The 40,949-nt window shown below is 36.5% G+C and carries 33 protein-coding genes; 6 read left to right on the top strand and 27 right to left on the bottom strand.

Annotated elements, in window-relative coordinates; all coding sequences use genetic code 11:
• Positions 1-493: 493 nt before the first annotated feature.
• The 6 genes from G634_RS0110245 to G634_RS0110220 all read right to left on the bottom strand — a co-directional run bounded on the left by G634_RS0110245 (position 494) and on the right by G634_RS0110220 (position 10,030).
• On the bottom strand, positions 494-1,723 hold the full coding sequence (locus tag G634_RS0110245; protein WP_026505221.1) for a UTP--glucose-1-phosphate uridylyltransferase: 1,230 nt from the start codon (positions 1,721-1,723) through the stop codon (positions 494-496).
• A gap of 295 nt (positions 1,724-2,018) precedes the next feature.
• On the bottom strand, positions 2,019-3,872 hold the full coding sequence (locus G634_RS0110240) for a GH25 family lysozyme (RefSeq protein WP_035799641.1): 1,854 nt from the start codon (positions 3,870-3,872) through the stop codon (positions 2,019-2,021).
• A gap of 440 nt (positions 3,873-4,312) precedes the next feature.
• Complete coding sequence (locus G634_RS0110235; protein ID WP_026505219.1) at positions 4,313-6,055, bottom strand: carbon starvation CstA family protein; 1,743 nt, start codon at positions 6,053-6,055, stop codon at positions 4,313-4,315.
• 67 nt (positions 6,056-6,122) lie between these two features.
• Positions 6,123-6,671, bottom strand: a complete 549-nt coding sequence (locus G634_RS0110230; RefSeq protein WP_026505218.1) for a hypothetical protein — start codon at positions 6,669-6,671, stop codon at positions 6,123-6,125.
• Between the two features lie 228 nt (positions 6,672-6,899).
• Positions 6,900-8,624: an ABC transporter ATP-binding protein gene (locus tag G634_RS0110225; protein ID WP_026505217.1), complete on the bottom strand. Its 1,725-nt coding sequence runs from the start codon at positions 8,622-8,624 to the stop codon at positions 6,900-6,902.
• A 23-nt stretch (positions 8,625-8,647) separates the two neighbouring features.
• Positions 8,648-10,030: a radical SAM/SPASM domain-containing protein gene (locus G634_RS0110220; protein WP_026505216.1), complete on the bottom strand. Its 1,383-nt coding sequence runs from the start codon at positions 10,028-10,030 to the stop codon at positions 8,648-8,650.
• Positions 10,031-10,528: 498 nt separating this feature from the next.
• Between G634_RS0110220 and G634_RS0110215 the strand changes: the two genes are divergently transcribed.
• Positions 10,529-12,385 carry a helix-turn-helix domain-containing protein gene (locus G634_RS0110215; RefSeq protein ID WP_026505215.1) on the top strand — a complete coding sequence of 619 codons (1,857 nt, stop codon included), beginning with the start codon at positions 10,529-10,531 and terminating at the stop codon, positions 12,383-12,385.
• A 29-nt stretch (positions 12,386-12,414) separates the two neighbouring features.
• Here G634_RS0110215 and G634_RS18770 read toward each other — a convergent pair whose 3' ends face one another.
• The gene (locus tag G634_RS18770; RefSeq protein ID WP_051233824.1) at positions 12,415-13,278 is read right to left on the bottom strand and encodes a DegV family protein; all 864 of its coding nucleotides are present in this window, start codon (positions 13,276-13,278) and stop codon (positions 12,415-12,417) included.
• Positions 13,279-13,366: 88 nt separating this feature from the next.
• Here G634_RS18770 and G634_RS0110205 point away from each other — a divergent pair, with 88 nt between their 5' ends.
• A complete protein-coding gene (locus G634_RS0110205; RefSeq protein ID WP_442855638.1) occupies positions 13,367-15,094 on the top strand; it encodes an IS1634 family transposase in 1,728 nt (575 codons plus the stop codon).
• A gap of 366 nt (positions 15,095-15,460) precedes the next feature.
• A complete protein-coding gene (locus G634_RS20355) occupies positions 15,461-16,567 on the top strand; it encodes a helix-turn-helix domain-containing protein (RefSeq protein WP_051233823.1) in 1,107 nt (368 codons plus the stop codon).
• On the opposite strand, the gene G634_RS0110195 is transcribed toward G634_RS20355, so the two are convergent.
• From G634_RS0110195 to aspS, 13 genes are all read right to left on the bottom strand, one after another.
• On the bottom strand, positions 16,536-17,459 hold the full coding sequence (locus tag G634_RS0110195) for a hypothetical protein (RefSeq protein WP_196805340.1): 924 nt from the start codon (positions 17,457-17,459) through the stop codon (positions 16,536-16,538). The genes G634_RS20355 and G634_RS0110195 overlap by 32 nt on opposite strands.
• 166 nt (positions 17,460-17,625) lie before the next feature.
• Positions 17,626-19,251 (bottom strand): ABC transporter ATP-binding protein, encoded by a 1,626-nt coding sequence (locus G634_RS0110190; protein WP_026505212.1) that lies wholly within the window; start codon positions 19,249-19,251, stop codon positions 17,626-17,628.
• A 546-nt stretch (positions 19,252-19,797) separates the two neighbouring features.
• Positions 19,798-20,208, bottom strand: coding sequence for an ATP synthase F1 subunit epsilon (gene atpC, locus G634_RS0110180; protein ID WP_026505211.1), 411 nt, complete (start codon positions 20,206-20,208; stop codon positions 19,798-19,800).
• Positions 20,209-20,253: 45 nt separating this feature from the next.
• Positions 20,254-21,645, bottom strand: coding sequence for a F0F1 ATP synthase subunit beta (gene atpD, locus G634_RS0110175; RefSeq protein WP_026505210.1), 1,392 nt, complete (start codon positions 21,643-21,645; stop codon positions 20,254-20,256).
• A gap of 26 nt (positions 21,646-21,671) precedes the next feature.
• Entirely contained in the window at positions 21,672-22,511 is an 840-nt protein-coding gene (atpG, locus tag G634_RS0110170; protein ID WP_026505209.1) for an ATP synthase F1 subunit gamma, read from the bottom strand.
• 19 nt (positions 22,512-22,530) lie between these two features.
• Positions 22,531-24,051, bottom strand: coding sequence for a F0F1 ATP synthase subunit alpha (atpA, locus tag G634_RS0110165; protein ID WP_026505208.1), 1,521 nt, complete (start codon positions 24,049-24,051; stop codon positions 22,531-22,533).
• Between the two features lie 22 nt (positions 24,052-24,073).
• Positions 24,074-24,616 (bottom strand): ATP synthase F1 subunit delta, encoded by a 543-nt coding sequence (gene atpH, locus G634_RS0110160; RefSeq protein ID WP_330364809.1) that lies wholly within the window; start codon positions 24,614-24,616, stop codon positions 24,074-24,076.
• Positions 24,616-25,122, bottom strand: coding sequence for a F0F1 ATP synthase subunit B (gene atpF, locus G634_RS0110155; protein WP_026505206.1), 507 nt, complete (start codon positions 25,120-25,122; stop codon positions 24,616-24,618). The genes atpH and atpF overlap by 1 nt, the downstream gene beginning before the upstream one ends.
• Before the next feature lie 48 nt (positions 25,123-25,170).
• Positions 25,171-25,446: an ATP synthase F0 subunit C gene (gene atpE / locus G634_RS0110150; RefSeq protein WP_026505205.1), complete on the bottom strand. Its 276-nt coding sequence runs from the start codon at positions 25,444-25,446 to the stop codon at positions 25,171-25,173.
• A 39-nt stretch (positions 25,447-25,485) separates the two neighbouring features.
• Complete coding sequence (locus G634_RS0110145) at positions 25,486-26,244, bottom strand: F0F1 ATP synthase subunit A (protein WP_026505204.1); 759 nt, start codon at positions 26,242-26,244, stop codon at positions 25,486-25,488.
• A gap of 3 nt (positions 26,245-26,247) precedes the next feature.
• Positions 26,248-26,706 carry a hypothetical protein gene (locus G634_RS0110140; RefSeq protein ID WP_026505203.1) on the bottom strand — a complete coding sequence of 153 codons (459 nt, stop codon included), beginning with the start codon at positions 26,704-26,706 and terminating at the stop codon, positions 26,248-26,250.
• A gap of 21 nt (positions 26,707-26,727) precedes the next feature.
• Positions 26,728-27,000, bottom strand: a complete 273-nt coding sequence (locus tag G634_RS0110135) for an AtpZ/AtpI family protein (protein ID WP_026505202.1) — start codon at positions 26,998-27,000, stop codon at positions 26,728-26,730.
• A gap of 457 nt (positions 27,001-27,457) precedes the next feature.
• Positions 27,458-29,230, bottom strand: coding sequence for an aspartate--tRNA ligase (aspS, locus tag G634_RS0110130; RefSeq protein WP_051233822.1), 1,773 nt, complete (start codon positions 29,228-29,230; stop codon positions 27,458-27,460).
• A gap of 301 nt (positions 29,231-29,531) precedes the next feature.
• On the opposite strand from aspS, the gene G634_RS0110125 reads away from it, so the two are divergent.
• The gene (locus G634_RS0110125) at positions 29,532-29,864 is read left to right on the top strand and encodes a hypothetical protein (RefSeq protein WP_026505200.1); all 333 of its coding nucleotides are present in this window, start codon (positions 29,532-29,534) and stop codon (positions 29,862-29,864) included.
• Between the two features lie 24 nt (positions 29,865-29,888).
• The gene (gene fliB, locus G634_RS0110120; protein ID WP_026505199.1) at positions 29,889-30,944 is read left to right on the top strand and encodes a flagellin lysine-N-methylase; all 1,056 of its coding nucleotides are present in this window, start codon (positions 29,889-29,891) and stop codon (positions 30,942-30,944) included.
• A gap of 7 nt (positions 30,945-30,951) precedes the next feature.
• On the opposite strand, the gene G634_RS0110115 is transcribed toward fliB, so the two are convergent.
• The 6 genes from G634_RS0110115 to G634_RS20350 all read right to left on the bottom strand — a co-directional run bounded on the left by G634_RS0110115 (position 30,952) and on the right by G634_RS20350 (position 39,291).
• Complete coding sequence (locus tag G634_RS0110115; RefSeq protein ID WP_026505198.1) at positions 30,952-31,743, bottom strand: HD domain-containing protein; 792 nt, start codon at positions 31,741-31,743, stop codon at positions 30,952-30,954.
• A gap of 84 nt (positions 31,744-31,827) precedes the next feature.
• Complete coding sequence (locus G634_RS0110110; RefSeq protein ID WP_026505197.1) at positions 31,828-34,308, bottom strand: glycoside hydrolase family 3 protein; 2,481 nt, start codon at positions 34,306-34,308, stop codon at positions 31,828-31,830.
• 67 nt (positions 34,309-34,375) lie between these two features.
• The gene (locus G634_RS0110105) at positions 34,376-34,936 is read right to left on the bottom strand and encodes an NUDIX hydrolase (RefSeq protein WP_026505196.1); all 561 of its coding nucleotides are present in this window, start codon (positions 34,934-34,936) and stop codon (positions 34,376-34,378) included.
• A gap of 12 nt (positions 34,937-34,948) precedes the next feature.
• Positions 34,949-36,100, bottom strand: coding sequence for a serine hydrolase domain-containing protein (locus tag G634_RS0110100; RefSeq protein ID WP_026505195.1), 1,152 nt, complete (start codon positions 36,098-36,100; stop codon positions 34,949-34,951).
• Between the two features lie 73 nt (positions 36,101-36,173).
• On the bottom strand, positions 36,174-38,195 hold the full coding sequence (locus G634_RS18760; protein ID WP_081676580.1) for a Na/Pi cotransporter family protein: 2,022 nt from the start codon (positions 38,193-38,195) through the stop codon (positions 36,174-36,176).
• Between the two features lie 169 nt (positions 38,196-38,364).
• Positions 38,365-39,291 (bottom strand): GNAT family N-acetyltransferase, encoded by a 927-nt coding sequence (locus G634_RS20350; protein ID WP_051233821.1) that lies wholly within the window; start codon positions 39,289-39,291, stop codon positions 38,365-38,367.
• Positions 39,292-39,455: 164 nt separating this feature from the next.
• Between G634_RS20350 and G634_RS0110085 the strand changes: the two genes are divergently transcribed.
• Positions 39,456-39,986 (top strand): peptidylprolyl isomerase, encoded by a 531-nt coding sequence (locus G634_RS0110085; protein WP_026505194.1) that lies wholly within the window; start codon positions 39,456-39,458, stop codon positions 39,984-39,986.
• Between the two features lie 272 nt (positions 39,987-40,258).
• On the opposite strand, the gene G634_RS0110080 is transcribed toward G634_RS0110085, so the two are convergent.
• A complete protein-coding gene (locus tag G634_RS0110080) occupies positions 40,259-40,804 on the bottom strand; it encodes a hypothetical protein (RefSeq protein ID WP_026505193.1) in 546 nt (181 codons plus the stop codon).
• Between the last annotated feature and the right edge of the window lie 145 nt (positions 40,805-40,949).

The following is a 40,949-nucleotide window of genomic DNA, read 5'->3' as shown; positions in this document are numbered from 1 at the left end:
GATTGCAAGCAATACGCTACTCACAAGTTCTTGTACACTCCACAGTCGTAAATTCCCGACTTAGCCATCGGTACATATCTATATCGCCTTGAATATGGCTTTATATAGATTTCATCTTAATAGCTTTTCCTTTCTTAATATTATTATTATTTTGCTACTTGGTTTTCGTAGACTTATACCATTACTCAAACACAACCATCAGGTTTCTACACCGTAGTTAGCAGGACTGTTTCAAACTGCTCTGGTATTTCCTGTGTTTCCAGTAGTTTTAAGTGACTAACTAATACCATGGATTCTAGGCATCTTTGAGCATATTCACTCACGTTTGACAATATTTTCTGTTGCCTAACTTGTCCTCCTCCACATAAAAGCTTGTTACAATCCTTCGTAAAACAAATTTTTGTAACATTTCAAGGTTGTAAAACCTCAAAAAATTAAAAATGCTAAACATATAAATATGTAAGCATTTTTAACTTTCGGTTATTATATCATATTATAATTCAATACCATTTATCTTGCAAAGCTGTCTTGCAGATTCAACAGAATCGATACCTGTCTTATTCTTAATAGGTGCAAACTCTTTTTCACGAGTTACTTCATAAGGAAGGCAACTATCAAGCATATGAATCATATCAAGAACGAGCTGCTCGAATTTACATCCGTTTGGTGATTCTGGCTTAATAAGATTTGCGTTTTCATCGATGTAAGGAATCTTCTTCTCTACAACATGAAGAGGAAGTTCTTTTGCTGCAATCTCTTCAAGCGCTTTCTCATTGAAAAGGTAATTCAGAATAACACCGTAATTGTATGCAGGATCTCCATTTTCATCCTTTGCATCCATCATCTCCTGTGAAAGTTCGTAATACTCTACGATAGATGGTCTGCCATCTTCAAGACACATAACACCAACCTTCTCATCCGGAGCATTCTTGCGTACAACCTTAGCACCTACGCTAACATTGCGGTCAATTGTAGCACCTACAAAACATGGATCACAAATTCTCTGAAGAACATTATCAACAGCAAATACATCAATCCATTCAATTCCTTCTGCATGAATTACATCAAGAAGACCTGCTCTTATCATAGAAGAAAACCATCCTGCATTTCCATTTGGAGATGTAGAAATGCGGTTCTTTCCTTCCATATAAACCTTTCCATTATAATCAGAAGCTGGTGCCATATCCTGTTTAAAGAATGTAACTTTATCCTTAGGATATCCAAAGAAATTCTTCTCTGTAAGGAACTTAACTGTAGCATCATTATTCTTCTCAGATGTCATAATGAAAAGATGAATATATGTATTATCTGCTGCCTTAACAGAGTCCATAAGATTCTCAAACAGTCTCTGGAAAATAAAAACAGGCTTTGTAATACCTATATCATACATACCTTTTGGGTTGTCACTTCCAAGACGGGTTCCCATTCCACCTGCAAGAAGGACAGCTGCAGTCTTTCCAGCCTTAATAGCCTCAACACCAAGGTTATAGAATTTATCGTGATTAGCTTCGATTTCAGATATCTGCATAGCAGCAAGAGGACTGAATTCTCCTCTCTTACTTGCCTTACCAAGCTCACTACACTTGGACAAAATAGAAAAATCTGTGTCCTCTATCTGCTCAAGTAATGCAGTCTTTTCTTCATCATTAAGCTCTTCATAATATTTAAGAACATGCTCCTGCCCAAACTTTGCCAACTTTTCCTTTGCTTCGTCTAGCAACATTTTACATACCTCCATCCATCATGTTAATGGTCTTCAATACTGCCTGCTATAACAAATCCCGCAAACAGTAACCTCCATAACAACTTAAGTGTAGTTACTTTAGTTTCATTTTCCTACACCAATCTTAATTTTCTCACAAACAAAAATACATATCAAGTCCATGTATACCACTTTCTACAAAATTGAATTTGATTATAAACTTTTTCTAAAAAAACACGCAAAAAGCCCCATTTTTATCCGCTAATAGCTGATAAAAATGGGGCTTTAAATTCATCTGTGCAATCTTTAAATTGAATTAAAAGATTCCAACAACAGCTGGTGGCATCCAATTAGCAGGCGCTATAAGCTTACCTGTCTTATCAAATGTGCATGGTGCATCATACAATACTGCTGTTGTATTCTTAACCATCTTTCCATCCGGTCCGAAGAAATAAAGTGCATTCTTAATCTGAACAAATCCGCTAAGCATATGTCCGTCTTTTGCGTCAAATGCATATGTTCCATTCTTGGTCTTTACAATTCCTGTCTGTATTCTTCCATCTTTTCCAGCCATGAATGTCAGATTATTGGCATTAAACATCTGATTTGCTACCATCTTTCCGTCTGGTCCATAGTAGTAACCGCCAATAAATCCAGTCTGCATTACACCATTTGCATCAAAGATGTAGTTGCTCTTTCCAATTGTAGTAGCACCTACAACAGCTTTTCCTGATGCAGGATCAAAATAGTATGTCTTGTTAGTAGCAGGATCTGTGAAGAATCCTGTTACAGCAGCTCCATCAGCCCCAAAGAGATATAATCCACCATTAAGTGGTAACATACCTGTCTGCATTGCTCCCTTTTCATTGAAGTAATAAAGCTTCTTGTTGATATTCTGAAGTCCTGTAACTGCTGTATGTGTTTCAGGTGCAAAATAGTATGTTAACTTTGATGTAGGATCTGCAAAGAATCCTGTTACTGACTTACCTTCTGCATTAAAGAAATACAAACCATTCTCTAATGAAACATAGCCGGTTCTTACAATACCTTCATTTCCAAGGTAGTAGAGATCTTTTCCAATTGTCTGAAGACCTGTAAGCATCAGATAGTTATCTGCAAAGTATCTTGTTCCATCGCCAAGAGGTACAAAGCCCTTCTGAGCCTTACCATCCTGTGCAAAATACATTACCATTCCATCACCAACAGTTATAAGACCAGTTGTCTCTCTTGCATCTGCATTGAAATAGTATGTATCATTGCCAATCTTGGTAACACCTACGCATGCCTTACCACCCTGTGCCGGATCAAGGTAATACTGATATGTTCCATCATTCATCCAACCGGTTGTAACTGCACCAGTTGTTGCATCACAGAAATACTTTCCACCAGATGCAGGAGTAACCCATCCCTTTTGCCAACGATAATTTGCAAAATAATAAGTCTTTCCATCACGCTGAAGGAATCCTTCTGGAATAATAAGTGTTGAATAATCTGTATACAGATAATCCATGTCTACTCTTGTTCCGATTCCAGGAACTGCACCATGGCTTGTATACTGCCATACTCCATAGGAAAATGGCATTGTGCATGCATCAGAATACTGAGCAACCCACTTCTGCCAGGTTGTATCACCAAGTCTTTGAGCATACCAGTTACGGCTTGCATATACCATTGGCATATATCCTGCATTATGAACAATACTGCAGAAAGTGTTTACTAAAGCCTGCTGCTGTGCAGGATTCAAAGCTTTTTGAGCTTGAGCTTCCAAATCAAGTACTACAGGATAAGAAATCTGATATGGTGCAATAAGCTGTACAACAAGATTAGCTTCCTGAGCTACCTGCTCTGGTGTAGTCGCATATGTATACCAATAAACACCCACTCTAAGTCCTGCAGCTGCTGCCCCTTTCAAATTGTTAATGTACTGAGTATCAATAGTATTAGATGTTCCAACTCTAACAAAAGCAAACTTAATACCTGAATTTGCCACTGCTGTCCAATTGATAGCCCCCTGATAATGTGAAACATCAATTCCCTGAGCAATCGGAACTGCTGCATCAACCCTTAATGTTGAAGTTGGAACCGTAAAAAAAGCTGTCGCAGACAAAACTGCCGCAGCTGACATTGCAATCATACGATTTCTAAAACTCATTTTAGCTTTGTGAATCAATTTTTTGTCTCCCTCCTAAAAAAGATATGCATCTCACACACCTTTATTCGTTATTTTATAATAAAAGTATAATTATTTTTTGTTTATTTTTCAATAAAAAGCTATCAAAAATAATTATTTTTATCTAAACTTTTTTTCGATTCATCCGAGAGAACAACTGACAGAATAAATATATTATTTAAGGAGTTTATTATGAATATTGATGCATCTATTACCAGCTCATTATCAGAATGTTTATTTTGCTGGTTACTCTGATGATTCCACTGATAATAATCCCACTATCATCATCGCTGATTATAAAGTCCATGTTAACGAAGTCAATCCCTATAATTGTACTGGCGTCGAATTGACAATTAGTTTTCAAAAACTAAAAAGCAGGCAACTTTTTGCACTTTATCATGCAAAAAGTTGCCTGCTTATACATTCTATATCTTTATTTTTCAGGCCGCCTCTGAATCAGTCTTTTTTTTTACGTGCTGAGAAACAAGTGTCTTTACTGCTATTACTGCCAAAACAACTGAAAGTGCAATAAGCAGTACTGCGATTACAGACTGAATCAATGCCCATTTATCTGCTGCTCCAGACAGGTATGCTGTCATCTTGGCATGAATTGTCTGCACCAATGAGCAAATAGTAACCGCAAGCATGAAAGCCATCGGAACATAGAACATCTTATTGTTCTTACCAACTTCTCCAAGCCATGTGCAAACTGCAATAAGACCAAGAGCTGCAAGAAGCTGATTTGCTGCTCCGAACAAAGGCCAAATCTTAGTATATCCTGTCATTCCAAGGCTAATTCCCAATACTACTGTAATAGCTGTTGCTACAATAGGATTTGTCAATACTTTCTTATATCCTGTTGCATCTTTCGCAGTCTGTCCCTGCTCAAGGAAAAACTCCTGGAACATATATCTTGCAAGTCTTGTAGCTGTATCAAGTGAAGTAAGGCAGAAAACAGATACTGCCAAAATCAGCATCTGATACATAATATTCTGAATCTGAGGTGCAAAGCTACCAATCATAGCGGATAAACCACCAGCAAATACCTGAGTTGGACTTGCATAAGTTCCGTCATGTGCTGCAGACCATACAAAACCAACTGCACAAAGTGAAATAACTGCAACTACGCATTCAATAAGCATAGAACCATATGCTACCGGCTTAGCATCTTTTTCATTATCGAGCTGCTTGGAAGTAGTTCCTGAAGAAACAAGTGAATGGAATCCAGAAATTGCTCCACATGCAATAGTAACAAAAAGTGCAGGGAAAACCGTACCTGTTGTAAATACACCAGTTCCCTTCAAAGCAGCATCACCCATGGCAGGGACTTCAAAATGACCATGCCCTGTAATTACTGCGCCGAGAACAGCTACTATACCAACTGCAATCATGAAATAAAGCAAAAAAGAACTAAGATAATCTCTTGGCTGAAGCAAAATCCATACAGGAGTAACTGATGCTACCAGAATATATGCACCTATAACCCACATCCATGTATTATATGTAAGTGCTATAGGATGAAAATTAAGTCCGATTGCTACAACTGCCACGATTCCCAAACAACCAATAATAGAGGCAACAACTATTGGAGCATTTTTTCTATAAACAAAGAAACCAAAAACCATAGCAAGAACTATGAACAAAAATGAAATCATTGCAGTTGATTCATTTGCATTAAGTGTAGCACCCTCAACTGCCACACCTGCTGCTGTTGTAGTTCCAAAGGTACTGGCAACAATCGAACCAAATGCTGCAACTACAAGAATAAGTGTCAAATAACCAAAGATAAGAAAAAGCTTCTTGGCGGTCTTACCCATAGAATCATCGATGATTTCTCCAATTGACTGTCCATTGTGACGAAGTGAAGCAAAAAGAGCACCAAAATCGTGAACTCCGCCAAAGAAGATTCCGCCGATAAGTACCCATAACAGAACTGGAATCCAACCAAAAACCGCTGCCTGAATAGGACCATTAATAGGACCAGCTCCTGCAATCGATGAGAAATGATGTCCCATCAAAACTGGTGTCTTAGCCGGTACATAATCCATTCCATCTTCGAGTTCATGCGAAGGTGTCTTTCTACTTGGATCAATTCCCCACTTTTTGGCAAGCCATCCGCCATACAGCACATAGCCTGCAGCTAATACGACGATACTTCCAACTAACAAAACTGCTGCATTCATAATCTTTCCTCCTACTAAACCCTTTTTATAATTAATGATAAAAAGCATTTGTAAAACTTTTTATCACTTAACTAACCTTTTTAGATTTTCTCAAATTGAAAGAATCCAGCATAAATTTCTCTAGTCTTGCTCCTCGTTTATTAGAAAAAAACTTCTGAGAATCAAGTGCTGCACATGCAATATGCCCCTCACTGTGCCCTCTTAAATTAAGCATATATCCTTTATCAAAATAAAAATGCCTAATAGCTTTCTGAACAATTTCATTTGGCGTTTCTTCAGAAATAATAATAACAGTAAGATAAGACACCATATGATTCTTCTCAGGATATTTCTGGTTATTCCTGACAAATTCCGGTTCCATTTCATTTGCCATCACCAAGAAGATTTCATCAAGCATTTTAATAGATACACTTTTTGTTTCAATGAAAAGAATATGCTCATAAGTATGTATTTCCCAAAGCTTTGCTTCTTTTCTCAAAACATACTTCTCACTAAGAGAACTAAATCTTGCATACGCAGGATAGAAGTTATTATTCAGTTTAAAGTTCTCTTCTATATCATAGTTGCCCCTATACCTGCACAACAACTCTGATAAATACTCTTTTGATGAAACCATCTTCCCCTCCAGCGAAAATATCATTTGAAGATACTTTAACCATTTTACCACTTTGACGCAGTGATGCAACATTATAAAATTAATCTTTTACAAGTGTATCGGATTAATTCTGTAATGTTTTACTTGTTTAATATTTATCTAGCACAAAAAAGACAGAGTTGCGAAAAACATTCAACAACTCCATCTCACTTAGCTATATTAACAGTAACATCAATCTTTATTTTATTATTAGTTCTGCGAAACTGTGAACAAAGAATAAAAATAACCCTTTTGGTTCATCAATTCTTCAAAACTTCCCTTCTCTGCAATTTTACCATTTTTCATAGTAAAAATACCATCACATCGTTTAAGAATGCTTTCATCTAGATCATGTGTTACTATTACTCTTGTATATCCTTTCAAGTTAAGAATTGCATTCATAACATCGTAAGAAGTTTTTGCATCTAACGCTGCCGTTGCTTCATCCACTAATAACACTGGTGTTTTCCTAAGAAGTGCTCTTGCTATTGATATTCTCTGTCTTTCACCACCAGAAAGATTCACTCCATTTTCTCCACAAGTATAGCTCTTTCCTTTTTCTTCTATCAACCTGCCAAGTCCAGACATTTCTATAGCATGATCAATTTCTTCATCAGTAAATTCTGAAAACATTGTTACATTATCTACTATATTACGATTAAAAACAAAAACATTTTGTTGGATAGTTGAAACCAGATTGTATAAAGATGATGGAGCAATACTTCTAAGCTCAATCCCATCAAACTTTATCTCCCCCTGATAATCTCTTGATGCAGCCATAAGTAAATTCAAAATAGTAGACTTTCCACTACCCGATCCACCAACTATTGCATAACATCCACCTGCGTTTAATTTCATATTTACTTCTTTTAATACTTCTTTATCTTTTTCGTATGAAAAAGAAAGATTTCTTATTGAAATACTATCTCTAAGCTCTGACTGTATATTTGTCCCTTCATCTACCACATTTTGATCAAGCGCAATTGCTATCTTGTCGATAAGAGCATAAGAAGATTTTACTCCTGCATAGTATGATGGTAGTATCTGAATCGGATTAAGTATATAATTCATCAACTGAACAAATGCAATAGCAACTCCTGGAGTTATACTATTTCCTGCATTTACTAAACAAGCCGCCACAATAAATACACCTAGCTGTACAACAATTCCTGCTAACATTGAAGAATATGATACTAGAACACCAATCCTTGTTTTGTTCTCTGATGCATTTTTTACAAATCCAATATTTTCATCGTGTATTTTTATAATATCCTGCTCTGCTCTAAAACTTTTTATAACAGAAAACCCCGACAATGCATCTTTTAATACACCAGTATATAATGCTTTTTTGTCAGACAGTTTTTTCTCTGCTATTGCTGCACAATTTCCAAGAACAATTGATACTAATATCGGAATAAATGAAAAAAAGATTGCAACCATAGTAAGCAAAAGGCTGTATCTAAGCATCAAAAACAATGCTCCTATGAACATTACACTTGTTTGTATAGTATTCTGAATAGGTGCTATATAACTGCTCTCAATTGTATTGACATCATTTGAAAATGCTGAAAGATATAAAGATGTATTTTCTCCTGAAAATGCTTGAATCCCTTTATTCATAAGTCTTTCAAAAGCATACGAACGATATTGTGTAATAGCCTTTACTCTAAAACGTCCTAAAAATATATAATCCAAAATACCAGCCAACACAAAAAGTGCTATTCCAAATATCGTTATAATTAACAATTCTGTTATTGTGTATCTTCCCACGCCAGAAATCAAATCCACTATTTCTTTAATAAGCCAAGGAATTATCAAGCTTCCACAAGACGCAAACATAGTCGCTAAAAGTGTGCAAAAAAGATTAAACTTATTATCTCTAAATAATTCCCGTGTAAACTGCCGCCTCATATTTTTAACTTCTTTTTTACTCATCTAAATGCTCCTCTAATAATCATTTACGCATGTATCTGAAGTGTATTTGCAAGCTCAATAGCTTTCTTGACATTTTGCTCGAACAATTGAACTTTATCTTCATTCATTAGTTTCGTAAGGTTAATCAACACTCTATTTATTAATTGTTTTTGTGCAAAACAAAATGGTTTCCTCAATTGATCTTCATATCCTGAAGAAAGCAACCTCATGCCAGGACATCTTTCATCACATAATCTTCTATATGAACAATTCTCACACTCTTTAGGTGTTCTTTTAGTTCTATTCTCCATCAAATTTAATTGTGCCTTCTTGACATCCATTGGTAATTCAATACTTCCTAGAAAATCCTTTCTTTTTGCATAATAAGCCTGACATGGATAAACATCTCCAGATGCTGTAATAAACACCTGAGAAAAACCTGCATCACATTCACCTTTTTCAAATTTTCCAAATACTATTGATGAAATAATACTCATTACATTTTGATAAACAACGGTCAATTCTTCTGACGATGTCAGTAGTGAAAACATAAAATCAACCATCATATTTATAAATTCTGATAACGCGATTCTCTCTTGTTCATCAAATTTTTCTTCGAAAACATCTAAATATATTCCAACCAAAGTCGCTCCACTTTGTTTAAAGAAGTCAAAGTATTCAACAAGCATTTCTTCAGACCAATTATAAATCTGAAAAATTGAAATAGTTGCCTCAATTGCAAATGGGACCTTGTATTTTCTTAATAATTCCATTCCTTTTATCGTATCATCATATGAACCCTTTCCATCCGGATATATTCTATTTGTGTCGTGAATTACTCGTGGTCCATCTATACTTATACATACTTTGATATTATTATCTGCCAGTTGTTGTGCTATTTCATCAGTAATTAATGTTCCATTTGTAGTCATAGTGAATTCTGGACAAGTTCTTCCTAAATTTTCACTTGACAGTCTTACCATCTTACAAAAACTTATAATGTCACTTATAGCCAACAATGGTTCTCCACCAAAAAAATGTATAGTTGTAAAACCATCAGAAGTAATCTGATCCATAAACAACTTAATCTTTTTCAAAACAAGTTCATTAATTATAGGCGTTTTCAAATTTCCATAAGTACCAGATTTAGCAAAACAGTATTTACAAGACATGTTACACTGCTCTGCTGCGCAAATAACTAAATTCTTAGTCTTTATTTTATTTCTCTTTGGTACTACTGATTCATCCTTTTTAGTTTCAATAACACCGCCATCTATCTTTTCTATTTCATCAATAATATTTTCCAAAGTTTTATCAGCAGCAAAAAGCTCATTTGTTCGCGAATTATATGCTGTATATACCTTGTTACTCTTTTCTTCAGATAGTAAAAGCCATCCTTTATACTCAATGCATCTCTGATTTTTCAAATCATCTAACCCATCCTATCATTTTTTACTTAAGACTAATTACTAAAAAACACCTAGAAAGAGTAGTGAAGAATTACACCTTATAAATAGTATTTCTTCACTACCTGTCCTTTTAATACTAAATTTCTTTAATTAATTAATCCTACTACAACAACATCCAATTAACCCCATGCAGTTAGCAGGTCTAAAAGTCTGATCATCAAAAGAAAATGACACTTTTTTCATTAGCTTGCACCTCCTCTATTTTATTTCTTGCCGCGACAATTTTAAGTCTAAGGCTCATTTTTTCATTAATCAAGGGACAGAGTTGTTAAATTCACTTCACAACTCTGTCCCTATCGCTTATATTGACATTCAAAACATAAACAATTATAATATTACACATTAAAACTTCGCAGTTATGAAGTACATTTAAACCTTATCCGAAATACGTGACTTCATTGCAAGTATAAAGTTTAAGTTATAAATTTTTAATGACATAAAAGGATGCTAGCATAAATGAATTCAAAAGATTATGACAAAATCACCTTTCACCGCTTTTTAAATAACACTAGAAAACGCTTACATATTCCTTCTAAAAAACTCTGCTATGGATTATGTTCAGAAACCATGATGCATTATATAGAAACAGGTGAACGTAACTCTAATTATCTTATGAGAAATCGCTTACTAGCAAGATTGGGTATTTCTTCTGAAGATTTTGAAGACTTTATTCACTATGATGAATATGAATTCCATCAAAAAAGTCAATTACTCATTGAATATGTTGAAGAAAAGAATATAATTAAATCAAAGAAAATACTCAATAATCTTCTTAATTCCGTAAAAAAAGGTCAGAAAATCGAACATCAGTTTCTTCTCGATATGAAAGCTCGAATCATGGAATTAGAGAAAAAGCCATTGAATCAAATTGCCTCAGTTTACAACCAAGCTGTTAATATTACAATGCCCAATATTAATCTACTTAATCTTGACGAATATGTACTGGCCCCGGTTGAATACTATATTTTGTTAAGAACATTACGCATCGAAAGTAAATTAGACAATTACACCCCAAATGAATTATCCGATTTTTATTCGATAATATGTAAAGCAATTCAAACATCTTTTCATCAACCAAATGTAGTTGCTAAAGTATACCCAATGGCAGTCTGTGGATGGTTTGATTTGACTTCGATGTCATCTTTAAGCAGCCAAAACTTTTATGATATTTGGATAAACAGCGAAAAAGCTTTAATAAATCTCAAAGAAGCCAGAAGAACATATTACCTAATAGAATTACTTAAACTCAGAAATGATATCAACGAAGTAATGTCTCTTCCGTTTCTTTGTTCAAAAGAAATATGTGAAAATGAAAAAAAATGGCTAGTTTCGTTTCAATCAATATACTCAAAATATAAAATAGATGCATCAATGGATTATAGTGGATATATATACAGAGATTCAGAAGTATACTGCATATCCGATGTTCTTTTGAGCAGACGATTGCTTTACGGAATCTCTATAGATCAGCTTTCTCGTAATTTATGCTCATCAAAAACCATAACACGAATTGAACAAGGAAAAGCAAGACCTCAACAATTACTTATTGAAGAACTTTTCACCAAGTTAGGAATAGTATCTCATTTTAGACGTTCCGAGATAATAACAGATGATTTTTCAGTTTTAAATACATATAAAGAATATAAACGCCATATGAATGATTCTGATTGGAAACAAGCTGAGGAGATTTCAAAAGCTCTAGATGATAGGCTAAAAAACAACAAAGTTTTTAATACTCAAGTCTTGACTCTAATTTTGAACGAAAGAAAATATAGGCAAAATCTAATAAATGCTAATGACTATGTTAAAAACCTAAAAGATGCTTTAAAACTAACGTTACCTGAAAATGTAAAGTATTCCTCAGGCAGTTACCTCTCTGACATAGAAGTAACAATACTTTATAATCTTGCATGTAAAAAAAATGATATTAGAACATTAAAAATGCTTAGCGATAAATGTGAATTCTACTACAAAAAGCGTATCAAAACTCATATAGGCTTATATGAATTAATCATGGGAACTATTGCAAGTCAACTAGGTGATAACAAAGAATATGCTTCATCTAATTCAATTTCTGAATATATAATTAAAGAAGCTTTACGGCAACACAGAGCCCATTCAATCCATAGAAATTTATTCAACATCACATGGAATAATGCTATGAATAGCAATGTTTTCTATTCCCTAGAAACAATAGAAAACTTAAAATGTTGTGTTGCTATAGCAGATTATTCATGTGACTTTGCCACAAGTAAATACTATAATTCCAAGCTCAATCAAGTAAAAACCAATATCAATTGGACCACCAATTGATATTGGTTTTTACTTAGATTAATACTCTCTTATCTCTCATTTCCCCAGAAAAACAATCCGAGCATTCCAGGTCCTACATGTGCACCTGAGAATGGCTCATGCTGACATATTGTAATATTGGCTTTCGGGTTTACTTCCATAACCATATTTGCAAGCATTTGTGCATCTTCTAGACAATCTCCATGAGAAATGCAAACTGTCTGATCCTCTCCTTCCATTCTCTTTTCAGAATACTTATTCAATATAGCCTTGATTGCATTTTTTCTTCCTCTAACTTTTCCACAGGATATAATATGCCCAGTACTATCACCAAACAAAATTGGCTTGATATTAAGTATTGTTCCAATCTGCGCTGTAACACCACTTACACGTCCTGTGTTTTTGAGAAAGTTAAGGTCATCAACAGTAAAATACTGACAGGCATGAGCAACTGCTTCATCCAATATCTTTGCTGCCTCTTTGCAATCTACGTTGTCTCTACTAAGCTTTGCAGCTTTAAGTGCAAGAATTCCATTACCAAAACCGCATCCATGTGAATCTACTATGTGAATAAAACAATCCGGGTATTCATCCATAAGTTCATTTGCTGCAGCAATAGCTGCATTATAAGTTCCGCTTATTCCTGAACTCATAGCAATATATATTAAACTCTCACCTTTACTAGCTATTGGAGTAAAGTATTCCAAAAAAAGCGCCGTATTAAGAAGACTTGTTTTAATCTGATTTCCATTTTTCAAACCTTCATAATATGTATGGCCGTCAAAATCATCTATATTACCTTTATATACAACCAGATTATCATTAACCAGATAACTACATGGCAAAAGAGTTATCCCTTCTAATAAACTCTTTGGCAAATTAGCAGTGCCATCTGCAAAAACATAAAAACCCATTTATCTCCTCCATTTTTGAACTATTATTTGTTTTAAATAACATTCCCTTTATTATATACCATTTCCGTTTTTCATGTTTGCGTGTGTAATTTCTACTCTTTTTACATCGAAAAAGCGCTATCGCACTTTTGCGATAGCGCCTATAAATCATTTATCAGAGTTTTGCTACACCACTGCTACTGTCCGTAAGCTCGGTACCCTTTCAGAATTAATAAAGGACCATGGTCCAACCCGTGATGATGTTATTGCCTGGTGCCGCAGCGAAGTTGCTGCCGAAACCAATAAGTACAAACAGGCCCGCAAAACAAAATCTGTTCAGGTTGTTTTCCACGCAGATAAGGAATTAGACTATGCACAGCGCAAACTATTTGAAGGCGGTTATCTGTTTCCTCAGGCTGTTTATTACAAGCTCCAGCTGGACAAGATCTGCAAAGCGATCAAAAAACTTCATCAGCATGAATACGATTTAAATGCCATTCTTTCTGACCTGGTTTATAATCGCATCCTTGATCCACATAGCAAACTTTCTGCATATAAGGCTGCACAGTCATACCTTGAAGCTCCTACATACGAGCTTCATGATGTATACAGAGCGTTATCGGTACTTGCAAAAGAATCGGATTTCATCCAGTCTGAAGTTTTTAAGAACAGCAACTATTTTGGCAAAAGAAATGATAGAATACTTTACTACGACTGCTCTAACTTCTATTTCGAAATCGAGCAGGAAGATGGTAATAAAAAGTATGGCAAAAGCAAAGAGCATCGCCCTAATCCAATCGTTCAGATGGGACTTTTCATTGATGGAGACGGTATTCCACTGGCATTTTCAATTTTTGGCGGAAATCAGAATGAGCAAAAATCATTAAAGCCTTTAGAAACAAAAATCATTCAGCAGTTCGGACATGACAAGTTTATTTACTGCAGCGATGCCGGCCTTGGCTCAACAGATAATCGCAAGTTTAACCATCTAGGAGAACGAGCTTTTATCGTCACCCAGTCAATAAAAAAGCTTGATGCAGAAAACAAAAAACTCGCGCTTAGTAAAGATGGCTTTAAAAGACTTTCAGATAACCAAAAGGTCTCTGCTTCAGAAATTGAAAAATCCGATTCTGATGAGCTGTATTATAAAGAAATTCCTTATATCAGCGAAAATATAGATCAGCTGCTCATAATCACCTATTCGCCCAAATATGCTGCTTATCAAAAGGCAATCAGAGAGGCACAGGTACAACGTGCCGAGGCTATGATCAAAAAAGGAAAGTTAAAAAAGAATCGTAAAAATCCTAATGATCCAGCTCGTTTTATAGGCAAGGATGCATACACTAAAGATGGCGAAGTTGCCGATATACACTACTATCTTGACGAGACAAAGGTTGACGAAGAAGCTAGATATGACGGCCTTTATGCTGTTTGTACAGATTTAATAGATGATGATGTTAAAGAGATTTTAAAAGTAAGCGAGGGCAGATGGCAGATTGAGGAGTGCTTCAGAATCATGAAAACTGATTTTGCTGCAAGACCTGTCTATATCAGGAGAGACGACAGAATAGAGGCTCACTTCTTGATATGTTTCCTGTCATTACTTGTATACCGTTTATTGGAAAAGCAACTTGAAAGTAAATATACCTGTGAAGAAATCTTAGATAAATTAAAATCAATGAAATTTGCAGACATCAAAGGTCAGGGTTATATGCCAACTTACATCCGCGATAAACTTACCGATGCCCTTCATAAAACATGTGGTTTTAGAACCGATTATGAGTTCATTACTAAAGCGGATATGAGAACTATCGAAAAGCAAAGTAAACAAAGGTAATATTACTATATTTCAAGAAATGCAAAACAGGCGCCAAAAGCTAGATTTCTCAAGGTTTTTGGCACCTTTAGTTGTTGTCAAACTGTCAAAGACAGGATTTTACCACTATAGCGCATTAAATCAACATCATAAAATTAATCTATCACTTGTTTTTAACATTAATATTGTAATTATTCTAAGACGGTGATTCTTCATTTTTTACGAGTTCATCAACAAGATATTTCTTTCTAGTTTTGGCATTAACACTTTTTTCTTATCGAAATAAATGATATCTATACCAACCAAAAAATCTGCTTATATGTTATGATGTATTTATACTTTTTGAATTTCAAATCGCTTACTAATGCAAAAAGAGGGATAGAAGACATGATGATATTGCTGGCAGAAAATATAAAAAAATATCGTAAAAGTATGAACTTAACCCAAGAGCAACTTGCGGAAAGATTATCTGTTTCTGTTTCAACTATCTCAAAATGGGAAAAAGGCACCTCATTTCCAGATATAATTATGCTTGCAAAACTCGCTGATTTTTTCGGTATTTCTGTTGATACACTTATTAGCTATGAATTAAAACACCGTGATGCAGATAAATACGCTGATAGTATTAACTCATTAACTAGAAATCGAAAATTTGAAGAAGCAATAGAACTATCAGAAACTGCATTACTAAAATTTCCCAATAATTTTCGTATCTATATCGAATCCTCAAATCTATACAAAACGCTCTATATTACTTCTCATAAAAATCAATCCGGAGAAAAGGCTTTAGAATTGCTTCATAAGTCTTTAGATTTAATATACCAGAATAATGATGAACATATTGGAACTGTCAGTATTCACAGAGATATTGCATCTATTTATAGCCTTATGGGATATCATAAAAAGGCTATAAATGAATATAAAATGTGTAATTATTGTGGGATAAATGACGTATATATAGCACAAATGCTATCTGAACATATAGAAAACGCAGAAGAATCTCTCCTATACATAACAAATGCAATGATTAAATCTGTAACTGAAAGAAATATGATAGTTATAGCTGCTGCAAATATCTTTACAGAGAAAAGAAAATATAATGAAGCAATAGAAATTCTTCAATGGGAATGCACTAATATTCGCGGACTACTGTATGACAACGAAACGACATACTACGATCGCATTTTTGCTATAACACTTTCATTACTCACACTTATTCTTGCTTTTTCTAACAGCTATGAACAAATGTCTTCGTATATTAAACAGGCATATGAACATGCACGAAAATTTGATAAGCATCCTAATTACAATCTGTCAGAAATGAAATATGCATATACCGATTCTTCTTTTTTCAAAACCGCCTTTGACTCGTTTGGATCAACAACGATAGATGTTATTGACCATCTATTAAATAATCAGCGTCCGGTAGATGCAAAATCAGCCAATGCTTATAACTCGTTACTTAAATTATGGAATGACATGCTCTCGGAATGACATGAGTTGTATATACTTTATCACCAATTTGAGTATATTTAACATAGTAACATTCAGGTTTTATATCATATGTTTGTATCGCCGTACGTATATTAATTTCAAATTTAAGAATTGTAACAGTTTGCTTGTTATCAATATAACATTTCATTTTATTATAGTCATACTTAAATATGCTCGAAAACAAAATAGATTTTTGTTTTTTAATTTCACTTTCTAAGAAATCTGAAGCAGCCTTATATATTCTCGCCAACCTTTTTCTCTTATCTACACTAACGCGGTCTGTTATTTCTCTATTTTGCGATTCTATAAACAAATCTTCTAAATTTGTTTCAATTCTCCTATAGATTGTAATGAAACCATATTGTTTAACTAAGAATTTTAATGTACCTTTAAAAAAATCAGAAAGGCTAGACATCACTTCAATAAACAAATCAAATCTAGGATAAAGATTTCTTACTTCTGAATCAAAAGTATAATACTGCGTAAATGCAGCTTTATATTTAGTAATGATGTCTTTAATATCTTCAAAAGAATAATTATTTAATGTTGCCTCAATCATTCTTTCATCAAAATACAGTTTTTCGAATACTCTGGCTGTTTCCTTTGTTCCTGGTAAAGGCATAAATTTATGTAATTGCAAATCTGTTATACCTAAAGGACAAACCTTTTTAATATATTGAGCAATTGAAATAATCGAAAAGAACGCATTAGAAATGGTATAAAAACCAACTGCATCAGGACACTTACTTAAAATATAATCCCCCATAAGATGTATATTATCTTGGTACTTCTCGCTATAAGAAATTATCTTTTGCTTATTAAGGTAATCAAAATTTATACATTCTACATCATAGTATTCGCAGAGAATATCACGTAGAATCATTTGTCCCAAATGAGGACTATCCATATCAGAATAATATATTGCATTTATTAATAATATTTTTTTTCATAATCATATACCCAAATCAATTGATGACATTATTGAATCCATAAAATACTAAAAGATATGCATTATTTATTATTCGATACATTTTCAATTGATTATATTTTTATCCATACTAATTCTTACATAATCTTCCATCGCGAAGTTCCAATACTTCATCAAATTTTTTCAAAAAGTTTTCGCTGTTATCGTGTGTAATAAAGATTTTGGTAACTCCTTCAAGTTTTGTGACACAATCAACAATTTCATCAGCGGTTATATCATCAAGTGACGACGTTGGCTCATCCATCATAATAATGTATGATTTCTTTAAAAGACACCTCGCTATAGAAATCCTCTGCTGCTCCCCGCCTGACAAATTACATCCTTTCTCACCGCAGATATAATCAAGTCCTTTTTTATTAATCAATGAACTCAGACCAGCTTTTGTTATCGCATTCATAACATCTTCACGTGGATAATTTTGAAACATAGTAACATTATCAATAATACTTGCATTAAAAATAAATGTTGACTGCTGTACATACGAAACTAAATTGTATAAAGACTTTATATCTATTTTCTTTATATTTACATTATCATAATAAATATCCCCACTATAATTATCGTATCCACTCAGCAACAAACGCATAAAGGTAGATTTTCCACTCCCACTTTTTCCAACTATTGCATAAGATTTTCCTAATTGAAAGTTATAACTAAGATCCGACAAAATCGTTTTATTATCATACGAAAAGCTTAAGTTATCAATTTTTATACCAGCATTAATCTTATTAACAGTTATTCTTTCGTTTGTTTTGCTACAATTACACAGCTGATTATCCATTCTACTGATTAGTGAATCTGCTGATTTTATTCCAGCAACATAGCCCGGAAGCAATTGCAATGGAGAAATAATATATTCTGAAAGATTTATGTATGCAACCACAGTTCCTAAGGACAACCACTTATTTATAGCAAATACTCCACCAATAACAAATATCAATATTTGTATTAATGAACCGAGCACATTAGACATTGTTGTCAATAAAGCTTCTTTATCCTTTTTACTCTTTCTAGTTACCGATAATTTTTCATTTTGTATTCCGAATAATTCTAATGCTTTTTCTTCGGCCTGAAAGCTTTTTATAACAGTAAAACCATTTAACAAATCGTTTAACATACTTATAAAGTGCATATTGGCTTCGCTTGTTGCTACTTCATATTCACTTATCCTTTTGCTCATTATTTGGGTCATCAAGACCAGTACCAGACACAGTAAAATAACAATCATCGATAATGAAACACTATACCAAAGCATCAATAATATCGCCCACAACATAGAAAGAATACTGCTTATAGTAGAAAAAATCCCTAGCAAATACCTTTCTTCTACTATAGTTATGTCATTTTGAAAAAAAGATACATATTTATTGGTATTCTCAGAAAAAAACATTGTTATACTATTCTGAGATAATTGTTGATAAACTTCTGCTCTAAACGAGCGCATGACTCTATATATATATTTATTCCTAAATCTATTAAGAGAATACTGTACCAAAAATAGTAGTATCAAAAGTATAATAATAAAAACCGAAAACGAAACAAGTTTACTTATGTTCCCCTCACTTACCAAATCAAGAACCTTTTGCAAGACATATGCAAAAGAAATTGCCAAAAAATTGCCCATAACAATAAGTAATACAACTATTGTGAACAAAAGTTTATTCTTATGAAACAATGTTGTTTTTATTTTTGTCATACTCCCCTTCTTTCCAGTATTAAAATACCTAACAGCTGATATATAAGTTTTTTATCCATTAAAGATATTTATCTCAAAGAATACTGTGTGAGCCTTCTAGTACATCGTATCTACGTAAAACTATTTTATGATGTACTAAATCTTACATTAGTCCTCTGTAATATAAATCGCCGCAACTTTAAGCCCACATGTAGATTCTTCTAAATCACACTCCGCAGTACATTTTTTTAATAGCATTACTGCCATTTCAGAATAATCCATAATGAAATCTCCTCATAAAAACGTCTTGACTATTATCTATAGCTATTACCTTGTTGATAGAATTATAGTTGATAGGCACATTACGTTACATTCTCAAATAATAGAATTATTGCAATTTTTTTTTTCGAAATAAGAAAATTCGCTCTCACAACAAAATGCTATCGAGCAGTCTAACTCCTATTCGGTTACGCATGCAAACATTCCGCACTATCATTCTAATTGTTCTTAATTTATGCTACAAAAAAGACGCTACCCAAAATTCGATAGCGTCTTAAATATTATTTATCAGAGTTTTGCTACACCACTGCGGATAAGCGCACGACGGAGTTTTGCTTCTGCAACCTGGATATCACGGTCATCCATTCTATCACGTTCTGCGAGCATCTCCTCGGCTCTTCTTTTTGCATCCTCGGCACGGTCTAGATCGATATCTTCTTTCCATTCCCATGTCGTAGCTACTAATCGGCACTCTCCGTCCATGACATTTAACATACCACCCATACAAGCTGCAAGTCGAACGTTTCCGTCCTCCATTGTAACTCTTGCTTCGCCCATTCCAAGAGCTGAGCAATAATTGGTGTGTCTAGCCATAACGCAGACATCGCCGTCGATAGTTCTACAGATAAGGCGTGTTGCCTGTCCATCAAAAACTCCGCCGTCCGGTGTCGCAATCTGAAGATGAAATGGAGCTGCCATCTGCTTTTCCTTTCTGGCATTTACCTTTTATAAGGCAAATGCTTGTCACTTCTTTGCCTTTTCGAACGCTTCGTCTATTGTTCCACAGAAGAGGAATGCTGACTCTGGAAGTTCATCACACTCACCATCAAGAATCATCTTGAAACCTCTGATTGTTTCCTTGAGTGGTACGTATTTTCCTTCCAAACCAGTGAACTGTTCTGCAACACTAAAGCTCTGTGACAGGAAACGCTGTACTTTACGTGCACGGTTAACTGTAAGCTTATCTTCATCAGAAAGTTCATCCATACCCATGATAGCGATGATATCCTGAAGTTCACGATATCTCTGCAATACTTCCTGAACTCCTCGTGCAACTTCATAGTGATCGTGACCAACTATTTCCGGAGTAAGAATTCTACTTGTTGATTCAAGAGGATCAACAGCAGGATAAATACCCTGTGAAGCAATTTCACGGGAAAGAACTGTTGTTGCATCAAGGTGTGTAAATGTTGTTGCAGGAGCAGGGTCTGTCAAGTCATCCGCAGGTACATATACGGCCTGAACAGATGTGATAGAACCATTCTTTGTAGATGTAATACGTTCCTGCAATTCACCCATTTCTGTAGCAAGTGTAGGCTGATAACCTACGGCTGAAGGCATACGTCCTAAAAGGGCTGAAACCTCAGAACCTGCCTGAGTGAAACGGAAGATATTATCAATGAACAAAAGCACGTCCTGTTTCTTAACATCACGGAAATATTCAGCAACTGTAAGTCCTGAAAGAGCAACTCTCATACGTGCTCCAGGTGGCTGATCCATCTGACCGAATATAAGTGCTGTTTTGTTAATAACTCCACTTTCACTCATTTCGCCATAAAGGTCATTACCTTCACGGGTACGCTCACCTACACCTGTGAATACTGAGTATCCACCGTGCTCAGTTGCAATATTGTGAATAAGTTCCTGAATAAGAACTGTTTTTCCTACACCTGCACCACCGAACAAACCAATCTTACCACCCTTAAGATATGGACAAATAAGGTCAACGACCTTAATACCTGTCTCAAGGATTTCAGCAGATGTCTGCTGCTCTTCATAGGAAGGTGCCGGTCTGTGAATTGGCCAAAAATCACTTGCAGGAACTGCTTCTTTATTATCTACAGGTTCTCCTAGAAGATTAAGTACTCTTCCAAGATCTTCCTCGCCTACTGGCATCTTTATAGGGGCTCCAGTATCTTTAGCCGGAGTGCCTCTCGTGAGTCCATCGGTACTACTCATAGCGATGCAGCGAACAACATCATCTCCGATATGTTGTGCTACTTCTGCCACAAGCCTTGTGCCGCGGTTGTCAATCTCGATAGCATTCATCAAATCCGGCAACTGTCCGTCTTCAAATCGGACATCCAGAACAGGGCCCATAACTTTTGTTACGGTACCAAAATTTTCTGTAGCCAATGTGCTCTCCTTTACTATTGTCACTATTAATCTTCTCCGGCGCCAGCCACGATCTCCGTAATTTCCTGGGTGATCGCACTCTGACGAGCACGGTTGTAGGTAAGATTCAGAGATTCTATCATATCAGCCGCATTGTTTGTAGCATTTTCCATTGCCATTCTGCGGGCACCCTGCTCACTTGCAGTACTCTCACACAAAACAGAATAGATAACACCAGCAATATACTCCGGAATGATGGCATTGAAAGTATCTTCTGTATTTGGTTCATACAAAATAACTTCTCTATCGCCCTCAACTTCTTGTACTGTGAACGGGAGAAGCTGCTGTGTCTGAGGTACCTGTGACAATACAGATACGAACTTGGTTCCAGCAACCTGAATCTCATCATATTCACCAGCAAGAAATCCGTTACAAACCATACGTGACATTTCAAAGCAGTCGCTTACAGAAAGGTCTCCTGCCACTTTAAAGCTTTCGGAGATTATCTCTCTTTGACGCTTTTTGAAATATTCAACTGCTTTTTTTCCTACCGGAAGAAAAGCACAGTTCTGACCTTTGGATTTCTCCTCTATCATTCGGAACATGTTAGCGTTATATCCGCCAGCAAGTCCTCTATCACCTGCAAACACAATATACAGGATTTTCTTTATCTCTCTTTTCTTCACATATTTGGAAGAAAAGTCGGAGTTCGAATTGGCAATATCGTTCAGCGTCTTATTAAGAACTTCATAATACGGGCGGGAACGCATACAACGATCCTGCGCTCTACGTAGTCTAGAAGAAGCTACCAGCTTCATAGCTCTGGTAATCTGCATGGTGCTCTGCACACTTTTAATGCGGAGCTTGATGTTTTTCATCGAAGCCATGTCTTATTCCTCCTTCCTCTTACGCTGTCTTTGTGAAACGTTCCGTATACTCGTTCAAAGCCTTCTTGAGGCCTGCTTGAACATCATCACCGAACTCGCCGGTTGCAGCTATTGTTTCCATTACCTTTTTGCCATCTGCATTAGCATCAAGGAATTCATAAAGTCCGCTTTCGTAATCCTTAACCTTTTCAACAGCGACATTCTTGAGATAATCGTTAACAACAGCATAGATAATAGCAACTTGTTTCTCAACAGGGATAGGAGTTCCTCTATTCTGCTTGAGAATTTCAACAATACGTGCACCTTTCTCAAGTCGTGCCTTGGTATCTTCGTCGAGGTCACTACCAAACTGAGCGAAACTCTGCAATTCTCTAAACTGTGAGTAAATCAGCTTAAGTGTACCTGCAACCTTCTTCATTGCCTTTATCTGAGCATTACCACCAACTCGGCTTACAGAGATACCAGGGTTAACAGCAGGTCTAATACCTTCATGGAAAAGCTCTGTCTCTAGGAATATCTGACCATCTGTAATGGAAATAACGTTTGTCGGAATGTATGCCGAAACGTCACCAGCCTGTGTTTCAATTACAGGAAGTGCTGTAAGTGAACCACCGCCCTTCGCATCTGAAAGTTTCGCAGCTCTCTCCAAAAGACGTGAATGTAAGTAGAATACATCACCAGGATAAGCTTCACGTCCTGGTGGACGTCTGATAAGAAGTGAAAGCTCACGATATGCTACTGCATGCTTGGACAGATCATCATAGATGATAAGTGCATGTTTTCCTTCATTCATGAAGTACTCACCAATAGTACATCCTGCATAAGGTGCGATGTACTGAAGCGGAGCACCCTCTGATGCCGTTGCCGCAACAACAACTGTATACTCCATTGCACCAGCTGCCTGAAGCTGTGCTACAAGATTGGCAACTGTAGACTGTTTCTGACCAATTGCTACATAGATACAGATAACATTTTTACCCTTCTGGTTAATGATTGTATCTGTTGCAATAACTGTCTTACCAGTCTGACGGTCACCGATAATAAGTTCTCTTTGTCCACGTCCAATAGGAATCATGGAATCAATAGCCTTAATACCAGTCTGGAGTGGCTCCTTAACTGGCTGACGCTCGATGATTCCTGGTGCTACGTGTTCGATAGGGTCAAATCTCTTTGCTGTAATAGATGGACCTCCATCGATTGGCTGGCCAAGAGCATTTACTACTCTTCCCAGCATCTCTTCTCCTACCGGTACTGATACTACTCTTCCGGTACGCTTTACAATATCGCCTTCTTTGATTCCTACATCAGAACCCAGCAATACGACAGATACAGTTGTATCTTCGAGGTTCTGTGCCATTCCGTAAGTGCCGTTTGAAAACTCTACAAGTTCACCGGCCATACACTTATCAAGACCGCTGACTCTGGCAATACCATCACCAACGATGATAACGGTACCGGTTTCGGCAGATTCAATAGAGGCGGAATATTGTTTAATCTGGCTTTTTATGATATTACTGATTTCTTCAGGTTTTAATGCCATTTTTTCCTTTTCCTCATTTTATTTATACGACGGTGTTTTCGATGATATGCTGCAGCTGATCAAGACGTTCCTTAGCTGTTCCATCATACCGTTTGCCTTCCATATCTACGCGAATACCTCCCAAAAGGGCAGGATTTGTATAGACTATCATGTCTACTTTCTTTCCGCTTAACGCTTCGAGCTTTTTTCGCAAAGAATCTTTCTGACTTACGGTCAGCTCTCTAGCTGTTGTGACGGTTGCCTGTGCGATTCCGTGATCGTCATTGAAACGCTTACGAAATTCACCGACACAGCCCTTAAACTCTCTAATATAGCCTTTTTCACAAAGCAGTTTTAGAAAGTTCAGAAGATAAGGCCATACATTCCCTTTAAAAGCATCATCAAGAAGTTTACATCTTTCTGCCTTAGGGATACTGGGTTCTGATAAAATCCTTAGGTAATCAGGATTTTCTTTAAAGATACCCAATATATCTTTTAACTGACCTAATACTTCATCCGTCTTTTGATCTTCCAAAGCAAGTTCATACAGACTTCCGCCATATTTTCTGGCTGTTTCAGTCACCATTAAGACGTTTCTCCTACATTCTGAATGAACTCGTCGATAAGATCTTCATGATCTTTCTCAGAGATTTCTCGGCCAATAACTTTTGATGCAATGCTCATAGCCATTGAACCGATCTCGTCTTTCGCTTCGTTGATTGCCAGCTTCTTCTGCTGTTCAATATCGTTTTGTGCACGCTGCTTGATAGCTGCTGCCTCTGCCTGTGCATCGCTGACGATCTTATCACTCTTTTTAGTAGCACTGCTTGTTGCTTCCTGAATAATCTGGTCAGCTCTAGCATCTGCACTAGAAAGACTCTGCTCATATTTTTCCTTCATGGAAAGAGCCTGTGCTTTGGCTTCCTCTGCTTCCTTGATTGGTTTATCTACAAGGCCCTGACGCTTTGCCAGTACATCCATTACTGGCTTATAAAGGAATTTTTTGAACAGGAGTACCTGAATGAACAGGTTGATCAGCTGAACAACAATAGTCTGCCAATCAATATTTACCAGTAAGTTATAACCTGTCATGTAGCTCTCCTTTACTTATACTTTGAGAACGTTACTGTTCTCCTTGTCTCAAAGCTGGCCAAGGAAAAGACTTGGTGCAACGAAAATCAGAAGAAGACCAGTTACGAAACCGTAAATACCAGTTGTCTCTGAAAGAGCGACACCAAGAATCAATGTGCTACGAATTTCTCCACTGGCTTCTGGCTGTCTAGCAATAGACTCTACTGCTGCAGCTGCTGCATTACCTTCACCAATACCAGGTCCGATACCAGCGATCAGTGAAAGACCTGCGCCAATTCCGCATCCAGCAAGTGCGATACCTTTTGCCAATACTGTAAGATCCATAAATTTTTTCCTCCTGAGAAAAATAAAATGTTACAAACATCAATCGGTTTCTGATGCCTGTTTAATAAAAATACATGTTAAGGTACAGAAAATGAACGGCTGAATCAGTCCACTGAACCAGTCAAAGTAAAGTGATGTGATGGCCGGAAGACCGATCTTCAAAATCGGGATGTGAGCACCAATAAACTCACCTATTCCAGGAATCAAACCAAACAATGCCACGTTGGCTGCACCCAGTGCTCCGTAAATAAGGCCTCCAATAACAACACCGGAAAGAATATTACCGAAATGACGGCAAGCCATACTTACCGGAGTAGCTATCTCACTGATAATATTCAGCGGAAGCATCGGAGCAAGTGGTTCCAGATAACCCTTGAGGTATCCACCAAAGCCATTCGCCTTAATCTTGTAGTATGTAATAAGGACAAATGCCACAGCGGCCCATCCAATCTCTGTATTGAGGTCGGCTGTAGGACTCCAGAGACCACCAAACAAACTGATTAGGTTGCTGACCACTGCTGTGCCAAACAAAGCACCGATAAACGGAATGTACTTATCAAACTTATCGCCCATGTTGCCACGAACAAAGTTATTCAAAGCTTCCACGATGCATTCTGCTACTGCCTGACGTTTTGAAATATTGGTAACTTTCAAATTTCTTCCAAGGAAATAGCATAAAAGAGACAGCACGATCAGAACGACCCAGCCCATGATCATAGTCATCGATAGACGGATTGGACCAATAGGCGAATCCTCTACCAGAGTAACAAACCATGATCCATGGATGTTAATCTCCATATATTACGTTTCACCTCCTTTAACATCTGGGACTTTTTTGAATCTCCCAGTTAGTTGCACTACATATATAACCATTGCTGGAAATAATAGCGGAAGAATTCCGCTGATAGTGATATTTGGAACAAATTTTCCATATATCACCTGTGGAACGAAAATTGCTGCAACCATCCAAAGTGCCTGTGCAATACGGCGCTTATTGTAGCCAGCCTGCACTCCTCTAGATACTTTAGCACCTCCATTCTCAGCAGCATCGAGTGATTTCTGAAGAGATGATGCCATCCAGAAAAAACATCCCACTACCACTGCTGTTCCCAATACCGCAAATATAATCATTAGTGCATAAAAATGTATCAAACCGGCTATTCTGAGAATTGCTGCAATTAAAATCTCCACAGCACACATAACAAAACAGCCAATTGAAACCGTTTTAACAAGTTTCGAAACGTCAGCATCCAACTTCACTATAATCCCCTCCTTATAAAGCTATATATGCTTAGAATATGTTGGAACTTTTGGTCTTGATTTATCAGGCTTTTTCACGCCTTTCATGACAATTCGGGTATAGAACTTCCAAAAAGTCATTCCGCCGCCTCCAAGACCGAGAATCATGCATGGAAAATAAATCCACACACCAAAGTCTAGCTTCGTATTAAGAAACCATCCAAGGCCAAGACAAAGGAGAATAGGAACTGCCAAATCCAGTCCTAACTGACCTACATACACAATTCCTGTAAGAAGTTTATTTAGGTCCTTCATTCAGACTTACTCCTTTCTCTCTTAATAAAAAAACAATAATCCGATACTAAAACCTAAACTTTATATCGGCCAGGCAATGTTAAACCTTTATCACTTAGTTAATCAGAAATATTTTACCATATTTTTCCAGTTGTTAGCAACAGATGCTCTTTTTCATGTATTTGTTTGATAATTCATTTTTGATTTTCAGTTTTTGGCATAATTATCGTTTTCATGCTAGTTATGTTATCTTTCTAACGTCAATTACCAACAGTTGTGGTTTGGATTTTTCAGCCAGAAATATGGCTTTAGAGGATTTTTGAATTTTTACGAGTCCAAAAAAATATTCATGAGATGATTTTTGGTTTTTTTGAAATATTTGAAAATCTTTTGAATATTTATTTAAAAATGAAATTTTTATAAACAAAAAAGAAGACTAGGATTTCTACTACTAAAAATCTCAGTCTTCTTGTTAGTTTTATTCAGTCACTTCAACTGTTTTAATATGAAGCTCTTCAAGCTGCTTGTCTGTAACGTATCCTGGAGCGCCCATCATGATATCCTGTGCATTCTTGTTCATAGGGAACGGAATAATCTCACGGATGGATTCCTCACCTGCAAGAAGCATTACCATACGGTCTACGCCCGGAGCAATACCTGCGTGTGGCGGTGCACCATAACAAAATGCGTTGTACATAGCAGGGAACTTCTTCTTAACATCTTCTTCACCAAGGCGAACAAGTTCGAATGCCTTAACCATGATTTCAGGATCGTGGTTACGAACGGCACCAGATGAAAGCTCTACACCATTACATACAAGATCATACTGATCAGCCATGATTGTAAGTGGATCAATCTCACCTTTTTCAGCCTTCAGGAGGACATCAAGTCCGCCGCTTGGCATTGAGAATGGATTATGACAGAACTCAAGTTCTCCTGACTCATCTCCAATCTCGTACATAGGGAAATCAACTATCCAGCAGAATGCATACTGCTCTTTATCCATATGACCAGGTACTGCAGCACCAAAAGTCTTAACAAGGACACCAGCTGTCTTCTGTGCAGCAGCCTTTGTTCCGGCAGAAAGAACTACAAGAGTGTTAGGCTCAAGGTTGAGCTTTGCAATAACTTCGTCTTTCTTAGGTGCTACGAACTTGGAAATACCACCAACTACTTCACCGTTCTCATCAATTCTGAACCAGTATCCCTTATTTCCAGCCTGTACTTCAACATCAGCCATTGTCTTGTCGATAAACTTACGGCTCTCATGGAAATTTGAGATAACAACAGCCTTAATAACTCCATCTGCAAAAGGTGCAAAGTCAGGTGTGCGAAGGACATCTGTTACATCTTCAACAGTAAGGTCGATTCTAAGATCCGGCTTGTCGCTTCCGTATTTCTCCATTGCTGTAAGATAAGGAATTCTCTTAAACGGAGCCGACGATGCACGGTTGTATGTACCATACTTTGCGAAAATAGGAGGAAGAACATCTTCAAGTACCTCGAATACATCTTCCTGACTGGCAAAAGCCATCTCCATATCAAGCTGATAGAATTCTCCCGGAGAACGATCTCCTCTTGCATCCTCGTCTCTAAAGCATGGTGCAATCTGGAAATAACGATCGAATCCAGAAACCATAAGGAGCTGCTTGAACTGCTGAGGAGCCTGTGGAAGTGCATAGAACTTACCAGGGTGCTTACGTGCAGGTACAAGGTAGTCTCTAGCTCCCTCAGGGCTTGATACTGTCAGAATAGGTGTAGTGATTTCCATGAATCCATGGTCAATCATAGAACTTCTAAGTGCTGCGATTACCTGACTTCTAAGAATGATATTCTTCTTAACTTCAGGATTACGAAGATCAAGGTAACGATACTTAAGTCTGGAAGACTCATCAGCTTCACGGCTGTGATTAATCTCAAATGGAAGCTCATTGTAACGGCATCTGCCTAAAACTTCTACTTTCTCAGGAACAACTTCGATTTCTCCTGTTGCCTGCTTTGCATTCTTTGAACTTCTCTCTCTTACAACACCTTCTACAGAAATAGTAGATTCCTTTGTAATAGCCTTTACAACTTTCATCATATCAGCTGTCTCTACTACTATCTGAGTTGTGCCATAGAAATCACGAAGCACTACAAATCCGAGTTCTGCGCCGACTTCTCTGAAATTTTCAAGCCATCCAACAAGCCTGACTTTCTTTCCTGCATCTGCAAGACGAAGTTCGCCACATGTATGTGTACGAGATTGCATTATCTACCTCCAAGATATATTAAAAAATAACGTAAAATAAACATAACTGCGCTACTTATAATAGCAAAATAAGCCTTTTATTTCAACACAATTCGCGTTTTATAAGAAGATACAAAAAATTACGATTTTCCGCGAAAAATATATGCAATTTTTTTTGCCTCTACCTTCTTGTTTTTTTCCATGAGTGGATTATAATAAAATTATCGCAAGAAACATTTTTGTAATATTTGTAATGAATCATAGATTCACGCATGGATGAAAACAGACTGTGATTCACATGGATTTTTAGAGGTTCTTAAAAATGCAAGCATCAAAATATCGTTTAATTGGTATCGTACTTGTAACAAGTACACTATTTGCCGGACTGCTCACAGGATGTGACGGTTTGACATCCTCTTCAAAATCTGCTGCTACACCTAGCAACAGTGCAAGTTATGTTATTTCTGAATCCCTAGCAGGAACAAGCCACAGTTCCAAGGCAAAAGGCATCAATGAAAATGACAAACACGCCAGTAATACTAAAAAGATTGAATCTAGAGACATAACAAATGTCTCATCTTCAGCGACCTCTTCTGACATTGCCAACGTCAATGTGAATATGGCTGCAATTAGTACTACTACCCAAAATAATTAATTTAAATTTACGCCTAGGAAGAATATGAAAATTAAAGAGACTTTTTTGACACCCGATTATTACAACCATTTTTGTTGCAAGTGCGGAGATTGCCGCCATACCTGTTGCCAAGGTCTGACTGTAAATATTACACAAGATGAATATTTTAAACTTTTAGGCGTTGAATGTACTAGTGAGCTTAGATCTGATTTGGATTTATCTCTTAAGGTTCGCAGCAACCCTGATCCGTACAAGTATGCTCAGATTTGCCCTGATTTTTTTGGCAAATGCCGAATGCTTATGGACAACGGTTGGTGCAAGCTGCATTCAGAATGCGGCGAGAAAAGCCTTAGTTCTACATGCAAGTATTTCCCGCGAAGCGCAAGATTTAATTTTTCCCCAAGAGCCTCCACAGCAAATGCCTGTGAACGTACAATTGAATTACTGATTGACAAGGATAAACCTGTAGAGTTTACCAGAAGCGAAATGACTTTTGACCTTGCTGCCCGAGAACTTCCTTCTGAGTTTTCAGATGCCAAAACACTTGATAATATCCAGGAAAAGCTATTTGGAATGCTTCAGGAAAATACTGCTTTTGATAAACGCCTCGAAAATATTTTCTCGTTTTTAACAAAAGATTCTGATACTGATACATCCATGTATTTACAGGCGAATCCATATTTTTCAAGCATAGTAAATATTTTAACTTTTGCAAAAGATCAGTACTATGCTATTGAAGAATACTGTGAAAATGCTCTTAATATATTAAAAGATTATAATGCTGATAGTTTTGAAAGTTTTGTAGCAAACACCACTACAAGTATCAAAAAAATCTTCCCGCTATTCGATGAATGGATCGCGAGAATATTCGTAAATGACATATTCTTCAAGCAGTTTCCTTTCGATAACGAGAAGATTAATCTAAGCAATAATGCATTGATACTTTTTTATGAAATAAATATATTACGACTTCTTCTTTTGACAAATCTAAAAGAAGATTCTACAAAAGATGACTTTGTAGACATATGTGCCGCATATTTCCGTGTGGAAGACTTAACAGGTTTTAACAAAAATATTCTTGTTATTCTTCATCACAGTTAACTGATGATTACTTTCTATCACTTGAAGAAGCAAGAGCATTATCCATAAACTCATCAATCTTTTGACGGATTTTATCAAGCGCTTCCAGGGCTTCCGGATTGTTACTCTTAAACGAGAGCATCTTATCCAGATAGCCCTGTTTTTTTGTTTCTCTTATACTCTCTTTATAGCAAAGCCCATATACAAGTGAGATATGTCCCACAAGATGATCAATCGATGTGTACATATGCGCTCTGTTAACATTTCTTTTTGCAAGAGCATCTTCTAGGACTTTTGGTGTAACAGGTTCTGTATAGAAGCTTTCTTTTGGCATATTGTAGATTTCTTCCATTGGAATATCGCAGTTTACCTTGAGAATATCTACTTTATCTGCATCTCTTAGTATCTGACAAAACATTCTCTCTCTGTCTGTAAGAGACTCTGGAAGCTCATAAACGTTATGAAGACGCACTGCCTTCTCAATCAGTCTGTCCTGAGTTGTATCGTCTATGAACTTTTTCACCAGTCCATCTTTATATAGAATATCAGCACTAAGGGCCGCATGATTAACAGAGGCAGCATCTTCAAAGGTATCATAAATTCGAAGCTGTTCAAATCTTCCGATATCATGAAACATACCAAGAAGCCACGCAAGATCAACGTCACCTTTTTCAAGGTTAAGACTTATAGCAATCTTCTCGCACAAATCTGCAACTCTGTAGGTATGATCAATCTTTAATTTGACCTTAACATCTTCTGCATTATATTCTGCTACGTAATCATTAAAAACCTTTGTAACTCTTTCTCTGTTAATCTTCATTTCTTTACGACCTTTTTTAATTATTAATTACTTGATTATCTTTTGCCAAAACAAAAAATCATCAAACTATCTTTAATACTATCATTAATCCAACTTAAGAATAAGTTCGAGAACTCTTGAAGCACTTATTTCCATTTCATCTCTAGAGATAAGACCTTTTTCCTTGGCTTCAACAAGACGCTTAGGAAATCCAAGTCCCATTTTCACATCATTTCCTGCAATAATCTCTTTGTACTGCTCGCTATAGCCCCACCAGTCAGTAGTTACCATGCCTTTAAAGCCCCACTCATCTCGTAATATATCTGTAAGAAGCTCTTTGTTTTCAGCACTTCTTACTCCGTTTATTACATTGTAGGAAGACATCACAGTCCATGGATCTGACTCTTTGACCACAATTTCGAACGCTTTCAAATAAATTTCTCTTATCGCTCTCTCTGATGCTCTAGAATCACTTTCTTTGCGGTTAGTCTCCTTGTTGTTTAATGCAAAATGCTTCAAAGATACACCTATTCTGTTGGACTGCACTCCTCTAACAAGCGCTGCAGCCTGCTTTCCGGTAAGGAACGGATCTTCTGAATAGTACTCAAAATTTCTACCACACAATGGACTTCTGTGAATATTTATAGCAGGAGACAACCATACTCCAAGGTTGTTTTCCTTAACCTCTTCGCCTGCTGCCATACCAACCTTCATAGTAACATCTGGATCCCAGGTGCAGGCAAGAAGCGTAGCGCAAGGAAAAGCTGTTGTGTTAACACCAACTTCCTTTTGGATACGAAGACCTGCAGGTCCATCTGCTGTCATAGCATTAGGTACTCCATATTCTGGAAGATTACCAAAGCCAAAAGTATTACCTACGCCGGTGTTAGGCTGACCACCAAGAAGGCTGGCCAGATCAAAGTCTGAAAGCTGAGCCAAAAAATCTCTCATAGTAACTTCGCCGCTTGCAACCTGTGACAGCATCAAAGGACGCTTGAATTCGCCCCATAATCTTTGCGGCTCAACATGTCTAACTTCCGGAGTAACACCATCATATTTGAGCGGATTAGGCTCTAACATAATCGCATCCTTATCCGGAACTTCTGAAAGCTCAAGTTCTTCAAAGCTTCCATCAGAGAGCATTCTCTTTTTAAGTGCAACTGGTGCAAGCTTTTTTGTCAGCTTTCTTACGATAACATCTTTATCGAGTTCCATCTCGCATACAAGCTCTGCATCTTCTACACTATTTCCAAGATAAATTCCATATACACCTTTTTCCAGAACATAACAGGACTTTGCTATTTTGCCAAGATCATCATAGGATGCTACCTGTGACCATGGGAAAGAAATAGTTATATGCTGCATCATTCCAGGCTCTAAGAGATTTGTCTTTTTATATCCGCACAGAACTCTTGAAGGCTTGCCCAGCTTACCTGAAGGCGCAGATACATAAACCTGCATTACCTCACGACCTGCACAGTTTCCGGTATTCACAACAGTGCAATTAACCACAGCAGTAGGTTCTTTATCAGCATCACCATCATTAGTAACTGCAACGCTATTAAGAGGATATGCACAAAGCCAGTCATCTTCCTCGTTATTCACAAAATCTGTGTATATATCCTCAATATCAAAAGTTGTATAAGATAAGCCAAATCCAAACGGATAAAGAACTTTATCTTTTGCCCCTGGAATAGTGGAAAAATATCTGTATCCAACATAGATATCTTCTGTATAATCCACGTAATCCATAGACTCATGGAACCCCTTTGTAGATGGATAATCTGTTAAATCTCTTGCAAACGTATCCGCAAGTTTACCAGATGGATTGCCGATTCCTGCAATAAGTTCTGCTGCCGCAAGACCGCCTTCCATGCCGCCCTGCCAAGCAAGAAGAGCTCCTTCAATCTTATCATCGTCATGAAACCAGCCACTTGCAACCATACCACCTACATTGAGAACTACTATTACGTGTTTGAAGCTTTTTTCTACCTTTTTGACCATAGCTTCTTCTTTGGAAGTCAAGTAAAAGTCACTTCTTTCAAAAAGCCTTTCCGCTTCTTTTCCAAGCGGATCATCATACTTTAGAACATCTCCTGTTCCTTCCGCCTTTCTATCCCATCCTTCTCCCGAGAAACGGCTAATAGAAATAATAGCAGTATCAGTAAATGCTCTAGCCTTCTTCACAAGTTCATCTGGAAGCTCTGGCTCTTCGAGCATACCAGGGACCTGTCCTTTGGCATATTTTTCTTCGACATCTTTTTTGTAAAAAGAAATCGTATCTTCGAATACACTAACATAGTCAGAAAGCTCGCAGAATCCATCATACAGATTTCTAATATAGGAAACGGAAACATCACCGCTTCCACCGCCGCCTTTTACATAGTCAATTGTTCCTTTTCCGAAAAGAGCAACCTTACTGCCTTTTGCAAGAGGAAGAACTTTGTGGTCATTTTTTAAAAGAACCATTCCCTCCTTGGCTGCATTCTTGGAAAGCGTGATGTGCTCACTACTTTCTGTCACTCTTTCTTTTCCCTTGTAAAGAGGAATGTTTGGCTGATATTGTAACCTGCTCCACTTATTCATTTGATATACCCCATTTTCTTAGATTTTGCTTAATTTATCTGAAAAACTTTCTTGCAGAAACGCTTTTTTATTCCCTGCTCCAAAGATATGCATAAGCCTGTGTTCTTGCCGCAAACGGCTCTGTTTTTAGAAGCTGTCTAACTTCTTCTTTGGTATACCACCCCGGTACTATTTCTTCCAAAGTCGACGTACTATCTTTAAATACGCCCCTGGCAACTCCTACTATGCACACATTTATCTCATTAGAAAAGCCTACAGCGCTATATGAAGGCCCGATTTCATCGAGTACCTCTACAAGCTCAAGTCCTGTCTCTTCGAACAATTCGCGTCTAGCGCTTTCTATTGGTTTTTCACCCGGATCAATAAGTCCTGCCGGAAAGTTATATACCCATCTGTTTACAGCCATTCTAAATTCTTTATTGATAAGAATCTTTTCATGCTTCTCATCTTCCATAATGAGTACTACTGCATCAGGCTCTAACCCTGAAAGTTCCTTGCTTGATTTTAAGTCCTTGTTTCTACTGATAATCTCATAAATTTTCTCTTTATGATCTACAGTTTCATATTTAAGATCATATCTGGTTATGAAATTACCCTCTTCCTTCTTCGTAATAGATTCAAACTTCATAACATTTGCCCCCTATACTGCACCAAATACTATCTGTCTCAAACCTCTGTAAAATTTCTTATCAAGACCTCCATCTATCTGCTGCATGAAGATAATAATAAGTTCCTCCTGCGGATCAACCATAAAATATGTTCCGGCTTCTCCGAAACCTTCGATTAGATTCTTGCTTCCATTTGAAGAATTCTTAATAGTGTCAGTCATGACAAAGAAGTAGTTACCATAGCCATATCCTTCTTTCCCAATCTTTGCAACATTCTTCTCAAGCTCCATATCAAGATTGTTAGTGGTCATAAAGCCGTAGGTCTTCTTGCCAATAATCTCTTTTCCATGGAAAGAACCTTTATTAATAAGCATCTCACAAAAATGCGCATAGTCTTCCATTGTAGAATATAGACCATTTCCTCCAGACTCAATCCATGGATTAGAAAACGGATCTTCCATCTCAAGTTTAGAAAGTGTATTGGCATCAGCTCTCTGAACCTTACCAGTCTTCTCGTCGAACATCATCATTGCTGACTGTCTGAAAGCCTTGTCTCCATCAATATAAAAATTGGTTTCGCTCATGTGAAGCGGTTCGAAAACATATTTTCTCATAAAATCAGAAAATCTTTCTCCGGAAACCTGTTCTATAACAGCAGATAAAACCTCTGCATTAAGTCCCATATGAAAACCTTCGCCAGGTTCGAACATAAGATAACTTTCTGCAAGTTTATTTGCAACATCTACATTTGATTTTAGAATTCCAGAACGTCTCTGAATTCTAGCTTCTCTATAAATGCCATTCATAGACTGACCAGCTTCACCATAGTCCCCCGGTTTAACAATTCCGGAAGTCATATTGAGAAGATCTCTTACATAAATTTGATGTCTTGCATCATGTATTCCATTAGGAGATGCCACTTTCATATTCTTGAAAGCGGGAAGAATATCCGAAACAGGAGATAATAAATCCAAATCTCCTCTTTCATATAAAATCATGGCAGCAAGTGCTGTAAGTGGTTTGGTCATAGAAAACAGACGATAAATACTATCTTTTCTATCTACGCCAAAAACCTTTTCATATACTCTTTTTCCATTGTGTTCCACCAAAAGCGATGCGCCAGGAATCAAGTGTTTGTTTTTGTCCATATAAGTATCAAGACGATTCAATTTTCTAATATTCATAAAACAAAAAATCCTCCGTGTTCTATTATAATTAACACGGAGGATAACTGAAACAAATTTTTTGAAATTCGATTTATTTTTTTGATTTTTTCTTTTTCTTCTTACCTTTTGAAGGCTTATATTTATCTTTGTCCTTATCCTTGTCCTTGTCCTTATCCTTGTTCTTTTCCTTTTTAGAACCAGTTTCTATAAGATTATCTTCGCTACTATCCAAAGAAGAATCCTGCAAAGCGTTCATATCAAAGAGAATATGATGCTCTGATTTAAATGATGCATCAATTCTGCCTTCTTCCTCTACTTCACTTTTCTTAAGTCTAGGAAGACGGTATTTACTCTCATAATAGTAAACAGCCTGTTCAAAGGCAGGATTTTTCTCTTCTCGAAGCATCTCAAGATACTCATGCGTATCAAATCCGTCTTCATTAACCTGTACAAGCGCAACTGCAATATTGGAACAGTGATCTGCGATTCTCTCGAAGTCAGTTCCTACATCAGAAAGATCAAATCCAAGCTCGATTGTACACTTACCCTTTCTGAGTCTTCTGACATGACGTCTCTTAACTTCCATATGAAGACCATCAATTACCTCTTCTAATGGTTCAACATTTTTAGCAAGCTTTAGATCATTATTCTCTAGTGCCTGGAAAGTAATCATTACAATTTCTCTGACTGCGCTGCTGAAAATCTCAAGTTCTTCTACAGCTCTTTGAGAAAATGTTCTCTTATTCTCGTTCATTCTCTCTGCAACCTGAGCAATGTTAAGAGCATGATCGCTTATTCTCTCAAGGTCACTTATCGCATGGAGAAGCACCGATAAAACATGGTTATCACCTGCTGAAAGAGGCTGCTGATTTATTTTCATAAGATATGTGTCAAGACTATCTTCATATTTATCAATTGTCTTTTCCAATCTCTCAACTTCCTCGGCTTTTTCCTGCTCATATTCTTTGAGAACTTCAATAGAAGTAAAAAGAGATTTCATAGCAAGATCCTTCATCTCGATCAAAGCCTGTTTGCTCTGTTCCAAAGCAAAAGGAGGATTGGAAAGGAATCTATCATCAAGTGTCTTAATACCCTGACTGCTCTCCTGATCTGCCTTCTCCTTCTCATCAATTGGAATAGTACGCAGCGCAAGCGTTACCAGTATTCCAGAAAATGGAACCATAAGAGGTGTTCCAATGAGGTTTACAAGAGTATGAATAACTGCAGGTCCTGCTGCACTGGCCGGCTTATCCAGAAAATCGAATCCCAGCACAAAATTAAGTGTATAGAATCCGAACATAAATACAAACGTTTTCACAAGATTGAAATAAAGATGCATAAGAGCAGTTCTCTTACCATTCTTGTTAGCACCAAATGATGACAAAATAGCTGTAATACAAGTTCCAACTTCAGCACCCATAACAACAGGAATACACATACCATAAGACATCATACCGCTTCCTGCAAAGGTCTGAACTACACCAATAGTACCTGCTGAACTCTGAATTATCATAGTAAATGCAGTACCTATTACGAATCCGATAATAGGATTGGAGAAACTTCTAAGGAAGTTCTGGAATCCAGCATTTTCTTTAAGTGGAGATACAGCCTCTGACATCATGTTCATACCGAACATAAGGACAGAAAATCCTAATAATACAGTACCTATATTCTTTCTTTTATCATTTTTGGAAAACATTAAAAGAGCTATACCTATTAGCGCTAGAAAAGGTGTAAACGAAGTAGGTTTAAGTAGATTAGTAAAAAAATTACCACCTTGAATTCCATTAAGAGAAAGTATCCATGCTGTAACAGTAGTACCTAGATTTGCTCCAAGTATTACATTTACAGCCTGTGTAAGCTTCATAATACCTGAATTAACAAGTCCTACAACCATTACAGTAGATGCCGAAGAAGACTGAACAAGTGCAGTCACTCCAATACCAAAAATATATGCAAGCCATCTGTTAGCAGTCACTTTAGCTAAAGAACTCTCAAGCTTCCCTCCTGCCGCCTTAGTAAGACCTGCACTCATTACATTCATTCCATAAAGGAATAATGCCAATCCGCCAACTACCTTAGCTATTAACTCGAATAAACTTTGTGCGTCCATTTTATCTCCATCAATCCTAATTTATGAACTATTTTGCCTCAATCACAACGTTCAAATATACATTTTGTCAATTACATCAAAAAGGCTCTGCCCCTTTAAGTAACAACTTAAACATCATAACTTATGTAAAATAAAATAACAAGTTATTCCCTATTATTTTTTCGGCAGATTAAATTACAAATTTAACATATATTCCTTTCTTGGAAGGAGCTTTATTTTCTGTTTCACTCCCAAGATAAACACCATTATAAATGTCTTCTTCTATTTCCACTTCTTTGCTCACGCAAAATCCAAGCTTTGTACAAAGCGATATGGATGCTTTATTTTCTTTTTTCACAAGACACTGGATTTTATCAAATCCAAGCATTTTCCTGCCATATTCAATTATGCTGCTGCATACTTCATACGCATATCCATTTCTTTGGTAAGAAACACCTATAAGAAAGCCAAGTTCTACCTCATCAAATCCGTTTCTGATACTAAAACCTGCTCTTCCTATTATGGCATTGTCTTCTTTTCTTATAACTGTCCAGACTCCAAAACCCATAAGACCATATACCTTGTCGATATAATCCTGCATGTACCTTTTCTCATCCTCCGGGTTCTTAAATAAATCCTCCATATATCTGGTCATCTCTTTGTCTTTGTATATCTCATAGAAAGCGTCTACATCACTTACAGTAGTTTCTCTTACTATAAGTCTAGGCGTTTCGAGAATATCCCAAGGTTCACCAGAAAGCCTTTGATATGCTTTGATAAAAGAATCAGCAAACGTATCATCAACACCCGAAAAAATATATTTTGCCTTAGGAAACTTCTGCACCGTCCCATCATAAGTATTCGACATTCCTATTGCATATCCACCATTTTCACTTATAAAAGAAAAGTCTTCCAGACTTTCGCACACAAATAAAATTCCTTTTGGAAATGCATTGTTTTCTTCCTGTATCTTATTAAAAAGAGCCTCCGCATCTGCATCGATATAATAAACGCTGTCTATTCCTTCATTCTTTAAATAAGATTGCTCTTTGGAAAACTCATCAAAAAAATCCGCCCTCTTCTCATATCTATCAGAAAACAAAAATACAATAATCATAAATAAAAACCTTTCAATGCTCTCTTTTTCCACCTTTCATTCGTGGTTACGCAGCATAGAGTATCCTTTGAATTGCATATTCAACTTATTTACTTTTACTAATGCCTATATTAGCTTATAATGATATAGTCGTCAAAAAAGAAATATACAAGGGAGAATATATAATGGCACAGAATCCTATCGTTACTATTACAATGGAAAATGGAGATGTTATTAAGGCTGAGCTTTATCCTGAAATTGCTCCTAACACAGTTAAGAACTTTATTAGTCTTATTAACAAAAAATTCTATGATGGAGTTATTTTCCATCGTGTAATCAAAAACTTTATGCTGCAGGGCGGAGATCCAGACGGAAACGGAACAGGCGGACCTGGATACTGCATTAAAGGTGAATTTTCCAGCAATGGTTTCAAAAATGAGTTAAAGCACACTGAAGGTGTATTATCAATGGCACGTACTATGATTCCTGATTCAGCAGGTTCACAGTTCTTCATCATGCACAAGGATGCTCCTCATCTTGATGGAGAATATGCAGCTTTTGGTAAAGTTACAGAAGGAATGGATGTTGTCAACAAGATTGCTGAGATTCAGACTGACTGGAGCGACCGTCCAGTAATTCCTCAGGTTATGAAAACTGTAACAGTTGATACTTTTGGCGAAGTATATGACGAACCAGAAAAGGTAAGTGAAAGATAATCTGTTTTCACAAAAAGCGCAGCAAATGCACAGTTTGAAAAACCAATAATCAGACAGCAAACTGGTCAAAGAATACACTTCTTAGTGACCAGTTTGCGTGGTTTTGGAACGAAGAAGCCAAAAATTCTAACTTTTTTCTACATCAAGAAATAGCACGTAGAATAATATAATATTTCGAACATTAGATTTTACTCATATATTTAACATATACATCCAAAGATCTAAATAAACACATAAACAACACCACTACAACAACACTTTTTAATAACTTTTTAGTCCAATATTATAAAACCTCCTACCGGCTCATCCACCTTAACTTCTGATAAAATATCACAATAATGTCCGTCCATATCAACTAAATAAAACTCATAATTTCCTGATTTTATTGTTTGATATTCTATATTTTCATCACTAATATCTATTCTAGCAGTTTCCTGTCCATCAACATAAATAACAACATATTGAGGATGCTCACAAACTTTTGATAGAGTTTCCTTGTCTACTCTTAAGAAACATCTTGCATTTATCTCATGCCCCTGTGAATACTTCCTATAGACAAGGTCGTTAAACTCAGCTTTTTTCTCTTCGTTTAGCGACTGTTTTTTCAAATTTGCATTAAGAGTTTTTTTAGTAATTTCGCCACATTTTTCATCATAATTAGTATTTTCTAGTTTATTAGTCTGTATCACCCCATATTCGAAAAAAGCATCAATCATCCTCAAATATATGCCTTTTGCAAAATTGTTGTTAAAAACAACAACCAGAACTAAAATCAGCAAAACACAAATTCCACTAAATAAGTATTTCATCTTTTTCATATGAATAATCCGTTACTGAAAACTTATAAAAAGTTATAAACTTTTATGTTTCATTCCTACTTCATCGAGTATGCTTTTGACGATGAAAGCATCAATCTACTCACAAGTTCTTGTACTCTCCATAGGCGTAAATTCCGAATTAACG

The sequence above is a fragment of the Butyrivibrio sp. NC3005 genome, from assembly GCF_000424545.1.
Taxonomy (GTDB): domain Bacteria; phylum Bacillota; class Clostridia; order Lachnospirales; family Lachnospiraceae; genus Butyrivibrio.
This window is presented reverse-complemented; position numbering and strand designations above follow the sequence as displayed.

Bases quoted from the DNA above. Each gene is read 5' to 3' on its own strand.
- G634_RS0110100 (WP_026505195.1), bottom strand. From the start codon at position 36,100: ATGAATATTAGAAAATTGAATCGTCTTGATACTTATATGGACAAAAAC.
- fliB (WP_026505199.1), top strand. From the start codon at position 29,889: ATGAAAATTAAAGAGACTTTTTTGACACCCGATTATTACAACCATTTT.
- atpG (WP_026505209.1), bottom strand. From the start codon at position 22,511: ATGGCTTCGATGAAAAACATCAAGCTCCGCATTAAAAGTGTGCAGAGC.
- G634_RS0110135 (WP_026505202.1), bottom strand. From the start codon at position 27,000: ATGAAGGACCTAAATAAACTTCTTACAGGAATTGTGTATGTAGGTCAG.
- atpA (WP_026505208.1), bottom strand. From the start codon at position 24,051: ATGGCATTAAAACCTGAAGAAATCAGTAATATCATAAAAAGCCAGATT.
- G634_RS0110190 (WP_026505212.1), bottom strand. From the start codon at position 19,251: ATGACAAAAATAAAAACAACATTGTTTCATAAGAATAAACTTTTGTTC.
- G634_RS0110125 (WP_026505200.1), top strand. From the start codon at position 29,532: ATGCAAGCATCAAAATATCGTTTAATTGGTATCGTACTTGTAACAAGT.
- G634_RS0110115 (WP_026505198.1), bottom strand. From the start codon at position 31,743: ATGAAGATTAACAGAGAAAGAGTTACAAAGGTTTTTAATGATTACGTA.
- G634_RS0110245 (WP_026505221.1), bottom strand. From the start codon at position 1,723: ATGTTGCTAGACGAAGCAAAGGAAAAGTTGGCAAAGTTTGGGCAGGAG.
- G634_RS0110145 (WP_026505204.1), bottom strand. From the start codon at position 26,244: ATGGAGATTAACATCCATGGATCATGGTTTGTTACTCTGGTAGAGGAT.
- G634_RS0110105 (WP_026505196.1), bottom strand. From the start codon at position 34,936: ATGAAGTTTGAATCTATTACGAAGAAGGAAGAGGGTAATTTCATAACC.
- G634_RS18760 (WP_081676580.1), bottom strand. From the start codon at position 38,195: ATGGACGCACAAAGTTTATTCGAGTTAATAGCTAAGGTAGTTGGCGGA.
- G634_RS0110215 (WP_026505215.1), top strand. From the start codon at position 10,529: ATGAATTCAAAAGATTATGACAAAATCACCTTTCACCGCTTTTTAAAT.
- atpC (WP_026505211.1), bottom strand. From the start codon at position 20,208: ATGGCAGCTCCATTTCATCTTCAGATTGCGACACCGGACGGCGGAGTT.
- G634_RS18770 (WP_051233824.1), bottom strand. From the start codon at position 13,278: ATGGGTTTTTATGTTTTTGCAGATGGCACTGCTAATTTGCCAAAGAGT.
- atpE (WP_026505205.1), bottom strand. From the start codon at position 25,446: ATGGATCTTACAGTATTGGCAAAAGGTATCGCACTTGCTGGATGCGGA.
- atpH (WP_330364809.1), bottom strand. From the start codon at position 24,616: ATGGTGACTGAAACAGCCAGAAAATATGGCGGAAGTCTGTATGAACTT.
- G634_RS20355 (WP_051233823.1), top strand. From the start codon at position 15,461: ATGATGATATTGCTGGCAGAAAATATAAAAAAATATCGTAAAAGTATG.
- G634_RS20350 (WP_051233821.1), bottom strand. From the start codon at position 39,291: ATGATTATTGTATTTTTGTTTTCTGATAGATATGAGAAGAGGGCGGAT.
- aspS (WP_051233822.1), bottom strand. From the start codon at position 29,230: ATGCAATCTCGTACACATACATGTGGCGAACTTCGTCTTGCAGATGCA.
- G634_RS0110080 (WP_026505193.1), bottom strand. From the start codon at position 40,804: ATGAAAAAGATGAAATACTTATTTAGTGGAATTTGTGTTTTGCTGATT.
- atpF (WP_026505206.1), bottom strand. From the start codon at position 25,122: ATGACAGGTTATAACTTACTGGTAAATATTGATTGGCAGACTATTGTT.
- G634_RS0110110 (WP_026505197.1), bottom strand. From the start codon at position 34,308: ATGAATAAGTGGAGCAGGTTACAATATCAGCCAAACATTCCTCTTTAC.
- G634_RS0110225 (WP_026505217.1), bottom strand. From the start codon at position 8,624: ATGAGTAAAAAAGAAGTTAAAAATATGAGGCGGCAGTTTACACGGGAA.
- G634_RS0110085 (WP_026505194.1), top strand. From the start codon at position 39,456: ATGGCACAGAATCCTATCGTTACTATTACAATGGAAAATGGAGATGTT.
- G634_RS0110235 (WP_026505219.1), bottom strand. From the start codon at position 6,055: ATGAATGCAGCAGTTTTGTTAGTTGGAAGTATCGTCGTATTAGCTGCA.
- G634_RS0110230 (WP_026505218.1), bottom strand. From the start codon at position 6,671: ATGGTTTCATCAAAAGAGTATTTATCAGAGTTGTTGTGCAGGTATAGG.